Source organism: Prevotella illustrans (genome assembly GCF_017426725.1).
Taxonomy (GTDB): Bacteria; Bacteroidota; Bacteroidia; order Bacteroidales; family Bacteroidaceae; genus Prevotella; species Prevotella illustrans.
Genome location: NZ_JAERMS010000003.1, coordinates 1 through 56,345 on the forward strand (window position 1 = coordinate 1; position 56,345 = coordinate 56,345).

General features: G+C 48.1%; 62 protein-coding genes and 4 tRNA genes (1 of these 66 running past the window's edge). 25 read left to right on the plus strand and 41 right to left on the minus strand.

The window, feature by feature from the left end; genetic code table 11:
- Positions 1-155 precede the first annotated feature (155 nt).
- The 33 genes from rplQ to JHU38_RS01710 form a co-directional block, all read right to left on the minus strand.
- The gene (rplQ, locus tag JHU38_RS01550) at positions 156-656 is read right to left on the minus strand and encodes a 50S ribosomal protein L17 (protein WP_107581716.1); all 501 of its coding nucleotides are present in this window, start codon (positions 654-656) and stop codon (positions 156-158) included.
- An 86-nt stretch (positions 657-742) separates the two neighbouring features.
- On the minus strand, positions 743-1,735 hold the full coding sequence (locus JHU38_RS01555) for a DNA-directed RNA polymerase subunit alpha (RefSeq protein WP_107581717.1): 993 nt from the start codon (positions 1,733-1,735) through the stop codon (positions 743-745).
- A 12-nt stretch (positions 1,736-1,747) separates the two neighbouring features.
- On the minus strand, positions 1,748-2,353 hold the full coding sequence (rpsD, locus tag JHU38_RS01560) for a 30S ribosomal protein S4 (protein ID WP_107581718.1): 606 nt from the start codon (positions 2,351-2,353) through the stop codon (positions 1,748-1,750).
- 35 nt (positions 2,354-2,388) lie between these two features.
- Positions 2,389-2,778 (minus strand): 30S ribosomal protein S11, encoded by a 390-nt coding sequence (rpsK, locus tag JHU38_RS01565; RefSeq protein WP_004369556.1) that lies wholly within the window; start codon positions 2,776-2,778, stop codon positions 2,389-2,391.
- Between the two features lie 17 nt (positions 2,779-2,795).
- Complete coding sequence (gene rpsM / locus JHU38_RS01570) at positions 2,796-3,176, minus strand: 30S ribosomal protein S13 (RefSeq protein ID WP_107581719.1); 381 nt, start codon at positions 3,174-3,176, stop codon at positions 2,796-2,798.
- A 105-nt stretch (positions 3,177-3,281) separates the two neighbouring features.
- Positions 3,282-3,398 (minus strand): 50S ribosomal protein L36, encoded by a 117-nt coding sequence (rpmJ, locus tag JHU38_RS01575; protein ID WP_009160995.1) that lies wholly within the window; start codon positions 3,396-3,398, stop codon positions 3,282-3,284.
- 13 nt (positions 3,399-3,411) lie between these two features.
- Complete coding sequence (infA, locus tag JHU38_RS01580; RefSeq protein ID WP_004341775.1) at positions 3,412-3,630, minus strand: translation initiation factor IF-1; 219 nt, start codon at positions 3,628-3,630, stop codon at positions 3,412-3,414.
- Positions 3,631-3,892: 262 nt separating this feature from the next.
- Positions 3,893-5,230 carry a preprotein translocase subunit SecY gene (gene secY / locus JHU38_RS01585; protein WP_107581721.1) on the minus strand — a complete coding sequence of 446 codons (1,338 nt, stop codon included), beginning with the start codon at positions 5,228-5,230 and terminating at the stop codon, positions 3,893-3,895.
- A gap of 4 nt (positions 5,231-5,234) precedes the next feature.
- Positions 5,235-5,681 carry a 50S ribosomal protein L15 gene (gene rplO, locus JHU38_RS01590; protein ID WP_107582363.1) on the minus strand — a complete coding sequence of 149 codons (447 nt, stop codon included), beginning with the start codon at positions 5,679-5,681 and terminating at the stop codon, positions 5,235-5,237.
- A 23-nt stretch (positions 5,682-5,704) separates the two neighbouring features.
- On the minus strand, positions 5,705-5,881 hold the full coding sequence (gene rpmD / locus JHU38_RS01595; RefSeq protein ID WP_107581722.1) for a 50S ribosomal protein L30: 177 nt from the start codon (positions 5,879-5,881) through the stop codon (positions 5,705-5,707).
- A gap of 15 nt (positions 5,882-5,896) precedes the next feature.
- A complete protein-coding gene (gene rpsE / locus JHU38_RS01600; RefSeq protein ID WP_107581723.1) occupies positions 5,897-6,409 on the minus strand; it encodes a 30S ribosomal protein S5 in 513 nt (170 codons plus the stop codon).
- Between the two features lie 6 nt (positions 6,410-6,415).
- Entirely contained in the window at positions 6,416-6,760 is a 345-nt protein-coding gene (gene rplR, locus JHU38_RS01605; protein WP_107581724.1) for a 50S ribosomal protein L18, read from the minus strand.
- Between the two features lie 20 nt (positions 6,761-6,780).
- Positions 6,781-7,353, minus strand: coding sequence for a 50S ribosomal protein L6 (gene rplF, locus JHU38_RS01610; protein ID WP_107581725.1), 573 nt, complete (start codon positions 7,351-7,353; stop codon positions 6,781-6,783).
- Positions 7,354-7,367: 14 nt separating this feature from the next.
- On the minus strand, positions 7,368-7,763 hold the full coding sequence (gene rpsH / locus JHU38_RS01615) for a 30S ribosomal protein S8 (protein WP_107581726.1): 396 nt from the start codon (positions 7,761-7,763) through the stop codon (positions 7,368-7,370).
- A 131-nt stretch (positions 7,764-7,894) separates the two neighbouring features.
- Positions 7,895-8,197, minus strand: coding sequence for a 30S ribosomal protein S14 (gene rpsN, locus JHU38_RS01620; protein WP_107581727.1), 303 nt, complete (start codon positions 8,195-8,197; stop codon positions 7,895-7,897).
- A 5-nt stretch (positions 8,198-8,202) separates the two neighbouring features.
- The gene (gene rplE, locus JHU38_RS01625; RefSeq protein WP_107581728.1) at positions 8,203-8,757 is read right to left on the minus strand and encodes a 50S ribosomal protein L5; all 555 of its coding nucleotides are present in this window, start codon (positions 8,755-8,757) and stop codon (positions 8,203-8,205) included.
- A complete protein-coding gene (gene rplX / locus JHU38_RS01630; RefSeq protein WP_107581729.1) occupies positions 8,757-9,074 on the minus strand; it encodes a 50S ribosomal protein L24 in 318 nt (105 codons plus the stop codon). Before rplX ends, rplE begins: the two co-directional genes overlap by 1 nt.
- A gap of 19 nt (positions 9,075-9,093) precedes the next feature.
- Complete coding sequence (rplN, locus tag JHU38_RS01635) at positions 9,094-9,459, minus strand: 50S ribosomal protein L14 (protein ID WP_089543923.1); 366 nt, start codon at positions 9,457-9,459, stop codon at positions 9,094-9,096.
- 2 nt (positions 9,460-9,461) lie between these two features.
- Positions 9,462-9,728, minus strand: coding sequence for a 30S ribosomal protein S17 (gene rpsQ, locus JHU38_RS01640; protein ID WP_107581730.1), 267 nt, complete (start codon positions 9,726-9,728; stop codon positions 9,462-9,464).
- Positions 9,729-9,730: 2 nt separating this feature from the next.
- Complete coding sequence (rpmC, locus tag JHU38_RS01645; RefSeq protein WP_107581731.1) at positions 9,731-9,925, minus strand: 50S ribosomal protein L29; 195 nt, start codon at positions 9,923-9,925, stop codon at positions 9,731-9,733.
- 2 nt (positions 9,926-9,927) lie between these two features.
- On the minus strand, positions 9,928-10,356 hold the full coding sequence (gene rplP / locus JHU38_RS01650) for a 50S ribosomal protein L16 (RefSeq protein ID WP_107581732.1): 429 nt from the start codon (positions 10,354-10,356) through the stop codon (positions 9,928-9,930).
- Positions 10,357-10,371: 15 nt separating this feature from the next.
- Entirely contained in the window at positions 10,372-11,103 is a 732-nt protein-coding gene (gene rpsC, locus JHU38_RS01655; protein ID WP_107581733.1) for a 30S ribosomal protein S3, read from the minus strand.
- 8 nt (positions 11,104-11,111) lie between these two features.
- Complete coding sequence (gene rplV, locus JHU38_RS01660; protein ID WP_107581734.1) at positions 11,112-11,516, minus strand: 50S ribosomal protein L22; 405 nt, start codon at positions 11,514-11,516, stop codon at positions 11,112-11,114.
- 34 nt (positions 11,517-11,550) lie between these two features.
- Positions 11,551-11,820, minus strand: coding sequence for a 30S ribosomal protein S19 (rpsS, locus tag JHU38_RS01665; protein ID WP_107581735.1), 270 nt, complete (start codon positions 11,818-11,820; stop codon positions 11,551-11,553).
- Between the two features lie 10 nt (positions 11,821-11,830).
- On the minus strand, positions 11,831-12,661 hold the full coding sequence (rplB, locus tag JHU38_RS01670; RefSeq protein ID WP_107581736.1) for a 50S ribosomal protein L2: 831 nt from the start codon (positions 12,659-12,661) through the stop codon (positions 11,831-11,833).
- Positions 12,662-12,668: 7 nt separating this feature from the next.
- Positions 12,669-12,962, minus strand: a complete 294-nt coding sequence (rplW, locus tag JHU38_RS01675; protein WP_107581737.1) for a 50S ribosomal protein L23 — start codon at positions 12,960-12,962, stop codon at positions 12,669-12,671.
- Positions 12,963-12,979: 17 nt separating this feature from the next.
- Positions 12,980-13,609, minus strand: coding sequence for a 50S ribosomal protein L4 (rplD, locus tag JHU38_RS01680; RefSeq protein ID WP_107581738.1), 630 nt, complete (start codon positions 13,607-13,609; stop codon positions 12,980-12,982).
- Positions 13,609-14,223 (minus strand): 50S ribosomal protein L3, encoded by a 615-nt coding sequence (gene rplC, locus JHU38_RS01685; RefSeq protein ID WP_107581739.1) that lies wholly within the window; start codon positions 14,221-14,223, stop codon positions 13,609-13,611. The genes rplD and rplC overlap by 1 nt, the downstream gene beginning before the upstream one ends.
- Positions 14,224-14,265: 42 nt before the next feature.
- Positions 14,266-14,571 (minus strand): 30S ribosomal protein S10, encoded by a 306-nt coding sequence (rpsJ, locus tag JHU38_RS01690; RefSeq protein ID WP_006283658.1) that lies wholly within the window; start codon positions 14,569-14,571, stop codon positions 14,266-14,268.
- A 104-nt stretch (positions 14,572-14,675) separates the two neighbouring features.
- Positions 14,676-16,790: an elongation factor G gene (gene fusA, locus JHU38_RS01695; RefSeq protein ID WP_107581740.1), complete on the minus strand. Its 2,115-nt coding sequence runs from the start codon at positions 16,788-16,790 to the stop codon at positions 14,676-14,678.
- Between the two features lie 20 nt (positions 16,791-16,810).
- Complete coding sequence (rpsG, locus tag JHU38_RS01700; RefSeq protein WP_107581741.1) at positions 16,811-17,287, minus strand: 30S ribosomal protein S7; 477 nt, start codon at positions 17,285-17,287, stop codon at positions 16,811-16,813.
- A gap of 182 nt (positions 17,288-17,469) precedes the next feature.
- On the minus strand, positions 17,470-17,853 hold the full coding sequence (gene rpsL, locus JHU38_RS01705) for a 30S ribosomal protein S12 (protein ID WP_025881971.1): 384 nt from the start codon (positions 17,851-17,853) through the stop codon (positions 17,470-17,472).
- Between the two features lie 838 nt (positions 17,854-18,691).
- Complete coding sequence (locus JHU38_RS01710) at positions 18,692-19,159, minus strand: nucleoside deaminase (RefSeq protein ID WP_107581742.1); 468 nt, start codon at positions 19,157-19,159, stop codon at positions 18,692-18,694.
- A gap of 141 nt (positions 19,160-19,300) precedes the next feature.
- Here JHU38_RS01710 and JHU38_RS01715 point away from each other — a divergent pair, with 141 nt between their 5' ends.
- The 9 genes from JHU38_RS01715 (at position 19,301) to priA (ending at position 29,176) form a co-directional block, all read left to right on the plus strand.
- Positions 19,301-19,876 carry a hypothetical protein gene (locus JHU38_RS01715; RefSeq protein ID WP_146157001.1) on the plus strand — a complete coding sequence of 192 codons (576 nt, stop codon included), beginning with the start codon at positions 19,301-19,303 and terminating at the stop codon, positions 19,874-19,876.
- A gap of 135 nt (positions 19,877-20,011) precedes the next feature.
- On the plus strand, positions 20,012-20,233 hold the full coding sequence (locus JHU38_RS01720; RefSeq protein ID WP_007134761.1) for a DUF2795 domain-containing protein: 222 nt from the start codon (positions 20,012-20,014) through the stop codon (positions 20,231-20,233).
- 130 nt (positions 20,234-20,363) lie between these two features.
- Positions 20,364-21,278: a PorP/SprF family type IX secretion system membrane protein gene (locus JHU38_RS01725; protein WP_107581744.1), complete on the plus strand. Its 915-nt coding sequence runs from the start codon at positions 20,364-20,366 to the stop codon at positions 21,276-21,278.
- A 75-nt stretch (positions 21,279-21,353) separates the two neighbouring features.
- Entirely contained in the window at positions 21,354-22,772 is a 1,419-nt protein-coding gene (porK, locus tag JHU38_RS01730; protein WP_369917246.1) for a T9SS ring complex lipoprotein PorK/GldK, read from the plus strand.
- 5 nt (positions 22,773-22,777) lie between these two features.
- Positions 22,778-23,566 (plus strand): type IX secretion system motor protein PorL/GldL, encoded by a 789-nt coding sequence (gene porL, locus JHU38_RS01735; protein WP_107581746.1) that lies wholly within the window; start codon positions 22,778-22,780, stop codon positions 23,564-23,566.
- 55 nt (positions 23,567-23,621) lie between these two features.
- Complete coding sequence (gene porM / locus JHU38_RS01740) at positions 23,622-25,175, plus strand: type IX secretion system motor protein PorM/GldM (protein WP_107581747.1); 1,554 nt, start codon at positions 23,622-23,624, stop codon at positions 25,173-25,175.
- A gap of 10 nt (positions 25,176-25,185) precedes the next feature.
- Positions 25,186-26,232, plus strand: coding sequence for a type IX secretion system ring subunit PorN/GldN (porN, locus tag JHU38_RS01745; RefSeq protein WP_107581748.1), 1,047 nt, complete (start codon positions 25,186-25,188; stop codon positions 26,230-26,232).
- Between the two features lie 31 nt (positions 26,233-26,263).
- On the plus strand, positions 26,264-26,893 hold the full coding sequence (locus JHU38_RS01750; RefSeq protein WP_107581749.1) for an outer membrane beta-barrel protein: 630 nt from the start codon (positions 26,264-26,266) through the stop codon (positions 26,891-26,893).
- A gap of 12 nt (positions 26,894-26,905) precedes the next feature.
- Entirely contained in the window at positions 26,906-29,176 is a 2,271-nt protein-coding gene (gene priA, locus JHU38_RS01755; protein ID WP_107581750.1) for a replication restart helicase PriA, read from the plus strand.
- A 137-nt stretch (positions 29,177-29,313) separates the two neighbouring features.
- On the opposite strand, the gene JHU38_RS01760 is transcribed toward priA, so the two are convergent.
- From JHU38_RS01760 to JHU38_RS01770, 3 genes are all read right to left on the minus strand, one after another.
- Entirely contained in the window at positions 29,314-30,444 is a 1,131-nt protein-coding gene (locus JHU38_RS01760) for an ATP-binding protein (protein WP_107581751.1), read from the minus strand.
- A gap of 713 nt (positions 30,445-31,157) precedes the next feature.
- The gene (locus JHU38_RS01765; RefSeq protein WP_107581752.1) at positions 31,158-32,696 is read right to left on the minus strand and encodes an OmpP1/FadL family transporter; all 1,539 of its coding nucleotides are present in this window, start codon (positions 32,694-32,696) and stop codon (positions 31,158-31,160) included.
- Positions 32,697-32,949: 253 nt separating this feature from the next.
- Entirely contained in the window at positions 32,950-35,019 is a 2,070-nt protein-coding gene (locus tag JHU38_RS01770) for an HD family phosphohydrolase (protein ID WP_107581753.1), read from the minus strand.
- A 114-nt stretch (positions 35,020-35,133) separates the two neighbouring features.
- Between JHU38_RS01770 and gltX the strand changes: the two genes are divergently transcribed.
- On the plus strand, positions 35,134-36,651 hold the full coding sequence (gene gltX, locus JHU38_RS01775) for a glutamate--tRNA ligase (RefSeq protein ID WP_107581754.1): 1,518 nt from the start codon (positions 35,134-35,136) through the stop codon (positions 36,649-36,651).
- A gap of 73 nt (positions 36,652-36,724) precedes the next feature.
- Entirely contained in the window at positions 36,725-37,948 is a 1,224-nt protein-coding gene (locus JHU38_RS01780; RefSeq protein ID WP_107581755.1) for a 3-deoxy-D-manno-octulosonic acid transferase, read from the plus strand.
- Here JHU38_RS01780 and JHU38_RS01785 read toward each other — a convergent pair.
- Positions 37,938-39,104 (minus strand): acyltransferase family protein, encoded by a 1,167-nt coding sequence (locus JHU38_RS01785; RefSeq protein ID WP_107581756.1) that lies wholly within the window; start codon positions 39,102-39,104, stop codon positions 37,938-37,940. The genes JHU38_RS01780 and JHU38_RS01785 overlap by 11 nt on opposite strands.
- A gap of 215 nt (positions 39,105-39,319) precedes the next feature.
- Between JHU38_RS01785 and JHU38_RS01790 the strand changes: the two genes are divergently transcribed.
- Both JHU38_RS01790 and JHU38_RS01795 read left to right on the plus strand, forming a co-directional pair.
- A complete protein-coding gene (locus tag JHU38_RS01790; RefSeq protein WP_107581757.1) occupies positions 39,320-42,205 on the plus strand; it encodes a M16 family metallopeptidase in 2,886 nt (961 codons plus the stop codon).
- 299 nt (positions 42,206-42,504) lie between these two features.
- Positions 42,505-42,648, plus strand: a complete 144-nt coding sequence (locus JHU38_RS01795) for a hypothetical protein (protein WP_158267293.1) — start codon at positions 42,505-42,507, stop codon at positions 42,646-42,648.
- Positions 42,649-42,701: 53 nt separating this feature from the next.
- Here the strand turns inward: JHU38_RS01795 and fucP are convergent, their stop codons facing one another.
- A complete protein-coding gene (gene fucP / locus JHU38_RS01800) occupies positions 42,702-44,015 on the minus strand; it encodes an L-fucose:H+ symporter permease (protein ID WP_107581758.1) in 1,314 nt (437 codons plus the stop codon).
- A gap of 287 nt (positions 44,016-44,302) precedes the next feature.
- On the opposite strand from fucP, the gene JHU38_RS01805 reads away from it, so the two are divergent.
- The 3 genes from JHU38_RS01805 to JHU38_RS01815 all read left to right on the plus strand — a co-directional run bounded on the left by JHU38_RS01805 (position 44,303) and on the right by JHU38_RS01815 (position 47,371).
- The gene (locus tag JHU38_RS01805) at positions 44,303-45,052 is read left to right on the plus strand and encodes a hypothetical protein (RefSeq protein WP_146157002.1); all 750 of its coding nucleotides are present in this window, start codon (positions 44,303-44,305) and stop codon (positions 45,050-45,052) included.
- 183 nt (positions 45,053-45,235) lie between these two features.
- Entirely contained in the window at positions 45,236-46,114 is an 879-nt protein-coding gene (locus JHU38_RS01810; protein WP_107581760.1) for a DUF3737 family protein, read from the plus strand.
- Between the two features lie 57 nt (positions 46,115-46,171).
- A complete protein-coding gene (locus JHU38_RS01815) occupies positions 46,172-47,371 on the plus strand; it encodes a MalY/PatB family protein (protein WP_107581761.1) in 1,200 nt (399 codons plus the stop codon).
- 98 nt (positions 47,372-47,469) lie between these two features.
- On the opposite strand, the gene JHU38_RS01820 is transcribed toward JHU38_RS01815, so the two are convergent.
- Both JHU38_RS01820 and JHU38_RS01825 read right to left on the minus strand, forming a co-directional pair.
- Entirely contained in the window at positions 47,470-49,764 is a 2,295-nt protein-coding gene (locus JHU38_RS01820; RefSeq protein ID WP_107581762.1) for a family 20 glycosylhydrolase, read from the minus strand.
- Between the two features lie 136 nt (positions 49,765-49,900).
- Complete coding sequence (locus JHU38_RS01825; RefSeq protein ID WP_107581763.1) at positions 49,901-50,893, minus strand: malate dehydrogenase; 993 nt, start codon at positions 50,891-50,893, stop codon at positions 49,901-49,903.
- A gap of 251 nt (positions 50,894-51,144) precedes the next feature.
- Here JHU38_RS01825 and JHU38_RS01830 point away from each other — a divergent pair, with 251 nt between their 5' ends.
- On the plus strand, positions 51,145-52,944 hold the full coding sequence (locus JHU38_RS01830; RefSeq protein WP_107581764.1) for an aminopeptidase P family protein: 1,800 nt from the start codon (positions 51,145-51,147) through the stop codon (positions 52,942-52,944).
- Between the two features lie 101 nt (positions 52,945-53,045).
- Here the strand turns inward: JHU38_RS01830 and JHU38_RS01835 are convergent, their stop codons facing one another.
- Positions 53,046-53,291: a hypothetical protein gene (locus tag JHU38_RS01835; RefSeq protein ID WP_107581765.1), complete on the minus strand. Its 246-nt coding sequence runs from the start codon at positions 53,289-53,291 to the stop codon at positions 53,046-53,048.
- 343 nt (positions 53,292-53,634) lie between these two features.
- On the opposite strand from JHU38_RS01835, the gene rpsU reads away from it, so the two are divergent.
- From rpsU to tuf, 8 genes are all read left to right on the plus strand, one after another.
- Positions 53,635-53,826 (plus strand): 30S ribosomal protein S21, encoded by a 192-nt coding sequence (gene rpsU / locus JHU38_RS01840; RefSeq protein WP_107581766.1) that lies wholly within the window; start codon positions 53,635-53,637, stop codon positions 53,824-53,826.
- An 83-nt stretch (positions 53,827-53,909) separates the two neighbouring features.
- Positions 53,910-54,791 (plus strand): tyrosine recombinase XerC, encoded by an 882-nt coding sequence (gene xerC / locus JHU38_RS01845; RefSeq protein ID WP_107582364.1) that lies wholly within the window; start codon positions 53,910-53,912, stop codon positions 54,789-54,791.
- Positions 54,792-54,814: 23 nt separating this feature from the next.
- Positions 54,815-55,114 (plus strand): ribosome hibernation-promoting factor, HPF/YfiA family, encoded by a 300-nt coding sequence (gene hpf / locus JHU38_RS01850; protein ID WP_107582365.1) that lies wholly within the window; start codon positions 54,815-54,817, stop codon positions 55,112-55,114.
- A gap of 99 nt (positions 55,115-55,213) precedes the next feature.
- Positions 55,214-55,287, plus strand: a tRNA-Thr gene (locus JHU38_RS01855).
- Positions 55,288-55,333: 46 nt separating this feature from the next.
- A tRNA-Tyr gene (locus JHU38_RS01860) sits at positions 55,334-55,415 on the plus strand.
- A gap of 65 nt (positions 55,416-55,480) precedes the next feature.
- Positions 55,481-55,553, plus strand: a tRNA-Gly gene (locus JHU38_RS01865).
- Between the two features lie 6 nt (positions 55,554-55,559).
- Positions 55,560-55,631 (plus strand) — tRNA-Thr (locus tag JHU38_RS01870).
- Between the two features lie 75 nt (positions 55,632-55,706).
- Positions 55,707-56,345 carry the 5' portion of an elongation factor Tu gene (gene tuf, locus JHU38_RS01875; RefSeq protein ID WP_107581767.1) on the plus strand. Its footprint extends 552 nt past the window's final position, so the window shows 639 of its 1,191 coding nt (coding positions 1-639); it begins with the start codon at positions 55,707-55,709; its stop codon lies off the right edge, out of view.

The window sequence follows — 56,345 nt, forward strand, 5'->3', positions numbered from 1 at the left end:
TGACCCGATATTATTGATACTTGTAAACCTGTCCCCATTAATTTTCTACTGAGCCGAACTATGACACGGAAAGGTAAACCAAAAGATAAAAAGAAAGGCCGCCAACTGATGTTAGCGACCTTTACTATTGATGAGAATTGAATGAATTAGCTAATTTATTCCGCCTTTGCTTCTTCAGCAGTGGGAGCCTCTGCCACCTGTGCTTCAGCTACGGGAACCTCGACAGCCTCTTCCTTCTTGGTGGAACGGCGGCTACGACGAGTCTTCTTCTCTGCCTTCGGAGCCTTTGCCATGTTCTCGTCGAAGTCTACAAGCTCGATGAAAGCAATGGGAGCAGCGTCACCACGACGGGTACCCAGCTTGATTACACGGGTATAGCCACCCGGGCGGTCAGCCACCTTCGCAGCCACCTCGCCGAAGAGTTCCTTAATGGCTTCCTTGTTCTGAAGATAGCGGAAAACAACACGGCGGCTGTTAGTGTCATCTTTCTTTGAACGGGTCAAAAGGGGCTCTACATACTTCTTCAAGGCTTTTGCCTTAGCGAGGGTCGTAGTGATTCTTTTGTGCATAATCAACGACACGGCCATGTTGGCAAGCATGGCGTCGCGATGAGATGCAGTACGACCCAGATGGTTGAATTTTTTATTATGTCTCATTTTGTTTTTAATTGTTATGGATATTCACCCTCCAGATAATTGTAGTCGTGAGAAATCATCTTACCGGCTACAAGCTATATTTCAGATTACTCCTTATCCAGTTTATACTTTGAAATGTCGGTTCCAAACGACAGATTCAGACTCTCGAGCAAATCATCAAGCTCAGAAAGCGATTTCTTACCAAAGTTGCGGAACTTGAGAAGGTCGGTCTTGTTATATTGTACAAGATCGCCAAGTGTCTCGACATCGGCAGCCTTCAGACAATTAAGCGCACGGACAGAAAGATTCATGTCGACAAGCTTGGTCTTGAGCAACTGACGCATGTGCAGAACCTCTTCATCAAACTCCTGATTGTTTTCTGCGTCAGGACTCTCCAATGTTATCTTCTCGTCGGAGAAGAGCATGAAGTGATAAATCAGTATCTTGGCTGCTTCCTTGAGCGCATCCTTGGGGGATATGGAACCATCGGTCGTAACTTCGATAACCAGTTTGTCATAGTCGGTCTTCTGCTCGACACGATAAGGCTCTACTGAATATTTAACGTTACGAATAGGGGTGTAGATAGAATCGATTGGAATTACGTTGACATCTGTACAAAACTCACGATTCTCATCGGACGGAACATAGCCGCGACCTTTGTTGATCGTAAGATCTATTTGCATAGAAGCTTTGGCATCTATATGACAAATCACCAAATCAGGGTTTAACACTTCAAATCCAGTCAGATACTTGCCGATATCACCAGCTTTGAATTCTGTGGAATTCTCTACGGTGATACTAACTTTCTCGTTCTCGAATTCTTCTACTACTTGCTTGAATCTTACTTGCTTCAAATTCAAGATAATGTTAGTTACATCCTCCTTTACACCGGGAACGGAAGAGAACTCATGCTCAACACCCGCGATACGCAGAGTATTGATAGCATAACCTTCCAGCGATGAAAGAAGAATGCGGCGCAATGCGTTACCGATAGTAACACCAAAGCCCGGCTCAAGAGGACGGAATTCGAACTTGCCGAATTTGTCATTGGCCTCCAACATTACAACTTTATCAGGTTTTTGAAATGCTAATATCGCCATTAACTTAATGATTTATTTAGAGTACAACTCAACGATTAACTGCTCCTTGATGTTTTCCGGAATGTCGGCACGCTCCGGCTTGTGCAGGAACTTACCGCTCTTAGAAGTCTCGTCCCACTCTATCCATGGGTACTTGCTGTGATTGAAACCTGCAAGCGCAGTCTGGATAACTTCGAGAGACTTCGCTTTCTCACGAACACCAACGATCTGGCCAGGCTTAACTGCATAAGAAGGAATATTAACAACCTTGCCATCGACAACGATGTGCTTGTGACCTACCAGCTGACGGGCAGCGGCACGGGTCGGGGCTATGCCCAAACGGAACACTACATTGTCGAGACGGCTTTCCAAGTTCTGAAGGAGAACCTCACCGGTAATACCATCAGCCTTAGCAGCTTTTTCAAACATATTACGGAACTGACGCTCAAGAACACCATAAGTGTACTTAGCTTTCTGCTTCTCTGCCAACATGACACCGTACTCGGACATTTTCCGGCGACGGTTGTTGCCATGCTGTCCAGGAGGGAAGTTTCTCTTGGACAAAACTTTGTCGGCGCCAAAGATGGGTTCACCAAAGCGACGCGCAATTTTAGATTTCGGGCCTATATATCTTGCCATAATATAAAAATAATCTTGTAATTTGTATTTAAGAATTAAACCTTACGACGCTTGGGAGGACGGCAGCCGTTGTGTGGTAACGGAGTTACGTCAACGATTTCTGTAACCTCGATACCTGCGCCATGCACGGCACGAATAGCTGATTCACGACCATTGCCTGGACCCTTTACATAAGCTTTAACCTTACGAAGACCAAGATCGAAAGCTACTTTAGCACAATCCTCACCTGCCATCTGAGCAGCGTAAGGAGTATTCTTCTTTGAGCCACGGAAGCCCATCTTACCAGCAGAAGACCAAGAAATAATCTGACCTTCGCTGTTTGCTAAAGAAACGATGATATTATTGAATGAACTATGTACGTGGAGTTGACCAACTGCGTCAACGCGCACATTTCTTTTCTTGGATGTTGCTTTTGTTTTTGCCATAATAATTACCTCCTTAATTACTTAGTAGCCTTTTTCTTATTAGCAACAGTCTTCTTCTTTCCCTTACGGGTACGAGCATTGTTCTTAGTACTTTGACCGCGAACAGGAAGACCATTACGATGTCTAACACCACGATAGCAACCAATATCCATCAAGCGCTTAATGTTCATTTGGACCTCAGAACGGAGATCACCTTCTACTTTAAATTCAGCGCCGATAATTTCACGGATTTTAGCTGCTTGGTCATCAGACCACTCGCTGACCTTCAGGTCACGATTAACGCCGGCTTTATCCAATATCTTTGCTGAACTACTTCGACCAATACCATAGATGTAGGTCAATGCGATTTCGCCACGCTTATTTTGGGGCAAATCTACTCCAACAATTCTTATTGCCATTTGTAAATTGAATAAAAATAATAAAAAAATGTTTGATTCTCGTTAAAGAGCATGCAAAGTTAATCATTAATTTAGCAACGAATGATTAATTACAAATCTTTAACATCAACCCTGACGCATTTTGTACTTAGGGTTCTTTTTGTTGATAACGAACAGCCGACCTTTACGACGAACAATCTTACAGTCGGGTGTACGCTTCTTTAATGATGCTCTTGTCTTCATATCTATAATTGAATTATTTGTATCTGAATACGATTCTTCCTTTGGTCAAATCGTACGGACTCATCTCGACCTTCACCTTATCACCGGGAAGAATCTTAATATAGTGCATACGCATCTTACCTGAAATATGAGCTATAATCTGCACACCGTTTTCCAACTCAACACGAAACATCGCATTTGAGAGGGATTCTACGATTGTGCCATCTTGTTCAATAGCTGATTGCTTTGCCATAATAAATGTTTTGCGCTTCTAATTTAAATTGTCTATACGTAAATTTCCTTGCGACAGGAATTGTTGATATTCCCCCAAATAGAAATCTTTACTACCTACATCACAAATATCTTTACTACCTACATCACAAATAAGAATATCAGGATAGAGGAACGAAATCATATCCATTTGGAGGATGACCAAAGCAGGAATCGCATCCTGTAATTGCAAGTCTATAAGTAATTGTAAATGCTAACAGAAATTGACTGATAAATACAAAGTCTTAGTAAGCAGATACTCCACCCTTACGTGTACGACCAGAATTGAGAAGACCATCATAATGGCGCATCATCAGATGACTTTCCACCTGCTGGAGTGTATCTATAACCACACCTACCAAAATTAACAGAGAAGTTCCTCCAAAAAATTGAGAGAAAGAATCCTGAACATTAAGAAGATGAGCTAACGAAGGCATTACAGCAATGAAAGCAATAAATAATGAACCTGGCAAAGTAATACGAGACATGATGGTATCAATATACTCCGCGGTATCCTTACCTGGCTTGACACCAGGAATAAAACCATTGTTACGCTTCATATCTTCTGCCATCTGAGTTGGATTAAGCGTAATAGCCGTATAGAAATATGTGAAAGCAATGATCAGCCCCACATAAATGACATTATACAGTAGACTACGGTTGTCCATCAAAGAACGCATCAGCCAAGAAGAATTCTCTGCCTGGAAACGAACAATTACCAATGGAATGAACATCAATGCCTGAGCAAAGATGATAGGCATTACATTGGCAGCAAAAAGTTTCAAAGGAATATATTGACGTGCACCACCATACTGCTGATTGCCAACCAGACGCTTTGCATATTGTACAGGAACTTTGCGAGTACCTTGCACCAATAGAATAGATGCGCATACAACCGCATAGAGAATGAGAATCTCAACGATAAACATTACCAGTCCACCACCGGAAATGGCAGTAAAACGCGAACCGATTTCCTGCACGAAAGCCTGAGGCAGACGAGCAATAATACCGATCATAATGATTAATGAGATACCATTTCCTACTCCCTTATCAGTTATACGCTCACCCAGCCAAAGAATAAACATACTACCTGCGGCAAGAATGATGGTAGCAGGTATCATGAACACCGTCCAAGATATACCTGAAGCCAAAGCTTGACTTGCCTGAGCCTTCAAGTTAAGAAGGTAAGCAGGAGCCTGGAACAGCAAGATGGCCACAGTAAGCCATCTTGTGTACCAGTTTATTTTCTTATGGCCGCTTTCGCCTTCACGCTGCATCTTTTGGAAATAAGGAACAGCGACAGCGAGGAGCTGCATAACGATAGAAGCTGAGATGTAAGGCATAATTCCAAGTGCAAACATGGATGCATTGGAAAATGCACCACCAGAGAACATGTCCAAAAGCGACATAAGGCCGCCTGAGGTTTGCGACTGAAGTTTGTCCAACATGCTCGGGTTGATACCAGGAAGGACAACGAACGAGCCAAAACGGTAGATAGCCGTAAATAGAAGTACTACGAGGAGACGCTGACGCAAATCCTCAATCTTCCAACAGTTCTTTAGTGTCTCAATAAACTTTTTCATTTACTTAGATTATAGTTGCATTTCCACCCACTGCTTTGATAGCCTCTTCAGCAGTCTTTGAGAATGCATTCGCTTCAACATCAATTTTTGCTTTCAACTTGCCATCGCCAAGAATCTTAACAAGACCCTTACCTTTGGCGAGGCCGGCAGCCTGCAACTCAACAAGTCCGATTTTAGTCAAACTCTTTGACTCTGCCAAAGACTGAAGATCTGAAAGATTAACAACGATGTATTCCTTATGATTGATGTTTTTGAACCCAAACTTAGGAACACGACGCTGCAGTGGCATCTGACCACCTTCGAAACCAATCTTTCTCTTGTAACCAGAACGAGCCTTGGCACCTTTGTGACCACGGGTAGAAGTTCCACCGAGTCCTGAACCAGGACCACGACCAATACGTCGTTTAGAATGTGTAGCTCCTTTAGCCGGTTTCAAATTATGTAAATTCATCATCGATTCGATTTAAAAATTAATTATTCAACTACGGTTACCAAGTGATGAACCTTACGGATCATACCACGAACACTGGGACTATCCTCTACTTCAACAACTTGAGAAATCTTGCGAAGGCCCAAAGAGCGAAGTGTACGCTTCTGGTCTATAGGATAACCGATCTTGCTTTTAATCTGCTTGATTTTAATTGTTGCCATTGTTATGATCTCCTATTAGCCGTTAAATACTTTATCCATACTGATACCACGACAGCCAGCAACAGTATAGGCATCACGCATTTCACTGAGGGCCAAGATGGTTGCCTTTACGAGGTTATGAGGATTGGAAGAGCCCTTAGACTTTGCAATCACGTCAGATACACCGGCGCTCTCAAGCACTGCACGCATAGCGCCACCCGCCTTCAGACCGGTACCGGCTGCTGCAGGTTTCAAAAGGACCTGTGCGCCACCGAATGAGCATTCTACTTCATGAGGAACGGTACCTTTAAGAACAGAGACCTTAACAAGATTCTTCTTAGCTGACTCAACGCCCTTAGAGATAGCAGCCGTAACTTCGCCAGCCTTTCCAAGGCCCCAGCCGATTACACCCTTACCATCACCAACAACGACGATAGCAGCGAAAGTGAATGTACGACCTCCCTTTGTAACCTTTGTTACGCGGTTGATTGCAACCAGACGGTCTTTCAATTCAACATCACTATTAACTTTTACTTTATTCATTGCCATAATCGTTTAAAATTTAAGACCGCCCTTACGAGCACCATCAGCCAATTCCTTAACACGACCGTGATAGAGATAGCCGTTACGGTCGAAAACAACTGATTCTACACCAACTGCCTTTGCCTTTTCAGCAATCAATTCACCAACTTTGCCAGCCTGCTCACATTTAGCCATTTTTTCCAAGCCAAGTGAAGAAGCAGAAGCCAGCGTGTTGCCGGTCAGATCGTTAATAACCTGAGCATAAATCTGCTTATTAGAGCGGAATACGCTTAGGCGTGGACGCTCTGCTGTTCCGTTAACACTCTTGCGAATGCGAAACTTTATTTTAATTCGTCTTTCAACTTTCTTTGTTGTCATAATTGTAAATTCAATTAAAATTACTTAGCTGCAGCTGTCTTACCAGACTTTCTGCGAATAACTTCACCCTGGAACAAGATACCCTTGCCCTTATAAGGTTCAGGCTTACGGAAAGAACGAATTTTTGCACAGATAAGACCAAGCAAAGCCTTGTCGCAAGACTCCAACATGATAATTGGATTCTGGTTTCTTTCAGACTTCGTCTCAACCTTTACCTCCTTCGGAAGTTGCAAAAAGATAGGATGGGTATAACCCAAAGAGAATTCTACAAGATTCCCTTGATTTGAAACACGATAACCTACACCGACAAGCTCTAAAGTCTTCTTATAACCCTCACTTACACCAACAACCATGTTATTGACAAGTGAACGATAAAGACCATGGAAAGCCTGCTTCTGTTTCACGTTTACCGGGCTATTCTCATCTACTTCAAACGTTATCTGACCATCTTGATTAGTAAACTTAATAGAAGGATCAATCTTCTGAACAAGTTCGCCTTTAGGGCCTTTAACAGAAACTACATTTGTACTCTTGTCAAAGTTCACTGAAACTCCGGCAGGAACAATAATTGGCAATTTTCCTATTCTTGACATATTCAATCCTCCAATTAATAAACGTAGCAAAGAACTTCACCGCCAATCTTAAGATCAGCAGCTTCCTTGTTTGTCATTACACCCTTAGACGTGGATAAGATAGCAATACCCAGTCCATTAATTACTCGCGGCATGTCTTTATAGCCAGTATACTGGCGAAGACCTGGAGTAGATACGCGCTTCAAACATTTGATCGCGTTTTGCTTTGTTTCAGGGTTATACTTCAAAGCTACTTTGATAGTACCCTGAGGTCCATCCTCGATGAATTTGTAATTGAGAATGTAACCCTTCTCGAAGAGGATCTTCGTGATCTCTTTCTTCAAGTTTGACGCAGGAACCTCAACAACACGGTGATGTGCCATGATCGCGTTTCTGAGTCGAGTCAGATAATCTGCTATTGGATCTGTCATAAAATATAAATGTTTAATTAATCGGGACTACCCCGACAATATTAAAAAGTCTATTTGTGCAACTCACAATAATTAGTGAATAGCGCGGAAAGTCACTTCGTAGCTAATCACTAACAATTGCGTATTGGCTTTTACCAGCTTGCCTTCTTAACACCAGGAATGAGACCCTGTGAAGCCATCTCACGGAACTGGATACGTGAAAGACCAAACTGACGGATATATCCTTTTGGACGTCCCGTGATCTTACAACGATTGTGAAGACGGATAGGGTTGGCATTCTTTGGGAATGACTGGAGCTTACGAGCAGCCTCGTATGCCTCAGCCGGATCCTCTGCGGTAGCTATAACCTTTTTAAGAGCTGCGCGCTTCTCAGCGTAACGAGCAACAAGCTTTGCGCGCTTCACTTCGCGAGCTTTCATTGATTCTTTTGCCATAATGCTTAATCGTTTTTAGCGTTCTTGAAAGGAAGGCCGAAAGCCTTGAGGAGAGCAAAACCTTCTTCGTCAGTCTTAGCTGTAGTTACGAAAGTGATGTTCATACCCTGGATGCGGTCTATCTCATCAATGTTAATTTCAGGGAAAATAATTTGTTCGGTGATACCCAAGGTGTAATTACCACGACCGTCAAATTTACTTTCAATACCCTTAAAGTCACGGATACGGGGCAAAGCGACACGAACAAGTTTCTCAAGGAACTCATACATACGCTCACGACGCAATGTTACCATAACGCCAATAGGCATCTTCTTACGAAGCTTGAAATTAGCGATATCCTTCTTTGAATAGGTAGCAACAGCCTTCTGACCGGTGATAGTCGTTATTTCATTAACGGCCACATCAACAATCTTCTTGTCTTGTGTTGCGTCACCCAAACCTTGGTTGATAACAATCTTCTGCAGTACAGGTATCTGCATAACTGAAGAGTAGTTGAATTGTTTCTGCAACGCAGGTGCAATCACCTCTTTATATTGCTTCTTTAACTGTGCTGTTTCCATTACTTAATTTCCTTCCCAGACTTTTTAGCGATACGAATCACGTTCTTGCCCTCGTGCTTGATAGCAACACGCGTAGGCTTACCGCTCTTAGGATCAATTAAACTCAAATTAGAAATATGGATTGGAGCCTCCTGCTTTACAATACCTCCCTGAGGATTCTTAGCCGATGGCTTCGTGCTCTTTGAAACAAGATTCACGCCTTCTACGATGGCACGGTTCTTTTCAACCAACACCGTGAGCACCTTACCAGTCTTGCCCTTATCGCCACCGGCAAGGACAACTACTGTATCGTCTTTCCTTATATGTAATTTACTCATTACTTTTAAAATTAAATCATTAAAGAACCTCAGGTGCCAAAGAAACGACCTTCATGTTCACTGCACGGAGCTCACGAGCAACAGGACCAAAGATACGGCTTCCACGAAGCTCACCTGCGTTGTTGAGCAGTACGCAAGCATTGTCGTCAAAACGGATATATGAGCCGTCTGCACGACGAATCTCCTTCTTTGTACGTACAATCAAAGCTTTAGATACCGCACCTTTTTTCAAATCACTTGATGGGATAACGTTCTTGACTGCAACGACAATCACGTCACCAACACTTGCATAACGGCGGCCTGTACCTCCAAGTACACGAATGCAAAGCGCTTCGCGTGCACCGCTGTTATCACATACTGTAAGTCTTGATTCTGCTTGTATCATAATTACTTAGCTTTTTCAACAATTTGAACTAATCTCCATCTTTTTGTCTTCGACAAAGGACGGGTTTCCATAATGAGAACGGTATCGCCTATATTAGCTTCGTTCTTTTCATCATGAGCATGGTACTTCTTTGTCTTCTGGACAAACTTACCATAAATAGGGTGCTTTTCTTTGAACTTAGATGCAATAACAATGGTTTTATCCATTTTGTTGCTGATGACAACACCCTGTCTTACTTTTCTTAAATTTCTTGTTTCCATCTGGACCATTATTATTTATTAAGTTCTCTCTGACGAAGTTCGGTTTTCATGCGGGCGATGTCACGACGAGCGGCCTTAATCTGAGATGGATTCTCAAGAGGAGCGATTGTGTGATTCAGCTTCATCTGATTCAGCTTTTCCTGTTCCAGCTCCAACTTCTCAACCAAGTCCTTGGTTTCGAATTCTTTTACTTCTTTAATCTTCATAATTAAGCGTTTTTATCGAAATCACGTCTTACAACAAACTTTGTCTTAACTGGCAGCTTCTGAGCAGCAAGGCGAAGGGCCTCTTTTGCTATATCGAAACTTACACCTTCTACTTCAAAGAGGATGCGGCCTGGCGTAACCGGTGCAACCCATCCGGCAACATCACCTTTACCCTTACCCATACGTACGTCAGCAGGCTTACGTGTGATTGGCTTATCAGGGAAAATACGGATCCAAACCTGACCTTCACGGTTCATGTAGCGGTTCACAGCTACACGGGCTGCTTCTATCTGGCGGCTGTCAATCCATTTAGCCTCAAGTGTCTTGATACCGAATGAACCAAAAGCCAGTTGTGTTCCTCTGTGGGCGTTGCCTTTATTGCCGCGCCCGTCTTGAGGTCTTCTATATTTTACTCTTTTTGGCTGTAACATGATAGCTTCTTACTTTTAACGGTTATTGTTTCTCTTGCGATTACCACGGCCACTACGGCCACCATTGTTAGAACGGCCACCATTCTGCTTCTCCTGGGCAAAGTTAGGTGTTAAGTCACGCTTTCCGTAAACTTCACCACGGCAAATCCATACCTTAATACCCAGCAGACCCACCTTCGTGAGGGCTTCAGCCTGACAGTAATCAATGTCTGCGCGGAAAGTATGCAACGGGGTACGACCTTCCTTAAACATTTCCTTACGAGCCATTTCTGCGCCATTCAGACGACCGGTAATCTGGACCTTAATACCTTCAGCACCTGCACGCATCGTGTTCTGAACAGCCATCTTGATGGCACGGCGATATGAAATCTTGCCTTCCACCTGGCGAGCGATGTTGTTACCTACGATACTGGCATCAAGTTCAGGTTTCTTTACCTCAAAGATATTAATCTGAATGTCCTTCTTATAGAGCTTCTTCAGCTCTTCTTTCAATTTGTCAACGTCTTGACCACCTTTACCAATGACGATACCCGGACGGGCAGTACAAATAGTGATGGTGACGAGCTTCAATGTACGCTCAATGACAATGCGGGAAACACTGGCTTTAGCCAAGCGCTCGTTCAGATACTTGCGGATTTTCCGATCCTCTACGAGGTTGTCTCCGAAGTCCTTGCCACCGAACCAATTTGAATCCCAACCACGGATAATACCAAGTCGGTTTGCTATTGGATTAACTTTCTGTCCCATTCTATTTATTATTTTTCGTCATTAGTTTTGGCATCTACAAAAAGAGTTACGTGGTTAGAACGCTTACGGATTCTGTAGCCACGACCTTGTGGTGCCGGTCTCATACGTTTCATTGTAACACCTTCGTCAACGAAGACTTTGCTTATAAAAAGCTCACCGTCTTCAGCCTTACGGTCATTTTTGGTTTCCCAGTTAGCAATAGCCGAACGCAGAAGTTTCTCAACATCTGCCGCTGCCTGCTTCTTCGAGAACTTAAGTACTCCGAGGGCGCGGTTTACCTCAAGGCCACGAATCATGTCTACTACGTAGCGCATTTTACGTGGAGAGGAAGGAACGCCATTGAGCTTAGCGAAGTACAGATTTTTGCGTGCTTCCTTTAATTTTTCAGCAACGATATGTTTTCTTGCTCCCATTATTAATTCTTAATTTTAAATGGTTTAAACCCGCTTACCTCTTATTGTTACCTGCGTGACCACCAAAGCGGCGTGTGGGAGAAAACTCTCCGAGCTTATGGCCTACCATATTTTCAGTAATGTAAACGGGGATAAATTTATTTCCGTTATGAACTGCAACAGTGTGTCCCACAAAATCAGGGGAAATCATTGATGCTCTGGCCCATGTCTTAACGACATTCTTCTTACCACTTTCATTCATGGCAAGAATCTTCTTCTCGAGAGATACGTTGATATATGGACCTTTTTTAAGTGAACGACTCATAATTTACTCTTTATTTTTTCTTGTTTGCTCTTTCAATAATATACTTGTTAGAAAGCTTCTTAGGTGCACGAGTCTTGAGACCCTTAGCGTACAAGCCCTTACGTGAACGTGGGTGTCCACCAGACTGACGGCCTTCACCACCACCCATCGGGTGATCAACAGGATTCATTACAACACCACGGTTGTGAGGACGACGGCCCAACCAGCGAGAACGGCCGGCCTTACCTGACTGTTCCAAAGCATGATCAGAGTTGCCCACACTACCTACAGTAGCTTTACAAGCAGAGAGAATCTGACGAGTCTCACCTGAAGGGAGCTTGATGATACAATAGCTACCTTCACGAGAAGTCAACTGAGCAAAATTACCAGCCGAACGAACGAGCAACGCACCCTGTCCCGGACGCAATTCAATATTATGAATTACAGTACCTACAGGAATGTTGGCCAAAGGAAGGGCATTACCAACTTCAGGAGCAGCGTCTGCACCCGACATCAATGTAGCGCCTACTTGCAGTCCGTTAGGAGCAATAATATAACGTTTTTCACCATCAGCGTAGAAAAGCAAAGCAATGCGAGCAGACCTGTTAGGATCATACTCGATTGTCTTAACTACAGCTGGAACACCATCTTTCTCACGTTTGAAGTCGATCAGACGATACTTCTTCTTATGGCCACCGCCAATATAGCGAACGGTCATCTTACCGGTGTTGTTTCGACCACCGGTAGAACGCTTACCGTAAACGAGAGACTTTTCTGGCACGGATGCAGTAATTTCCTCGAACGTGCCAATAACCTTGTGTCTTTGTCCCGGGGTTACCGGTTTTAATTTACGTACTGCCATTTTTTATTTAAATATTGCTGTAAAAATCAATTGTTTCGCCATCCTTAATTGTTACGATGGCCTTCTTGAACGCATTTCTTTGTCCCTTCACGAGACCTGCCTTGGTATAGCGGCTTGAGCGCTTGCCGGCATAACGAAGTGTGTTCACGTCTTCAACTGTAACGTTATACAGACCCTCGACCTCTTTCTTAATCTGGAGTTTGTTAGCCTCAGGACGAACGACAAAACCATAACGGTTTGGCTTCTTTTCTGTTATTTTGGTCATCTTCTCAGTGACCAGAGGTTTAATGATAAATCCCATATCTAAATTCTCCTTAATTATTTAGTTAAGACAGCATCGATTGCCTTCAAAGAACCTTCTGCTATGACAAGAACATCCGCATTCAAAACTTTATAAGTATTGAGTGTAGATGCGGCCATAACTTCAGCTCCCTGTAAGTTACGAGCGGACAAATATACATTTTTATTTGGTTCTGGCAAAAGGACAAGAATTTTCTTGCCTTCGACTTTAAGATTTTTAGTGATATTTATAAAATCTTTTGTCTTGGGAGCTTCCAAAGTGAAGTCTTCAACAACAACAATACCGTTGTCCTGAGCCTTGTAGGAAAGAGCTGACTTACGAGCAAGAACCTTAACTTTCTTGTTCAACTTGAAGTCATAGTTGCGAGGCTTCGGGCCGAATACGCGACCACCACCTACAAGAACCGGAGAGTTGATATCACCACGGCGGGCACCACCGCCACCTTTTTGGCGACCAAGCTTGCGAGTAGAACCACTTACCTCACTTCTCTCTTTTGACTTAGCTGTACCCTGACGCTGTGCTGCGAGATACTGCTTTACATCAAGCCAGAGAACGTGATCGTTAGGCTCAATTCCGAAGATAGCCTCATTCAGGGTTACCTTTCTTCCGGTCTCCTGACCGTTGATATTTAAAACGCTAACTTCCATTATTTCTCAATTAAAACAGTTGAACCATTGCATCCAGCGAAAGAACCTTTTACAATGAGAAGATTCTGTTCTGGAATTACTTTTAACACCTGGAGATTCTGAGTCGTAACTCTGTCACCTCCCATTTGGCCCGCCATGCGCATGCCCTTGAACACCTTTGCGGGGTAAGAACAAGCTCCGATAGAACCCGGCTTACGAGCACGGTCATCCTGACCATGAGTAGACTGACCTACACCACCGAATCCGTGACGCTTAATTACGCCTTGGAAGCCTTTACCTTTAGATGTACCTACAACGTCAACGAACTTTGTGTCATTGAAAAGTTCTACTGTAAGCGTGTCACCGAGGTTATACTCCTCATCAAACTTGAACTCGGCCAAGTGCTTCTTAGGTGTTGTGCCGGCCTTCTTGAAGGTTCCCATCAAAGGCTTAGAAGTATTTTTCTCCTTCGTCTCGCCGAAACCAAGCTGAACAGCCTTGTAACCATCTTTCTCTACGGTTTTAACCTGGGTTACAACACAAGGACCTGCTTCGATAACAGTGCACGGTACATTCTTACCGTCGGCACTGAAAACGGATGTCATTCCGATTTTTCTTCCAATTAATCCTGGCATTTCAATATAATTTAAAAATTAAAAATCCGATTTTTTACTTCATTAAACCTTGATTTCAACTTCAACACCTGAAGGCAATTCAAGTTTCATCAGCGCGTCAACAGTCTTAGCGGTAGAGCTGTAGATGTCGATGAGACGCTTGAAATCAGAGAGCTGGAATTGCTCGCGAGATTTCTTGTTAACGAAAGTACTACGGTTTACTGTAAAAATACGCTTGTGAGTTGGCAATGGGATAGGACCGCTAACGATAGCGCCTGTAGCCTTCACAGCTTTTACAATCTTTTCAGCTGACTTATCAACCAGTTGATGGTCATAAGACTTCAGCTTGATTCTGATTTTCTGACTCATAATTAATTAAATGTATTGTAATTTAAAATTTATAGTGAAAGAAGGGAGAGACTCTACTTAAGAGTCATTCGCTAAACAGAGTCTCTTTTCCTTTTTTTATTCAATTAGAGAAGTTCGGAATGACCTTTTACTTCATCCAACACAGTCTTGGCAATGCTTGAAGACAATGGTTCATGATGATCATATTCCATTGTACTGGTCGCACGACCTGACGTAATGGTACGAAGAGCGGTTACGTAACCGAACATTTCTGCCAGCGGAACCATGGCCTTAACGATACGGGCGCCACTACGAGCCTCTTCCATACCCTGTACCATACCGCGGCGCTTGTTCAAGTCACCGATAACGTCACCCATGTTCTCTTCCGGCGTAACAACCTCTACCTTCATGATAGGCTCCATCAGTACGGGCTTGGCTTTCGGACAAAGCACTCTGAATGCTTGATGAGCTACCAATTCGAAAGACAACTGGTCAGAGTCTACGGGGTGGAAGCTACCGTCGGTAAGCGTTACCTTCATACCGGTCATTGGGAAACCACCGAGTACACCGTTCTTCAGACAATCCTGGAAGCCTTTCTGTACTGATGGGATGAATTCCTTAGGCACGTTACCTCCCTTAACCTCGTTGATAAACTGCAAATCGCCTTCTGTGTAATCCTCGTCCTTAGGACTGATCGTTACATCAATACAAGCAAACTTACCGCGACCACCAGACTGCTTCTTATAAGTTTCACGGCTCTGGGCAGTACCCATGATGGCTTCCTTGTAGTTAACCTGTGGCTTACCCTGATTACATTCTACCTTGAACTCTCTCTTCAGACGGTCGATGATGATGTCCAAGTGAAGCTCACCCATACCCGAGATAATGGTTTGACCACTCTGCTCGTCGGTACGCACGGTGAAAGTAGGATCTTCCTCGGCCAATTTGGCAAGACCGTTATCCAACTTGGTGATATCAGCCTGACTCTTCGGCTCTACCGCAATAGAAATCACGGTGTCGGGGAATGTCATGGATTCGAGCACGATAGGATGGTTCTCGTCGCAAAGCGTATCGCCGGTACGGATATCCTTGAATCCTACACCGGCACCGATATCGCCGGCGTCAATCGAATCCATAGGGATTTCCTGCTTCGAGTTCATCTGGAACAAGCGACTGATACGCTCTTTCCTGCCCGAACGAGGATTATAAACGTAAGAACCGGCGGTAATCTTTCCTGAGTAAACGCGGAAGAATACCAAACGACCCATGAATGGATCGGTAGCGATCTTAAACGCAAGAGCCGATGTAGGCTCTGCCTCAGAAGGCTTACGATCTTCCTCTTCTTCTGTATCAGGATTGGTTCCTACAATCGCTTCGGTATCCAAAGGTGAAGGCAGGAATGCGCAAACATAGTCGAGCAATGGCTGAACACCTTTGTTCTTATAAGAAGAACCTAATGTCATAGGAGTCAAGTCCATAGAGATAGTGCCCTTACGGATCGCCGCGATCAGCAATTCCTCGGGAATATCTTTGCCTTCAAGATACAGCTCCATCAACTCATCGTCAAAATTAGCCGCGTTCTCTACCATCTTGTCTCTCCACTCATTTGCCTCGTCTACCAGGTCAGCGGGGATTTCCTCTACATCGTATTCCGCGCCCATCGTTTCATCGTGCCACAGAATCGCTTTCATCTTGATCAGGTCAACAATGCCCTTGAAGTTTTCTTCAGCGCCGATTGGAATCTGAACAGGACAGGGATTAGCGCCCAGGATATCCTTCATCTGCTGTACCGTTTCAAAGAAGTCCGCGCCGGAGCGGTCCATCTTATTAACGTAGCCGATGCGAGGTACGTTGTATTTGTCAGCCTGACGCCATACAGTTTCCGACTGCGGCTGCACACCGTCGGCAGCAGAATAAGTAGCCACGGCGCCATCGAGCACACGGAGAGAACGTTCTACCTCAGCGGTAAAGTCAACGTGCCCCGGAGTGTCGATCAAGTTTATCTTATAAGAGTTACCCTGATAATTCCAATTACAGGTTGTAGCTGCAGAAGTAATCGTAATACCACGCTCCTGCTCTTGGGCCATCCAGTCCATGGTTGCAGCCCCATCGTGTACCTCACCTATCTTATGAGTCTTGCCCGTATAAAACAGAATACGCTCAGAAGTCGTTGTCTTACCGGCATCAATGTGAGCCATAATACCGATATTACGAGTCAAATGTAAATCGCGATTTGCCATTTTCTTTTTACCTTATTTAATTAGAATCTGAAATGAGCGAACGCGCGGTTAGCCTCGGCCATGCGATGCATGTCCTCCTTACGTTTGAACGCGCCACCCTGATTGTTGTAAGCGTCCATGATCTCTGCGGCAAGCTTGTCTGCCATCGATTTACCACTGCGCTTACGGGCAAAAGCAATAAGATTCTTCATCGAAATACTTTCCTTACGATCCGGACGGATTTCTGTCGGAACCTGGAAAGTTGCGCCACCGATACGGCGACTCTTCACTTCCACCTGAGGAGTGATGTTGTCCAAGGCCTGCTTCCAGATTTCAAGAGGCGACTTCTCTTCTTTTTCCATCTTTCCTTTAACGACATCAAGAGCGTTATAGAAAATCTGGTAAGAGATGGTCTTCTTGCCATCATACATCAAGTGATTCACGAACTTAGAGACCTTCTGGTCGTTGAACACGGGATCCGGCAGGACCACCCGCTTCTTTGGTTTTGCTTTTCTCATTTTAAAATAAAAAATTTGTAGTCTGCGGAGGCTGTAATAATGTTTTGTCTTCAACGTTCGCTCCCGAACATTTACTCAACCCGTTTAACAATTCTCCAGCAAAACAACTGTAAATATAAAATAAAGATGTAGAGCTCCCAGCCCTCAGCCTTATGGCTCTCGGCTCTCAGCTCTCAGCTAAATTACTTCTTAGCTGCCTTTGGACGTTTAGCGCCATACTTGGAGCGGCGCTGTGTACGGTTGGCCACGCCGGCGGTATCCAATGTTCCACGGACGATATGATAACGTACACCAGGCAGGTCCTTTACACGACCACCACGCACCAGCACGATTGAGTGCTCCTGCAAGTTGTGGCCTTCTCCCGGAATATAGGAGTTGACTTCTTTCTGATTTGTTAAACGAACACGGGCAACCTTACGCATTGCCGAATTAGGCTTTTTAGGAGTGGTTGTGTAAACACGAACACAAACGCCACGACGCTGAGGACATGAGTCCAAAGCCGGCGACTTGCTCTTGTCTACCAAGACTCTTCTGCCTTTTCTTACCAATTGTTGAATTGTAGGCATAATTTTACTTTTAAAATTTATATATTTATTTTGTTTATAATCAGAGAATTACAGAAACAGGTATAATATCCCCATTTCGGGCTGCAAAGGTAATAAGTTTTTTTGAGACTGCCTAATTAATAGAACTATAAACAAATAATCAAGTAGATTATTTAACATAATATAAGCATTATTTAATATCGCAATCTGACAAATCATGATATGATCACCCCATTATGCTCCCATCTGAATGGACAAATGTCAATCGTTTATGGGAGGGCGGACAGGCGTCCCGGTGACGAAGGTTCCTGTCTCATCACTTGTAAGCCCATCCTGACTCCATGATTTTGTTAGAAAAAACTACCTGATTTTAACACTTCCGCAACATGTCATCTAAGTGCCGGCACGCTGAAAAAGCCCTTCGGTTTGTCGATTTTGACCCCCTTTTATGCTCAAAGCTATCCTTTTATCGGCTAAAAGCATAGCGATGACGCCGCTAAAGCATAGCTTTCAGCCGATGAAAGAGCCGCGATGACGGCCTAAAAGCATAGCTATTGAGGGTAAAAAAGCGAAGAAAAAATACCATAAAAAACGCAACATGCTAATAATCAGTATTTTATAAACTTGCTCTAAAATCGCTTATTTTCGCCCATCTCTTTTCTTTTTCAGAATAATGCCACTTTTTTGATGGTGTATGTAAAGATAATTCAGGGCTTAATAGAGTCTTCGTGAGGAACAAATGTCTATGCAGCCACAGTCTCCTCAATCTGTTTTTTGACATGATTTGACGTTTGACAGGGAGAGGGCAGGCCACCCGTATCGGCGGAGAATCTCTCCGCGTTCTCCACTATATTCTATTTTAATATTCCGTTTTGTTGCTCTTTTGTTCCCACATCCGGAAAGCTTTCTTACCTTCTTCGGGCAGCAACACCTGCATCGGTTTATAGCGATCTGCCGGCCGGCGTTCTATCTCCTGATAGATAAAATCGTCGTCGAAGCCGATATCGGCCGCGTCTTGGCGGTTGTTGGCGTAATAGATACGGTTGATGCGCGCCCAGTAGATGGCGCCTAAGCACATCGGGCAGGGTTCGCAAGAAGTATAAATATCACATCCTGTCAAGTCGAATGTTTTAAGCAGTCGTGTAGCCATACGGATGGCATTGACCTCCGCGTGCGCAGTTGGGTCGTTGTCGAGTGTCACGCTGTTAGAAGCCTCCGCGATGACATGTCCATCTTTCACGATGACGGCGCCAAAAGGGCCGCCTCCTTTGCTGACACTTTCTTCTGATAATTGGATGGCACGGCGCATCCATGTTTCTTTTCTCATATTGTGATGATTATAAATTTGTGAATCACGCTATCTTTTAGCTGTCGCAAATATACTCATTCTTTTGCCAAATCGCTCTCTTTTCTGTCTCAAAATGGCGCAACGTGGTGATTATAAGGAGAAAAGTGGTATCTTTGCACGATGTTTTTAAGAATCCGAATGTTTCTTGTCTGGCTACGCCGTATCGGCAAGTGCCGGGGATTTGGCGTACATTCGCCTTCGGCCTACCGTTTTATCCGTCAGGTCATCAGTTGTCATACGCCTTATCCGGCCTATTCCGTCTTGGAAAAAAATCAAAAACCGAATCCCGTTGAGCGAAAACTGGGCCGTCTGCTTTACCGCCTTTCTCGCGAAGTGGGGCAGGCCTCATGGCATGTGCTTCTGCGGTCGTCATGCGTTCCTTATTATATAAGGTGTATCGAGCATGGATGCGCTACATCTGACGTGACAGCCATGATAAGCGATAAGTCTGAAGGTCATCGTATATTGCTCATTGACGGCGGATTGACGAGGCGCGCCACGATCGATACGTTCATGGCCGGTGCCCGCGAAGGTGATTTGTTGGTCATGCGGGGCATTCATGCCAATCGGTCTAATCGCGACGAATGGCTTCGATGGGCCGCCGACCGGCGCTGCAGCGTCGGTTTTGACCTCTATTATTGTGGTATTTTGTTCTTCGACAAACGTTTCAAGCAGACGTATATCGTTAATTTTTGACGATAAGTGCTTGATTTTGCTTATTTTACTTAATTTGCTATTGACACGATGAAAAATAGCAGATGAATTATTTGCGATTATAATTTATTTTGCTATTTTTGCACGCAAAATTGTAATTACTAAATTCATTAAACTATGTATTGGACACTTGAACTTGCGTCGAAACTGGAAGATGCGCCTTGGCCTGCTACAAAAGAAGAGTTGATCGATTATGCCATCCGCTCGGGAGCTCCGCTTGAGGTGCTTGAGAACTTGCAGGAGATTGAGGATGAGGGTGACGTGTATGAAAGTATCGAAGATATATGGCCTGACTACCCCTCGAAAGATGATTTCCTTTGGAATGATGATGAGTATTGATCCCGGCCGGATCAGCCACAAAAATACCTAAGACCGTTGCCGTAAGACAACGGTCTTTTGGTTGTGTCGTATAATATTTTCAATCCTTTGGCGTTATCTATTCGTGAATAACGTAAAATCTTTCCTGACGATGATGGTAGGCTTGTGTGTTTGCCAGCAAGTTTCGGCGCAGTATGACGTGTCGTTCAGCCATTATTTTGATATGGAAACATCGTTCAATCCCGCTGCGGCAGGCAGACTGGATAAGCTGAATTTTACGGCAGCCTTTGCCATGGATCTGGCTGGTTTTCAGCATAATCCGCAAACAGTCTATGCTTCGGTCGACATGCCGTTCTATTTCTTGCGGAGCCATCATGGTGGTGGCGTTCTGCTCATGAATGACAAAATAGGACTTTTCACGCATCAGCGCGTAGAGGGGCAGTATGCCTTGAAGCAGAAGTTGTTAGGCGGTGTCTTGGCCGTGGGCGTGCAAGCCGGGATGATCAGCGAAAAGTTTGACGGAACGAAACTCGATGTGGAAGAAGCCAATGATCCGGCTTTCCCAACGTCGCAGGTCAATGGCACCGGCTTTGATCTTAGTGTTGGCCTACGCTATACAGCCCGCAGCTGGTATATTGGCGCGTCGGCGGTCCACCTTAATGCTCCGGTTGTTAATTTGGGGTCGACTAATGAACTTTCGATAGATCCTACTTATTATTTCGCAACAGGATGCAATATTAAGTTGAGAAATCCGTTTCTAACAATAAAGCCTTCAGCGCTCTTCCGCACGGACGGCGTTGCCTACCGGGCTGATGTGACCGGGCGGCTGGTCTATACGCACGACGACAAGATGATGTATGGCGGATTGGCCTACAGTCCTACTAATTCCTTCACTGTATTATTAGGTGGTAAGGTGCATGGTGTCATCTTGGGTTATAGCTACGAGGTCTATACTTCGGCCATCAATCCCGGCAATGGTAGTCATGAGTTTTTTGTTGGCTACCAGCTTGACATCCATCTGGCGAAGAAAGGGCGTAACAGGCACAAGAGTGTCCGCTTGTTGTAGCGGTCTCTTTTGAAATGATTATAAAAAAGAACAATCGATAATATGAGAAAATCAATGATACGGCTTTGCGCCTTGATGGTCCTGGCCCTGCTTACGGGGTGTCTGGGCAGCAAGAGTCTGTCGCAGTCGGGACGTGGCGGTGAAGTTGTAGGCGTAGGCGGAAGCCGGAGTTTTACGGAGCCGACACCCTATGGTATGGTAAAGGTAAACCGTGGCTATCTGCACATGGGACTGGATAGCATCGACTCGCTTTGGGGGCGTAAGAGCGTTGCGAAGGATATATCCGTCGATGGTTTCTGGATGGATGAAACCGAAGTGACCAATTCCAAGTACAAACAGTTTGTTATGTGGGTGCGCGATAGTATTCTCCGCACGCGTTTGGCCGACCCTGCTTATGCCGGCGACGAGAGTTATCTTATCACGGAAGATAAAAACGGCGAAGCTATTACGCCTCGTGTCAACTGGAAGAAACCTTTGCCACGCAAACCCAACGAGGATGAGCAGCGAGCTATCGAGAGTTTATACGTCACCAATCCCGTGACGGGCGAGAAGTTGCTTGATTGGCGCCAGATGAATTATAAGTATGAAATCTACGATTATACGGCTGCCGCCCTTCGTCGTAATCGTCTGAATCCGGAGGAACGCCAGCTCAACACCGATGTTACCGTAGATCCCAATGAGGTTGTGATGATTTCTAAAGATACGGCTTATATTAACGACGAGGGCAAGATTGTGTCGGAGACGATTGATCGACAGCTCACCGGCCCGTGGGATTTCCTTAATACTTACATCGTTAATATCTATCCCGACACGACATGTTGGGTCAACGACTTTACCAATTCGGATAATGAGATGTATCTGCGCAACTATTTCAGCAACGATGCTTATAATGATTATCCCGTTGTCGGTGTTACGTGGGAGCAGGCCAACGCTTTCTGTGCTTGGCGCACCAATTATTTGTTGGCCGGTTTGGGGCCTGAAGCTCGCTTCGTACAGCGCTATCGCCTGCCCACCGAAGCCGAGTGGGAATATGCGGCTCGTGGTAAAGAAGGTACCGAGTTCCCATGGGACAATAAGGATATGAAGAATGGGAAAGGTTGTTTCTATGCCAACTTCAAGCCCGATCGTGGCAATTATACCGAAGATGGTAATCTGATTACAAGCAAAGTGGGTACTTATGGTGCCAATAGTAACGGCCTTTTCGACATGGCGGGCAATGTAGCAGAGTGGACAAGTACCATTTTCACCGAGTCAGGTCTACAGGCCATGAACGACCTTAACCCAACATTGCAGTACAATGCCGCCAAGGAAGATCCTTATCGGTTGAAGAAAAAGAGCGTGAGAGGTGGTTCGTGGAAAGATCCCGAAAGCTATATCCGCAGCGCCTGGCGCACGTGGGAATATCAGAATCAGCCCCGTTCCTTTGTAGGTTTCCGCTGTGTGCGCAGCATGGCAAGTTCAATGACCGGTAAACAACCCAAAAGCAAAAAATAAACGATATGACAAGATATAGTAAATTCAATATAGTCTATCATTTACAGAAATGGATGGACAGCGTGCCCGGTCAGACTTTTCTCAACTATGCTTACAGTTGGGGTGCGGCCATCGTTATTTTTGGTACGCTTTGTAAGCTGACTCATATTCCCGGAGCTAACTTCTGGCTCTTCCTGGGTATGGGTACAGAGGTGGTTGTTTTCTTCCTTTCGGCTTTCGATCGGCCATTTGATAAGACAGCCGAGGGGCGCGAACTGCCCATGCATCTTGGTGTTGCGGAAGGAGAAAGCGAGGATATGGTTGCTTCGCAATCAGCTGTTGTTCGACCTGTAACCAAGCAGGCTGCGGACTATTCGGCAGTCATTCTGTCGCAACAGTCTGCTGCTGAAGCTCAGGTAGCGGCTGTTCAGTCTGCCGTTGCGCCGTCTATGGCTGCGCCTTCTTCAAATCTGGAGATGGCAGAGGCCCAGAAGAATTATGTAGAAGAGTTGCAGAAGCTTACGGTTGTATTGAGTAAGGTGGGTGAACAGAGCAGCCGATTGACTCGTGATAGCGAAGAGATGGAAAATCTGAATCGTACGTTGACCGGCATTTGCAAAGTTTATGAGATGCAACTCAAGAGTGCCAGCCAGCAGATTGGTACCATCGACCAGATCAATGAGCAAAGCAAGATGATGGCACAGCATATCGAGCAGTTGAATAAAATTTACACCCGTATGATTGAGGCCATGACGATTAATATGCGATCGGCGGCACCCGGTATGACCGGCACGGGACAGCAAAATGGTTTCTGAGGCGTTGTGTAATGCTGATTGACGCGCCTGCAACTTTATTTTAAGATGAAACACAATGGCTATTAAAAAACGCCCGATATCTCCTCGCCAAAAGATGATCAACCTGATGTACGTTGTCTTGATGGCTATGTTGGCACTTAACGTGTCGACAGAAGTGCTTGACGGCTTTTCGCTCGTAGAAGACAGCATCAATCGTACGACGGGTAACTCTTCAACAGAGAATTCCGCTATCTACGAAAACTTTGCTTTGCAGATGAAAAGCAATCCGCAGAAAGTGAAGGAGTGGTTCGATAAGGCTACGACCGTGAAGCGGATGAGCGACTCGCTCTATCTGTTCGCACAGCAACTGAAGGAGGAAATCGTGAAAGAAGCTGACGGACCGGATGGCGATGTGCATAATATTCGGCATAAAGACGACTTGGAAGCAGCCAGTCAGGTGATGCTTTCTCCCCTCACCGGGCAGGGAGGGAAACTCTATCGGGCCATCAACGCTTATCGTGAACGTATTCTTTCGATGGTCACTAATCCGATGCAACGCAGAATTATTGCCAGTAACCTCTCGACAAAACTGCCCCGTCAGCGTCGCACCGTGGGTCGCAACTGGCAGCAATATATGTTTGAAGACATGCCAGTAGCCGCTGCGGTTACGCTACTTTCAAAACTTCAGAGCGACGTGCGCTACGCTGAAGGCGAGGTACTCCATACGCTTGTGGCCAATATTGACGTGAAAGATATCCGTGTCAACAAGCTTAACGCATTTGTAATTCCTGAAAAGACGACGCTCTATCCGGGCGAAACGTTTTCGGCCAGCATTGTGATGGCGGCTGTCGACACGACGTTGCAGCCACAGATTTTTATCAATGGCAGCCGTGTTAATATCCGTGGCAGCAAGTATAGCTTCGCGGCGGGTGGCGTAGGACAACACTCTTTCGGTGGTTATATCTTGATGCAAAACGGCGCCGGTGAAGTATTGCGTCGCAATTTTACGCAGAAATATGAGGTAATTCCTCAACCCAGTGGCGCCACCGTGGCAGCCGATATGATGAATGTGTTGTATGCCGGCTATCAGAATCCTGTTAGTATTAGTGTGCCGGGCGTACCGCAGAATGCCATTCACGTATCGATGACCGGTGGAAGTTTGACGGCGAAAGGCAACGGACGCTTTACGGCGGTACCGGCGGCTGTCGGCAAGGAAGTTACTTTTCATGTTTCGGCCACCGATAAAGGGCGGACGCGCCAGATGGGAAGTTACGCCTTCAAGGTGCGAAAGCTGCCCGATCCGACTCCTTATCTGGCTTTGGGTGGCGATCGGTTTAAAGGTGGTCCGCTGGCCAAAGGCTCGTTGCTGTCGCTTCACCACGTGAATGCGGCCATTGATGACGGATTGCTCGATATAGAATTTCGTGTTTTGAATTTTGAAACGGTGTTTTATGACAATATGGGCAACGCTGTTCCCATGGTGAGCAATGGTGCCAGTTTCTCCGATCGGCAGATAGAGGCTTTTCGTAAGTTGTCACGCAATCGTCGATTTTATATAAAAGTAACGGCGCAAGGGCCTGATGGCATTGTCCGAAAGTTGCCCGGAGCCATGGAAGTGATAGTAAGATAAATCAATTGATATGAGACAAATATTCTTGATGATATGTGTGTGCTGTCTTGTACAGACAGCTGCCGCACAATCCCCCAAGCGACGGGCGGAGCAAGCTGCTAAATCGCGGAACACCACGGGTGATAAGGTGACTGTCCGTTCACAAATCGCGTTCCCCGTACAGCCTAAGATGGAGGAGGATGTTGTGTGGCGGCGCGACATCTATCGTGAAATCAAACTGACCGATGACGCCAATGGTGGCCTTTATTTCCCTGTTGAACCACAAAATGGTAAAGTCAATCTCTTTACTTATATCTTTAAGCTGATGCTGCGACGTGCCATTACCGTCTACAATTACAATATGGACGGCAATGAGGATTTCTCCGACTCGTCGGCTGTCAAGCCTTTGCATCTCCTCGACAATTATCAGATACTTTATAAGCGCACAGATCGCGGCATCCGTATTGACGATAGTGATATTCCTTCGCGCGAAGTGAAAGCGTATTATATCAAGGAAACTTCTTACTACGACCAGCGTTCGGCCACGTTCCATACAAAAGTGCTGGCACTTTGCCCTGTGATGGAGCGCGAAGATGACTTTGGTGACGGCGTTCAGAAGTATCCCTTGTTTTGGGTAAAGTATGATGACTTGGCTCCCTATCTGGCTCGTCAGACCGTGATGGGCAGTAGCTTGAACAATGCTTCCGAAATGAGCGCCGATGATTATTTCGCCATGCGTCTTTATAAAGGTTCTATTTATAAAACCAATAATATGCTGGGCAAAACGCTGGCTCAGTATTGTGCCAATGACACCGCTATGGCACAGGAGCAGAAACGTATTGAGGCCGAGTTGGCCGCGTTTGAAAACCGTCTTTGGGGAGACCATTCTGCCAAGGATTCTCTTGTCGTTGCCAATACCGAAAAGGCACCCAAGAAGCAGAAAACATTAGCCCGCAACCGCCGTGCGGTTCGCCCGAGCAGTCTTGGAAAGGCTTCTAAGAGCGGCGCAGCCTCAAAGCCGGCCGCAACCGAACGGAGTTCCTCTGCCCGTGTCACAGTGCGTCGTCAGCGTCATTGATTATTTTATTTTCATTTAAATAATAGAGAGTATGAAAAAATCCTTTTTCTTATTGATGACAGCCATGTTGCTGTTGTGTTCTGCCGGTGCGCAGGCACAGATTAAGTTGGGCGTTCAAGGTGGTGTGGATTTGACTAAGCTGACGCTTAAGCCGAAGAGCTTTGACGCGTCCGACCATCTGGGATTCTACATTGGCCCTACGGTAAAGTTCGCTATTCCTGTCAGTGGACTGGCTGCAGATATATCAGCACTCTATGATGTACAGTCTTCCAAGATTGATGGCGTGAAAATCGAGCGGAAGTATGTGAATGTTCCTTTGAACCTGCGTGCGGGATTGGACATGGGCGACTCGTTCAGTCTGTTTGGCTTTGTTGGTCCGCAGTTTAGCTTCAATGTAGGTGACGACTCCTTTTCATGGGGCAGTGCCGAAAGCTATAAGAGCACTTTCCAGTTGAAGAAGTCACTCTTTAGCACGAATTTGGGAGGAGGTATTCTGGTAAAGCATATTCAGATAACGGTCAAGTATAACATACCCGTTGGACGCACAGGCGATCTCACCATCTCAGATGTTGTCGATACGGCCCGTAAAAACTTGAAGGCAGGGTCTGTTAAAGTGGAATCAGATAACACCTGGCAGCTGGGAGTCACTTACTTCTTTTAGTAAGAAGTTCTTATGAGTTTTGTTGATGTCATTCTGCCGTTGCCCCTCGACGGCTTATTTACCTATGCCATACCCGGTTTGATGCGTGATCGCGTCAAGCCGGGTATGCGCTTACTCGTTCCACTTGGCAAGAGTAAGACCTACACGGGCATAGCGATGCGGTTGCATGACACCAAACCCGACTTCGAGGTCAGAGAAGTGATGGAGGTGCTCGATAGCACTTCTGTGCTTCTGCCGCAGCAACTGAAGCTGTGGCAATGGATTTCTGATTATTATCTTTCGCCGATTGGCGACGTTTACAAGGCGGCTTTGCCATCCGGATTGAAGGCCGAAGAAGGCTTCCGGCCCAAGACAGAGACCTATGTCGCGTTGTCTGAACCTTGCCGAAACGAACAAACACTCCATGCCTGTCTCAACATGCTGGCACGGGCAACCAAGCAACTCCAGACGTTTACCACCTTTTTAACGCTCTCGCATTGGGACTCTCTCTCGGGAACCGTTCCCGATAGGCCCATTATAGAGGTCACCCGTGAGGAACTGATGAACGCGAGTCATTGCACGGCAGCCGTTATGAAGGCACTCATTGACAGACGTTTTCTCTTTACTTACGAAAAGACCGTGGGCCGACTCAACGTGGGGGGCGAGCCGCAACTCGAATCTATCCAACCGCTCAGCCAACCGCAGCAGGACGCTTATAATCAGATTGTCTTTCAGTTTCTCAAGAAACCGGTCGTATTGTTCCACGGTGTTACGTCGAGTGGCAAGACCGAGGTGTATATTCATTTGATCAAGAAAGCGCTGGATGAGCATCAGCAGGTGCTCTATCTGCTACCCGAGATAGCGCTGACCATACAGATAACGACCCGATTGCAACGGATTTTTGGCAATCGGATGGCAGTTTATCACAGCAAGTACAGCGATGCCGAGCGGGTGGAGATATGGAACAAGCAGCTGTCGGACACTCCCTACGACATCATTCTGGGCGCACGCAGCGCCGTGTTTCTGCCTTTCCGCAATTTGGGACTCGTGCTTGTCGACGAAGAACACGAAACATCTTTCAAGCAACAAGACCCCGCGCCCCGCTATCATGCCCGAAGCGCGGCCATTATGTTGGCCCAAATGTATGGCGCCAAGACGCTATTGGGCACCGCCACGCCGTCGATGGAAAGCTATTACAACGCTCGGCAGGGCAAGTACGGCCTTGTCAGCCTGATGACGCGCTATCGCGACATTCAGTTGCCCGAGATACGCGTGGTGGATATCAAGGACTTGCAGCGACGGAAGATGATGAACGGGCCGTTCTCGCCCGACTTGTTACAGGCTGTTCGACACGCTTTGCACGATGGCAAGCAGGTGATTCTGTTCCAAAATCGTCGTGGCTTCGCGCCGATGATTGAGTGTCGGACGTGCGGATGGGTGCCCAAGTGCGGCAACTGTGACGTTTCGCTCACGCTGCACAAGCGATTGAACCAGCTCACCTGCCACTATTGCGGGTTTACTTATCCCGTGCCGGCCGTGTGTCCTAACTGCGGTGGCAGCGAATTGCAGGGCCGTGGTTATGGCACAGAGAAGATAGAAGACTATATTCGTGAACTTTTCCCCGAGGCGCGTGTGGCTCGCATGGATCTTGATACCACCCGTACCCGCAATGCTTACGAACGGCTTATCGGCGATTTCTCGCGCGGCAAGACCAATCTGCTCATCGGGACGCAGATGATTAGCAAGGGGCTTGACTTCGACAAGGTAAGCGTCGTGGGCATTTTGAATGCCGATTCCATGCTCAACTATCCCGATTTCCGGGCCTACGAACACGCTTTTATGATGATGAGTCAGGTGAGCGGACGGGCAGGGCGCAAGGGCGACCGTGGCCTGGTGATTCTTCAGACCAAGAGTGCCGACCTTCCTGTCATTGGTCAGGTGGTGACGAATGATTATGAGGGCTTCTACGCCGACCTGCTTGAGGAACGCCGGCTTTTCCATTATCCGCCGTTCCATCATCTGGTCTATGTTTTTCTGAAACATAAATACGAAGGCATGGCTGAAACAGCTGCCCAGGAGCTGGGCAGCCGGTTGCGACAGTATTTCGGCGGACGTGTGTTGGGGCCCGACAAGCCCGCCATAGCCCGCGTAAAAACCCTGCATATCCGCAAGTTGGTGCTGAAGTTGGAGAACGGCATCAACCTCAGCCAAGCGCGTGAGGCCCTTCGCTACGTACAGAAACAGATGGCGCAGGACAAGCGTTATGCCGCCTTACAGATTTATTATGACGTAGATCCGCTTTGAGATTCGTTCGCTTGTCAAGCATATCAATTTTCTCCTATATATTTATTCCATTCTTGAAATAGAGAGTAATATCATCAAATACCCTAAACTGACTGATATGCAAACTACTCAAATACATGTTTCTATAATTTCTTGTTTTATACAAACTCCAAATAATTCTCCCTGTTCACCACATGGAACTCGGCATGGGGATAGGCTTCTTGAAACACTTTCGGAACAGTGGGCATTTTGTTTCCCCATTTGAACTCCAGAGCGGTCAGACTGTCGGCACATTCCTCAATCAAATCGATTTCCTGTTTATCATAGGTGCGCCAGAAATAGAACTCCTTATGCAATCTTTCATTGAAACTCGCCTTGCGTCTCTCCCCAATGATGTAGTTTTCCCACAGTGCTCCGACATCCTGTCGAATAGCCAATGGTGAAAAAGCTCCTATAATCGCATTGCGAATGCCATTATCGTAGAAATACCACTTCCCGGCTTTCGTCACCTCCTTACGAAGATTGCGTGAGTAAGCCCCAAGACGATATATAACGAAGACTTTCTCCAAGAGGTCAAGGTATTTTTCAACCGTTGTTTTGCTCATGCCGAGTTGTTTACCTAACTCTTCGTAAGAAACTTCGCTGCCCAACTGAAAAGCTATCAATCGTAGCAGATCGCGCATCTTGCTTGAATTTTTTAAGCCGTCAATCGCCAAGATATCTTTAAGCAGGTATGCACCTACAATATCGCGTAGATAGTCTGTTTTACGTTCATAGTTCTCCATCATTACTACTTCAGGATATGATCCGTAAATTAAACGGGCTTCGAGATTCTGACGAGTTTCAAAGGGAGTTTCTATTTGTGCTATTTCCCGTTGTGAAAAAGGAGTAAGTAAGAATTGCGTACTGCGACCAACCAACGGCTCACCGGTCTTATTCAGTAAATCGAATGACGAAGAACCACTTGCCAAGACGCTTATTCCCGGTATTTCATCAACTATCAACTTCAGAATACTACCGATTTGTGGTATGTTCTGAGCCTCATCAATAGCCAGCAAATCAATACCATCCAATAAATGCTGATAATTGGCGATTGAGCGGTTCTCCAGCAGTGCTAATGTATCGTAGTCTTCGCCGTTGAGCATCATCGTCCTACCTGAATAGTTGTCCACAATTTTACGCATCATTACCGTTTTACCAACACGGCGAGCACCAAAAATCAATACTGCTTTATTGGGCGCGATTCGTGCGGTAATCTTCTCTTGAAGCATTCTATTTACTGTTTCCATACCTTGATAAATTATGGTACAAAGATAATCATAATTTTTTAATTGGCGAATTTTACATAAAAAACAGATTGTAGAATGGCGATTTTTACTGCTTTAATCTTAAAGCAGTTGTTTCATCGTTCGTAGTAATTATAAATGTTAATAGTACTAATGGCTCTATTATTTACCAGACATAATGTTTGATAAATTATCATTTATTATTTCAGACGAGTCAGTCGATAAAACTTGCTTCGCAGTTTTTTGATATTTTGTAAAGAAAGTAGTAAGAAAAACGGCCTCTGAAAAAGTTTCATTTAGATCAAAAAATAAGGATGAAAGGGTGTTTTCTGCCTCTATGCCATGCCGTTTTTAGCTCATTTCGAGGTCAAAGCATAGCTTTTACACGCTAAAAGCTATGCTTTGACCTCCTTATCGCTATGCTTTTATCGGCCCGAAAGGCTGCTTTCAGGTGGCTATTTTCAAAGTTTCAGGCTGTTTTTGATAGGTATGAACTTCATAAAAACAAATAAATCGCTGATTATCAGCGATTTATTTGTTTTGCGGAAACGTTCGAAATTTCGGGCTTTTGGTCACGAACTTCTTCCTTGAAGTATATTTTGACAACGATTTGTATATTTTTTCGGAAAAATCAAGAAGAAACAAGGAGAGGCCTATGGCTTTCAGGTGAGTCGTAATGCCTGCCTGCTTTTTTCCGAAGAACGATAGTTGTCTTATTAAAAGTCGATATCAACACCGGCGCCGAACACGTTGTTGTTGCGTGTGAAGTCGGCCTTGTAGTTCAAAGTGTTGCCACCGAGTTGCGAAGGCGTATCGGTTTTGTAGTGCTTGTAGAACGTGTGGAAGTAAGCCAGGTTGAGTTTCACCTTCTTACTGATATTCACTTTCATGCCGCAAGCCACCGAGTTGGAACTGGTAACGAACGACTTGTCGTCCATATACTCGTCGGAGAGACCGTAGCCGGTGTTCTGCCATCCGGCACTGACGGTTATCAGTTTGCTGGCGTCGTATTCTACGCCCGCGTTCCATTCCATCGTGCCGCGTTTCAACAGGTCTTCGCGGTGGTTATGGGCCGTCGCCTGCTTGTCGAAGAAATAGTGAAAGCCCGCGTTGACACGCAGTGGGTCGATCGGATTGTAGCTCACGCCCACGGCGAGGTAGGCCGGAATGTCGGCGGCAATCTTCTTGCCATCCTCGTATTCGCCGATGGCCGCGCCGAGCTTGCTGTCGAACTGCTGTTTGATGGCCTGCATGTTGCCTGCCACGGCGGGTGCCGTCAGTACGGTCTGTGCCTGTGCCTGTGTCATTCCGGCCTGTACCATCTGCTTAGCCAGATTGCCGGGCAGGTTGCCGATGCTGGGAATCGAGTTCACACTCTCGTTCTTCAGTCGCATACGCGTCTTAAACTCATACTTGGCGGCGAAGTTCCAGCGCCCCAGTTTGTAGTCGACACCAAGGATGGGAGTGAAGCCGGCGCCTGTCTGGTCGCAGTTCAGTTCGATATCGGCGGAGTTGGTGCGCGACGGATCGAGCACGGTGTAGAGCGGAACGCGGCCCACTTTGATGTCGCGCACGTAGCCGTAGTAGTTGCTCATGGCATAAACACCGCGTACACCGGCATAAGCGCTCAGGTTGGCGTTGAGCTTATAGGCCGCTCCCAGCGAGAAACTATAGTAGTATTGGCGTCCGCGCATGAAACTGTTGTAGCTGTAGCTGCCGGTCTTGCCGAACATGTTGTCGCCGGTAAACGTCTCCCGGCCCATGGCCTTATCGATAGCGCCGGCCAAGGCTGACGCCCCCATGGCTGTTTCGGCTACTATTTTCTCGAAAGAACCCAGTCCGTTGTCGAAGGTGGATTTGCCACCACCGCCCGTGATACCGAACATAGCCTGGAAAGAGAACCCTTTCCAGTTGTAAGCGGCCTGTATCGAAGGCAATACCGGAGCGAAAGCCGTACCACGGAATTTGCGGGTGGCGGCATTGTCATTTTGATTTCTCGCGAAGAGCGGATATTCGTTTCGGATGGTGCGGCTCTGGAATACGAGCTGCCAGTTGAGTGAGAGGTGGAGACCGTCGCTAAGGAAGGCCACGCCGGCGGGGTTGGCATAAACGCCGTCTATGCCAATGGCACCGTCACGGCTCAGCATTCTGTCGAAAGCAACGTTTTGATTAGTGTTTGTTAGCAGTCCGCCTGCCCAAACCGAAGGGGTCGCTGTCATTGCAAGTGCAATGATTGCGAATTTTACTTTATTCATCTTAATTACCTTAAATAAATTTGGCTGCAAAGTTAGAATCATTGTTCTATATTTCGGAAAAGAAGCGCTTTTATTTAAAATCCGTTAACTATAAAAGCGTGTTTTTCTGCACAAAAAAATGTTTTTGTGCAGAAAAATTGGCACAAATAGGCTTACTTTTGTGCAGAAAAGGAGGACGTTTTTGGAGGTTCTGCTATGCCAATGAGCCAACAAGCCTACTATGACGAATGGACTTGTTGGCTCATCGGACGTTTTATTCCGCTTCGGCGATTTTGTTGGCGCCTTTCAGTTCAGGATAAGATATGCGGGTGTGATAAATAGCTTTGAGTCGTTCGATCAGAATCAGCTTGGCCTGGGCAATATCACGGAAGGTGATAGGGCAATCCGTGAAGTAGCCGTTGGCCACCTGCTCGTCGATAAGCTTGTTGACGAGGTTGCTGATACTCTCTTCCGTATATTCGGGAAGCGAGCGCGAGGCGGCTTCTACCGTGTCGGCCATCATCAATATGGCTTGCTCTCGGGTAAAAGGATTGGGGCCGGGATAACTGAACAATTTTTTATCGACCTCTTCGTCGGGGTGCTCGTTCTGGTATTTAATGTAGAAATACTTCGTAATGCCCAGTCCGTGATGCGTCAGAATGAAGTCTTTGATGAAGGCCGGAAGATTATATTTCTCGGCCATCTTGACACCTTCGGTAACGTGACGGATGATGATACGTGCGCTTTCGGTGTAGGGCATGTTCTTGTGCGGGTCGACACCCACCTGGTTTTCGGTGAAGAAAACGGGATTCTCCATCTTTCCGATGTCGTGATAGAGCGCGCCGGTGCGCACCAGCAGACTGTTGGCTCCAATCCTATTGGCGATTTCCGCGGCCAGGTTGCCCACCGTAATACTGTGTTGGAAGGTGCCGGGCGCAATTTCGCTCATGTCGCGCAGTAGCCCTTTGTTGGTGTTGGAAAGCTCAAAAAGCGTCACGTTGGAAGTGAATCCGAACGTCCTTTCAATCAGATACATCAGCGGATAGGCCAGCAGTAACAGCACGCCATTGACCGCGAAGTGGTAGTACATCGACTGGTCCATCTTCATCAGATCGTAGTTTTGCATCATCTGAAGGGAGAAGTAGACCAGGCAGGAACTTACGGTCACGAACAGAGCGGTCTTGAACAGCTGTGCCCGCTTCGACAATTCACGCAGCGAATAGATGGCCACCAGCCCGGCTACCAGCTGTATGATGATGAATTCGTATTGATATTTAACCGTTGCCGCGCAGATGAGAATCATCACCGCGTGGGCGATAAAAGCCGTTCGTGTATCCATGAACACACGAATGAATATGGGAACAATGGCGAAAGGCACGATGTAGACGCTAAAGAAGTTGTGTTGCATCATCTCGGAAACGATGATGGGGAAGAGTGTAATCAGTGAATAAAGCATTAAGATGCTGCGGGAGTCGTCGAAATAATCCTTGCGGAAGAGGGTCAGGAAGGCGGTGAAGAGCGACACGAGAATCGTGACGTAGAGCAGTTGTCCGATCACCGTGTTGGTGATGGTGGTCTTGTTGGCGTCGCGTCGTTGCAGTTCCCGGTCCAGCGAGTTCAGCACCCGATAAGTGTAATCGTTGATGATTTCGCCCCGATCGATGATCTTCTGGCCGCTCATCACCATGCCGCTGGCGATGGGAATGCTGCTCATGAGGTCGTTTTGCTCTGCTTCCGACCGGTCCTTGTCGTAGATGAGGTTGGCTGCGATGTAATTTGTCAGGTTCATTCGCTGTAGAACGTGACGCTCTTTGGCCAAAATTTCGTCGTTGAAAAGCATCTCGTAGGCCGACATGGTGGAGTAGATGCAGTTGATTTGCAGACTTGATGCCCGTTTGCCGTTCACCACCCGCACCATGCTCGTCGAGTCTTTGGCCAGATTGTTGTACTCCGGCGTGTTGATGATACCGGCTTGGTAGAGCCTGTGCAGTCGGTCGATGATGACACGCAGGTAGCCTGTGGGCAGGTTTTCGAATCCGTCTTTGAAATCACGTTTGAACTTGGCGATTTCCTGTGCTTCAACTTTCGCGTTATAATTATAATAAGGTTGAAACTGTTTTATCACGGAGTCTTGCTCCGCTTTGATGGTTTCGTCGGTTTTGTAGATGGGGAAATCGAAATTAGCGATGAAAGAACCGTACATCCATGGTTTTCCTACGTCGTATCTAAACTGTTGCTTTTCGTTGCGCGGCATGAACCAAACGATCAGTGCCACGGTGATGATAACTACGGCGAGGCGGGTTGCCAAATTGCGCCAGTAGTGCTCTTCTTGTCTAATTCTCATGATGTAATACGCTTCGGATACCTATTATATATGCGAAATTACAAAAAAATATATGCAATAGTCGAGAAATTGTATTAATTTTGCAAAAAATATATCTTACATTATCCTATCAGAATGACAGAAAGAAAGGTACGGGTGCGCTTCGCCCCCAGTCCGACGGGCGCGTTGCATATCGGTGGTGTCCGCACGGCATTATATAACTATCTGTTTGCCCGCCAGCATGGAGGCGAGCTTATCTTTAGAATTGAAGATACGGACTCCCACCGTTTTGTTCCGGGAGCCGAAGAATATATCATAGAATCGTTCCGCTGGCTCGGTATCAAGTTTGATGAAGGCGTCGGCTTCGGTGGCAGTCACGGGCCCTACAGGCAGAGCGAGCGCCGAGATATCTACAAGGAGTATGTCACGCGGTTGCTCGACGCGGGCAAGGCATACATCGCTTTCGATACGCCCGAGGAGCTGGAAGCCAAGCGTAACGAAATTCAGAACTTCCAATACGATTCCCATACGCGTCTGCAGATGCGCAATTCACTCACGCTTTCCAAGGAAGACGTCGACCGGCTCATCGCCGACGGCGCGCAATATACGGTTCGTTTCAAGATTGAACCGGGTATGGAGGTACGTGTGGACGACATGATTCGTGGCGAGGTGGTCGTCAAGAGCGACATCCTCGACGACAAGGTGCTCTACAAAAGTGCCGACGAATTGCCCACTTATCACTTGGCCAACATCGTTGACGACCATCTGATGGAAATCACCCACGTCATCCGCGGCGAGGAATGGCTGCCCAGCGCGCCGCTCCATGTGCTGCTCTATCAGGCTTTCGGCTGGACCGATACCATGCCGAAGTTCGCTCACTTGCCTTTGCTTCTGAAGCCCGAAGGCAAAGGAAAGCTCAGTAAGCGCGACGGAGACCGCCTTGGTTTCCCCGTGTTTCCGCTGGAATGGCACGATCCCAAGACGGGAGAAGTGTCGTCGGGCTACCGTGAAAGCGGTTATTTTCCAGAGGCCGTGGTCAACTTCCTGGCATTGTTGGGGTGGAATCCGGGCACCGATCAGGAACTCTTTACGCTTGATCAGCTCGTCGAGGCCTTTGATATCACCAAGTGTTCGCTCCATGGCGCCAAGTTCGACTACCAGAAAGGAATATGGTTCAATCATGAGTATATCCTGCAAAAGAGCGACGACGAGATTGCCGGACTCTTTGCGCCGATTGTCGCCAACAATGGCATTGACGAGTCGATGGAGCGCGTTACGCAGGTCGTTCACATGATGAAAGACCGTGTGAGCTTCGTCAAGGAGTTGTGGCCGCTGTGCTCTTTCTTCTTCGTCGCGCCTACAGAATACGACGAAAAGACCGTCAAGAAGCGCTGGAAGGAGTATTCGGCCCGGCAGATGACGGAGCTTGCGGAAGTGCTTGAGGGCATAGAAGATTTCTCTATCGAGGGCCAGGAGACCGTCGTTATGAAGTGGGTGGAAGACAAGGGCTATAAACTTGGCGACGTGATGAATGCCTTCCGCTTGGCTTTGGTCGGTATAGGAAAGGGTCCCGGCATGTTCGACATCACAGCTTTCTTAGGCAAGGAGGAGACCTTACGCCGTCTTCATGCCGCCATCGACCTGTTGAAATAAACTCATCATTCGGAAACCGCTTTCCATTCGAGGTGGTTTCTGAATATTTTTTGTACAGTCAAAATCCAAAAGCGTGTATCAAATCGTCATTTATCTGTATCTGTTTGGCGTTGCCATAGCGAGTCTTTTTAACAAGAAAGTTAAGAAGATGTGGGCCGGCGAACGCCGGGCTATTCGCGTTTTGAAAGAGAAAGTGGATCCTGAAGCACGCTATATTTGGTTCCATGCGGCTTCTTTGGGCGAGTTTGAGCAGGGCCGTCCGCTCATCGAAAGCATTCGTTCGCGTTATCCCGCGTACAAGATACTGCTCACGTTTTTTTCTCCTTCGGGCTATGAGGTGAGAAAAAACTACGAGGGAGCTGACATAATCTGTTATCTTCCATTGGATACGATACGCAACGCACGCCGTTTCCTGCGGGCGGTAAGGCCCGAAATGGCCTTTTTCATCAAATACGAGTTTTGGTATAACTATCTTCATATCCTCAAACATCGCAATATTCCCGTCTATAGCGTGAGCAGTATCTTCCGTCCCGACCAGGTATTCTTCCGTTGGTATGGCACGCAATACGCCCGAGTGTTGAAGTGTTTCACGCATTTCTTCGTGCAGAACGAGGAGAGCAGGGAGCTTTTGGCCCGTTTGGGTATCACCGAGGTCGACGTTGTGGGTGACACCCGCTTCGACCGTGTGCTGCAAATCAAGGACGCCAGTAAGCGGTTGCCGCCGGTGGAGCGGTTTGTCAAGGACGCTCCCAAGGTGTTTGTGGCCGGTTCTTCATGGCCTCCCGATGAGGAAATCTTCATTCATTACTTCCTGAAACACCCTGACTGGAAGCTCATCGTGGCTCCCCACGTCATCGGTGAAAGCCATCTGACCCAGATTCAAAGCCTTCTGAAAGGGCGAAAGGTCGTCCGCTATACGCGAGCGACCCTCGAACAAGTGGCCGAAGCCGACGTCCTGATTATCGATTGCTTCGGTCTGTTGTCGTCCATCTACCATTATGCCACCGTGGCGTACGTGGGTGGCGGCTTCGGTGTGGGTATTCACAATGTGCTGGAGGCCGCCGTGTGGAACATTCCCGTGCTTTTCGGCCCCAACAACAAGCGTTTTCAGGAAGCCCAAGGCCTGTTGCGGGCCGGTGGAGGCTTTGAGGTTGCCGACGCACGATCGTTTGCCGATTTGATGCAAGCGTTTGAAGCCGACGCCGACTATATGAAAACAGCCGGCGATGAAGCCGGCCGTTATGTTCTCGGCCGTGCGGGAGCGTCGGCCAAAATTCTTTCAAAGATTACTTTGTAGTGGTCTTCCGGTTGAGCCATTTGCGAACCGGAAGATCGAAAAACCTAAACAGCAAGTAGGCCAGAGCGATGTTTCCGGCCATCACGACGACCGAAAGCCAGGGGCATGCACTGAAAGTGTAGACCTCGTGGCGTATCATCCACGCGTAGAAAAGATACATGAACGGATAGTGGATGATGTACAGCGGGAACGAAATGTCGCCCAAGAACCGGCATATCCGTGTGGAACGGCGGTCGGTCGTCGTGCCCGAAGCGCCTATCCACACGATGGCGGGAAACACAAGGATGATGCAGGCAGCCTCGAACAGGCCGTTCCGGCAGAAAGGTTCGTTCCCATTGATGTAGGGAACGGCAAAGAGCAGCAGCATGACAAGCGAGCAAAGCCAGAACGCGCCACGCGTTTTCACGGGCCTGAACACCCGCGAAAGCAGCATGCCCGCCGTATAGGGGAACATCATTCGCAGCATGCCGCCCCAGAAATTCAGGCCGTCGAGCGTCCAACCCACGCCGAACGATCCCGTGCCGGTCGCGTCGCTCATCGTGAACCATGCCAGCAATAAGCCCAGTACGGCAGTGAGCACCGCCAACACCTTGGTTGACAACTTGTGAATGAACAGCGCGTAGAGAATATTGCCGATGTATTCGAAGAACAGCGACCACGCCGGCCCGTTCAATGAGAACATTTCGGCATTGCCCCGCACGTCGTAACTGCTGCCCGGAGCGGCCGGAATCATGAATAGCGTGCACAGCAATGCCAGCATGCTGAGCGACAGCGGCACCGACGTTCCATCCCATCTGACGCTGCCTTGCAGCAGAAACGTCGCCAGGCCGATGACCGCTCCCATGACCACCATGGGGTGCAGGCGAATCAATCGGCGGCGGAAGAACTCCCGTTTGGTGAATCCTCGCTGCCAGCGGTCGTCGTAGGCGTAACCGATGACAAAGCCCGAGAGGATGAAGAAGAAGTCCACCGCCAGATAACCGTGGTTGAACTGCACGACGCTACCGTCGCTTACGCCGTTCACGTAGCCCGCAAAGCCGAAGCCTTCGTTCACGTGATACCATAAAACCAACAGGGCGGCGACGCCTCGAAGGCCGTCGAGCAGTTGATAGTGGGGCTTGCTGTCGGCAAACACCACGGCTGAATGAGATTCCATTGTGTTCTGTTTCGTTTAAAGAGATACTTGCGAGAAAAGTCTGTCATCCGTTTCGCGACAGCTTTCTCAACCCGCTTGAGAGGGCAAAGATACAATCTTTTTAGCCAAAAATGTATAAAAACGAATTGAAAAACCTGTCTTTTAGCGTCACATTGTCATAATTATGCTACTTTTGATACGGCTTGTTTCCATTGACTAATCAATTTTCTTGATTTATGAAACGCATTCTTCTTTTTTCCTTTTTGTGCCTGACTATCGGTCGGTCGTGGGCAAATGCCCCCCAATCCCTGCGCGTCATCGAAAAAAACTTGGCCAACGGACTGACCGTTTGGCTCAATCCCGACGACAGCCAAGCTAAGGTCATCGGCTATGTTGTCGTGCGGGCCGGTGCCCGAGACTGCCCCAATACGGGCATAGCTCATTACTTCGAGCATATCATGTTCAAAGGCACGCAGACCATCGGCACGACCGATTACGCTAAGGAAAAGCCTTTCCTCGACCAAATCGCACGGCAATATGACGCCCTCTCGCGCACGACCGATTTACAGCAGCGTCGACATATTCAGCAGGAAATCAACCAACTGAATCGTCAGGCGGCCGTTTACGCTATTCCCAATGAGTTCTCCAAACTGCTCACCCATTACGGGGGCAGTCGCGTCAACGCCTTTACGAGCCTTGATGAAACCGTCTATCACAGCGAGTTTGCTCCCCAATACCTGCGCCAGTGGTGTGCTCTCAACAGCGAACGCTTCCTGCAGCCCGTCTTTCGGCTGTTTCAGAGCGAGCTTGAAACGGTATATGAAGAGAAAAACCGGGCCGCCGACGATTTCGGACGCAGCCTGATGGAACGCGCTCAGGAGCTTATTTTCAGAGGCAGTAGCTATGGTTATCCGGTTATCGGCAGCACAGAGAATCTGAAGAATCCCCGTCTTTCCGATATGGAAGCCTTTTTCAGAAAGTATTATGTGGCCAATAACATGGCGCTGATTCTGTGTGGTAAGTTCGACGCAGATTCCGTTATGCCGCTGCTTGAACAGACTTTCGGCCGTATTCGCAGCGGTGCGGTGCCCCATAGGGCCGACATCGGTCTGGCTCCTTTCAGTCCCAAGAAGGCGTTGAGCCTGAAAATACCCTTCCCGTTGGTCAAGGCTACAGCCTTGGTGTTTCGTGGTCCGAAGCCTTATAGCCCCGATTATCTGACTGCCCAATTAGCGATGGGCCTCTTGAGCAACCGCAATGGCAGTGGGCTGGTAGACTCGCTGATGAGCCATCACAAGCTGATGTACGCCATGGCGGCGGCCGATCCTATCACGTTTACCAAGGAAGCGGGGCTGATGGGGTTGCTGGCAGTGCCCAGAATACCCTTTGGAACGAAGCGGAAGGCCGAGCTGCTGCTGTGGGAGCAAATCAATAAGCTTCGCAACGGACAGTTTTCAGAGGAGGCTTTGGCTGCGTCTAAACTCGAATACCAAAAGGAACTGGCCCAACGGCTGGAGAAACTCGACAGGCGCATCAATGCCATGGCCGACGTCTATTCGGGAGGAACGAGTTGGCATGCTTATTTGCAGGCCGTGGAACGTTTGCCGCAGTTGACCAAAGCGGACGTTGTGGCATTTTGCCGGCAGTATTTTGCCGACCAATATCTTGTCATCCACAAGAAATTCGGCCATTATAAGAAAGACCGAATCGCCAAGCCACCCTATCAGCCTGTGCAGACAGCGGACGAAAACCAGTCGTCGGCTTTCACCAAACAGCTGGCTCTGTTGCCCACACAGGAGCTTTCGCCTCGCTTCGTCGATTTCCAAACCGACGTAGACCGTGCGAGCTTGCCCCCCAACGGCATGCTTTATACTACGCCTAATCCGCTGAACGACATTTTTGAGCTGACTCTCACTTGGCATCAGCTGCATGGCGATAAGCCCATTCATCAGATGAATGACCTCTTCGACTATCTCGGTACGACGTCGCTTGGCAAGCAGGCCTTTGCCAAACTGCTGCAAGGTCAGGGCACAACGCTTACCGGGAGTTACGACTACCGAAAGATGACACTGCGGCTGACAGGACTCGACCATAATCTGGAAGCCTCGTTGAGGCTCTTGTCCGACCTGTTGGCGCATCCTAAGACCGAAGCCCGGTTTATGGAAGCGGCTCGCAAGGATGCCCGTTTGGGCGATAAATACTTCGGTCGCGATATGAACGACATCGTGACAGCTATGTTGCTGCGCATCGGGAAGGGAGAGAAGGCGCTGCTGTCGTATGGCATGCGCACGGCCGAATTGAGCAGGCTGAAGAATGCCGATATGGAAATGGCGTTCAAACAAGCGCAGCAGGGCCGGCTGACGGCCTGTTATACGGGGCGTCTTTCGACCGATTCGGTGGCGCGAATGTTGCGCCGATTCTTGCCGGCTACTGACCGCACGGCCTACGAAGAAGATGATTTCGACGCCATGCCGGTGACCACGCCCATTGTCTATGTTTACGACAAACCCGATGCCCGACAGACCATGGTGGGCACATACGCGGTGTTGCCGCCGCTGTCATCAACGGAAACAGAGGCGAAATTTACTGTTTGGCAGAACTATTTCAGCAACGGTGGCCTCAATTCGGTGCTCTTCCGTGAGCTGCGCGACCTGCGTTCGTTGGTCTATTCGAGTCAGGGAATAACGCTCAAGCGTGCCCACAAGTCTTCGGAAGATAAGCCCTTCGCTTTCTTTACGCTTGCTGGTACGCAGACAGACAAGGCAATGACGACATTACTGCTCATCGATAGTCTCCAGACCCACATGCCTTGGAACGAGCAAGACCTGCTGACGGCGCGCCAGTCGTGCGTGAATGCTGTCAACAACGCTTGTCCCAATTTCCGTGAGCGCCCTGCGTACGTGGGCGGACAGGAACTTTGCGGCTATACGCAAGACCCCGATAGCGCACTGACGGAGGCCATTCGCCGCATCACACCTGCAGCCGTTCGCGACTATTACGATGCTTCCGTGAAGGTGGCACCCCGTTCCTACTTTGTTATCGGTAATCTCAAAGCCATCGACCGCACGGCATTGCGTAGGCTGGGGCGTGTCGTAGAGTGGAAAAAGGAGGATATAAGGTGAAAGTGGGCTTAAAAACCAGAATCGGAACGTGATGAGTCGTGCCCACTTTCTTTCCGCGCCATTCATCCCCTTGCATATCACTTTGTCGCCTTTGTTTATTCAAAAGCCGGGTAATTTGTAAACTTTTGTTCACTAAAAAGCGATCTTTTTTTTCGCACCATTTAGCGTTTGAAATCTCGTTTTTGTGAGATAAAATCTCGCAAAAAAGGATACTGGTACGTCAAAGCATAACTTTTGCGAGGTCAAAGCATAGCTTTTACACGCTCAAAGGGCTGCTTTTACATGCCGAAAAGGCTGCGATGATAGGCAAAAAGCAGGCTAAAATGAGGGTTTTAGAAGCTGAAATGGAGGGTGAAAAAAGAGAAATGATTGATTATCAGCATGTTATTAAAAACGCAAATAATCGGCTTTTTTCGAGTCAATCGCCGATTATTTTGAAATAACGCAGCCAGTAAAGGCCTTTTGTAAAGATAATTCCGAGTTGCCGGGGCGTGGTTTATGCCCGCGCCCGTTGCCATGTTCTGGCACCATACCAGCATACCACGGCGAAGCAAAGCAACGGCAGCAGGAACGAAACATTGACGGCAGGCAGGCCGAAGACGATGCCTTGATCGATGATGGCAGCTTGGGCGGGGGGGAGTACCGAACCGCCGAGGATGCTCATGATGAGGCCCGCGGCCCCGAATTTGGCATCATCTCCCAGTCCGGTGAGCGCAATGCCGTAGATGGTGGGGAACATCAGCGACATGCAGGCTGATACGGCCACGAGGCAATAGAGCCCTCGGATGTCCTGAAAGACAATGACGCCCACGGTGAGCAGTCCGCCTAAGCCGGCCAAGAGCGCCAGCAGTTTGCCGGGATTAATGAACCGCAGGAGGTAGGTACACACGAAACGACTGCTGCAGAAGAGCACCATGGCCACAATGTTGTATTGCTGCGAGAGCACCTCGGCGCCCTTTTCGTCCATGCCTTGGTTCATGAAAATGCGGGTGCCGTACTGGATAATGAAAGTCCAACACATGATTTGGGCACCCACATAGAAGAATTGGGCCACCACGCCTTCCCTGTATTTCGGAATGGAAAGTACGTTTCGGATAGATTGTCTGACGCTAATTTTCTTGTCGGTGTCGCCTAAGCGGGGCATGCGTGTAAAACTGAAAAACAGCAGCATGACCAGTATCATTGCGCCGATGAAGACGTATGGGGCGATGAGGACGGCCAGATCGGAGGTCTTCATGGCCTCAAACTCGGAGTTGGAGAGTGTGGCTCGAGTGCCCGAGTCCATCGGGTTGAGGCGTGCCTGAATAAAGTGCATGGCCACGTACATGCCTAAGAGCGACCCGATGGGGTTGAACGACTGCGCCAGATTGAGCCGACGGGTGGCCGTTTCTTCGGGCCCCATCTGCAAGATGTAAGGGTTTGCGCTTGTTTCGAGGAACGACAGGCCGCAGGTAAGGATGAAGTAAGCCAGCAGGAAGGGGTAGTAGCTGCCGCTCATCTTGGCCGGATAGAACAGCAGCGCGCCCATGGCGTAGAGTGCCAGCCCCAACATGATACCCGCCTTGTAAGAGTGGCGGCGGATAAAGAGGGCTGCCGGCAGGGCCATAGCGAAGTAGCCGCCGTAAAAAGCCAGTTGGACGAGGGCTCCATCGGTTACGCTCATGCGGAAAATCTTGGAAAAAGCCTTCACCATAGGGTTGGTGATGTCGTTGGCGAAGCCCCATAGGGCGAAACAAGTGGTGACCAGAATAAAAGGAATCAGGTAGCTGATTCCGTCTTTTGTGAGCAGTGTTTTCTTGCTTTCTTTCATTTTTGACAGTGTGCTAAGGGATTCCTTTCTCCTCTCAAAATAAGAGATATAAACCAGTAAAAAGCGGAATCCTTTAGTGATTATGTGTTGCAAAAGTAGGAAAAATGATGCTTTGGTGGTCTCGTTTTACGTATATTAACACTGCGTGCGCCCTTTTTCCGCATGTTTTCTATGGCTGTCGTGGGGGAAAAGACTGCCGTTTCCGTCATTAACGGTAGGAAGTGACGGGGCGGACGGAGGGCTTTCGCCCTGCCGCCACATGAACATACTCTGATAAAATATGAATAATGAAGCATAAATCGTGTTTTTCAACCTTGGTATTGTCGGCGTTTTTGATGATGACAGGGCTGCTGCCGTGCGGCGCGCAGTCGATGAATCTGGACTCTCTGACGCGTGTCAACAACCGGCATGACCCATTGCCGAAGCTCTCTGCCACGTTGCAGGCGGGCTTTAACGTAAGTTCCGATGCCAGTGTCGCCTGGGAATTGGGCGCGGCTTGGTATCCCATGACCTACGCGGGTTTGAGTCTGTCGCTGGAGTTGGACGACAACAAGGGTAAAAAAGGCCTGTTGGTGAGTACGGATAATGGCCGTGAGGAGTATGATTCCGAACGCGTCATACGGCTCAACCTGCATCCTTCGCTCGCTTTTCGTACGCCACGGCTGTGGATAGGACGCCGTCGTAGCGTGGGCGTGATGTTGGAATGCAATCCCGGATTGGTCCTTTCGTTTCCCCGTAACGACAGCAAGTGGGTCGATTCGTGGCCTTTTGGTGAAGAAGTAACGGAGATAAACGGCAGGAAAGCATACAGACGCCGCCACCTGAAGAACCGTGATGGCGAGTGGCTGGCCTGGCGGGTGCGCACCGCTTTGAGTTTTTGTACCGACGATGGCGCCATCTCCATTGGTTACAGCGTGTCTAACTACGACATCAATTCGTGTCGGAACAACCTCTATTATCAAGGTAAACGGGTGGGAGGCGTTGACCATTTGAGCATGACTCGCTCGCTCTTTATCTCTCTTTCGGCCTTTTTCTGACGTTATGATGGCGACGCGACGCGATCGATCGTGGCGTTTCATTTACTTCGTTGTCATTCTGCCGGATTGCGTCAGCCATGGCGCAATCCGGCCGTTGTTTGTTGTTGTTTGGCATGTTTTTTGTACTTTTGCTATTCATAATGAAAGGATGATTTTTTAATTAAAGATTTATGTAACTCAAAAATGGAGATAATTAAGAATCAGGAGTTTGGCGGTGAACGTCCACTCTTTGGGATAACAGACACGCGTTTAGAGCATATAACCATCGTAGATGGTGAGTCGGGCGTCAAATGTTGTAAGAATTTGGAGTGTGATTCTTCCGAGTTCTATGGCAAATACCCTTGGTGGCATGTAGACGGATCGGTCATTACGAACTGCTATTTTGCGCCCGAAAGCCGGTCGGCCATCTGGTATAGCGACAATATGGTGATGAAAGACTGCGTGATCGACGGCCCGAAGTTCTTCCGAGAGATGAAGAATCTGGAGTTGGAAAACGTGAAGATAACCGATGCCGACGAAACCTTCTGGAAGGTGGATGGGCTGAAACTGAAGAACGTAGAACTGCATGAGGGCACTTATCCTTTCATGTTTTCAAAGAATATTTATGTAGACGGGCTGGTGAGTGACGCTAAATACGTGTTTCAGTATTGTGAAAACGTAGAGGTGCATCATGCCAAGATTACGACGAAAGATAGTTTTTGGGAGTGCGAAAACGTGACGGTGTACGATTCGGAACTCGACGGTGAGTATCTGGCGTGGCACTCTAAGAACGTGAAACTGGTGCGTTGCCACATCAGCGGTGAGCAACCTTTGTGCTATCTTGATAGTATCACGCTGGAGGATTGCACCTTCGATGCTGCCTGCGACCGTACTTTTGAGGATTGTCGCAATATCAACGCGACCATTCGTGGCAAGATAACGGAGATAAAGAACCCCATCAGTGGGCGTATCGTGGCCGATGAAGTAGGTCGGATAACCTATGATGCCTTTGCCAAGGGCAGGGATTGCGAGATTGTAAGCCGTAGCTGCTCCTCCCAAGAGTCGTCAAGTCTGGCGGAATAAAGCAGACGAAAGGTGGGGATACTTGCACATTGAATATTTGATACTTTACATCATATTATGGTAAAATACGATTTTGATAAACTGACAGAGCGTCGGGGCACCAATTCTTACAAGTGGGATGTGCTCGACGACGCGGATGTGCTGCCGATGTGGGTGGCTGATATGGACTTCGAGGTGGCTCCTGCCATCACGAAAGCGTTGCAGGAGCGTGTGGTACAAGGCATTTTCGGCTATACGAAGGTGCCCGATAGCTATTATGAAGCCATCGTTGGCTGGTTCAAACGTCGTCACGACTGGACGATAGAGCGCGACTGGATTCTTTATACCACCGGTGTGGTGCCTGCGGTCAGCTGTACGCTCAAGGCATTGACGCTGCCGGGCGAGAAAGTTTTGTTGCAGACGCCGGCCTATAACTGCTTTTTCTCTTCGATAACCAACAGCGGTTGCCAGCTTGCGGAGAACGAGTTGATCTATGAGAACGGTACTTATCATATCGATTTCGATGATTTCGAGCGCAAGTGTGCCGACGAAAAGACGACTGTTTTTCTGCTTTGCAATCCTCATAATCCTGCCGGTAGGGTGTGGAAGCGTGAAGAGTTGGAGCGGATGAACGCCATCTGCCTGAAGCACGGTGTGAAAGTGGTGTCGGACGAGATACACTGCGAACTGGTCATGCCGGGCTTCCGGTTTGTTCCTTTTGCGTCGGTGTCGGACGCGTGTCGTGACAACTGCGTCGTTCTGAACTCACCATCGAAGTCTTTCAACATAGCGGGGCTACAGATAGCCAATATCATTTGTGCCGACAGGGCTGTGCGTCGCCGTATTGAAAGGGCTATTAATATCAATGAGGTGTGCGATGTCAATCCGTTTGGCGTGCTGGCCTTGCAAGCTGCTTACAATGAAGGCGGGGAGTGGTTGGACCAACTCAATGCTTACATTCATGGCAACTATGAACTCGTGAAAGAGTTTGTGGCAACGGAAATGCCGAAGTTGAAGGTGGTTAGAATGGAGGGAACCTACCTCATTTGGCTTGATGTGTTGGGGCTGGAATTTACTTCGGACGAACTGACGGCCAAACTCTTGAAGGAAGCTAAGGTGATGGTGAACAGCGGAACGATGTATGGGCAGCGTGCCGGTCAGGGCTTTATTCGCCTTAATATCGCCTGTCCGAGGGCGCGATTGCTCGAAGCTTTGAAGCGTATGGGTCGTTGTTTGGCCGAATACATGATAGATGAAGCGCACGGATGTCCGCTCTAACGGGAACCGATTTTTAGAAAAGAAAACAATAAAAGCAAAGAGGCTGACAACGTATCATGACGCGTTGTCAGCCTCTTTGCTTGAATAGAATAAGGTGTTTAGAGCTGAGGCGTTCCCCAGTATTTCACCTGTACCTCTTTGCCTTGGGCATTGTAGACGTGCAACCGCAGCTGTCCGCCGTTGTGATCGAAGAATTTTACCTCGATGGGATGTAAACCGGCTTTCATCGCGTGTTGACCTATGATCTCGCGAGGAGAGTGCTCTCCGTCGTTGTCTACAACCATCTGATGGTCGATTTTCAGCGTACTGCCGTCGTCGGAAAGTAGCGCAAAGGTGTAGATACCATCCTCCGGCACCTGAATATAACCGGTGATGATAAGTCCGATATTGCCTTTCACGCTGTCGGGAATCATCACTCCATTTACAGTATAGCAGCCGTTGACGGGCGCGGCTTCGATTCCGGCACAGTCGGCACCGGTGTATTCGTGCCATTCCGCACTGAGACCTTCTGACAAATCAGCCACTTCGATAGCCTCGCTTGGCGTTTCCTTGCGGTAGGAAACTTTGACGAAAGCGTCCTTTCGACCATCGGTGGCAAACGAACGGAAGATAAAATCAGTGTTGCGGTCGATCTCGAAGGGGCCCGTATAGCGTTTAGAATGTTCGTTGGGCAGTGTTCCGTCGGTGGTATAGCGTATCACCGCCTGCGGATCTTGGCAGTTGACGCTGACCGTTCCTCGGTCTCCCGTGAAGACATTGGTGGTGTGGAAGCCGGTCAGATCGGGCAGACGATAGGTGACGCCCAACTTCTGAAGGCGCGTGTAATGCTTGATGAGGCGGCAGTTGAAGTCCTCGAACTTCGCGTTCGCGGGCTTACCCCAACCCAATTCGGCCACGGCCAGCATGCGGGGGAATGCCATATACATCATGCGGTTGCGCGATGGCACCCATTCTGTCCACAAATTACCCTGCACACCCAGTATAAGCGCTTTCTCAGTAGTCGTCAAATTGTCGGGTTGTGGGTTGAAAGCATAGAGGTTGATGAGCGATTTACCACCCTCATCGTAGTCTAAATAGAACGGAACGTTGGGCGTACAGATGAACTTATTGCCGTGACTGGTGGTCTGTTTCATGGCATTGGGTGCCCAAGTGCGCCACCACATGACGGTAGAAGTCGCGCCGAGGCCGCCTTCTATGATTTCATCCCAGCCGATCATGGTACGTCCGTGCTGGTTGAAGAACCGTTCCATCTCGTGATTGAACCACGATTGCAGTTGCGATTCGGTCTTCAACCGGTGCGATTCCATGCGTTTCTGGCAGTCGGGGCACTGCTTCCAGTTCTTCATATCCACTTCGTCGCCGCCTATGTGTACGTATTCATAGGGGAAAAGGTCGAAAACCTCGCTCCATACATCCTTACAGAACTGTAGCATCTTATCCTTTCCGGGACACATCGGGGTTGTAAAGACGGTGCCCCAGCCGGTCTGTGGGAAGCACGAAAGGCCGTCGTAGTTGGCGATGGCAGCCAAACTGTGGCCCGGCATGTCGATTTCGGGAATGACATCAATGCCCCGTATTTTGGCGTAGGCTACGATATCGCGCACCTGTGCCTGTGTATAGAAGCCGCCATATTCCTGCTGCCCCTGCCCATTCGTGCGAATCTTGTCCGCGGGAAGATTGAAATCGGGATTGTCTTCGGCCACGGCCCGCCGCATGCAGACCGAGTCCTGGTTGTTGAACGTGCGCCAGCCGCCGCGTTGCGTGAGCAGAGGATATTTCTTTATTTCGATTCTCCAGCCTTGATCGTCGGTCAGGTGCCAGTGGAACTTGTCTATTTTATAGAGCGCCAGCACGTCGAGCAATTCTTTCACCTCGTCTACCGAGAAGAAATGGCGCGAGCAGTCGAGCTCCATTCCACGCCATTCGAAGCGGGGTTGGTCGGTAATGTTGACATAGGGTAGGGTCCATCGGCGGACGTCGACAGCCTGACGGGACTCGATGTCGTCGGGAAAAAGCTGGCGTAAGGTTGCTATTCCGTTAATGACGCCACGATAGTCGTTGCCCGTGATGGCCACGCCTTGCGCGTCAACACGCAACCGGTAGCCTCCGGCGGCACCCTGTCCGGTCATGGAAAGGCGAATTCGGCCCTTGCCGTTGTTCTTTACCTTAACCTGACAGCCCGTCGGCCGGGCCAGCATGGCGGCCAGATAGTCGGCCGCGGGATGCAGTTGCGCGCTGCTACAGCCAATGGTGATTTGCCCGGAGGGTAGGGTGTAGGTGCCCGAAGCCCAGCTCACGCTGCTTGGAACGGGGATGATGGCCGGTTGTTGAGCCGCGGCTACCATGCCTAAAGCCAGCAGGCAGAGCGTGAAAAATGTTCGGATTGTTTTCATTTAGAGTCTATTTGATGGATTGTTGCCACAAAAGTACGGTTTATTTTGCTTATTTCCAACCGATTGGAGCAAAAAGAAGAGGCTGAACCTTCAACGGATTCAGCCTCTTGCTTATCATTGTGTTTGATAGAGCTGCTTAGAGATTGGGATTCATTTCCTTCCACTGGTCAACCGGAGGAACGATTCCGAGCGCGACAATCTCGTCGCGCATCTTGCAAAGGTGCTCGTAAGACTTCTGCAAACCGGCCAGTTCCTCTTCGGTTCCTGTAGGCTCCGTGAAGTGGACACCCGTCTTGTCGATGGTCGTCGGCATAGCCATCATGACGTTTTTGAAGCCCAGCTTTTCGTTGCAAACATAGCAACCTGCGGGCAAGGTGAACGTTGCGCCACCCATGGCAGCCTCGATCATCTTCACGGCGTTATAGGCCGGACTTTGGAAAGAGCTGCGACCGCGCAGTTTGATGATGTTGGAACCGCCCTGAACAGTGTGGTGTTTAATTTCTTCCCAACGCTCGTCGCTGAGGCCCATCTCTGCCAATGGCTTACCGTCAACCTTCACCTGCGAGGCGAAAACAGCCATCTGCTCGCCGTGGCCACCGTAAGTGTGGGCACCGGTAACCGTGTCCTGTTGTACGCCGAACTCTTCAGCCAAAGCCTGTTGTAGGCGGGTAGAGTCGAGAGCGGCCAACGAAGTCAGCTGGTTGGGCTTCAAACCGGAGTGAATCAAGGTGGTGAGAGCGGTAACATCGGCCGGGTTGAAGATCACAACCACGTGCTCTACTTCGGGGCAATACTTCTTGATGTTGTCACCAAACTCGGCGGCAATCTTACAGTTACCTTTCAACAGGTCTTCACGAGTCATGCCTTCCTTGCGAGGAGCGCCACCCGAAGAGATGATATACTTGGCACCCGTGAACGCCTTTTCAGGGTCAGTGGTCCAGCTGAGCTTAGCGCCCGGGAACGCGCATTGTGCCATCTCGTCGTAAACGCCGTGCACACCCGGCTCAAAGATATCGTAGAGACAAATGTTGGGAGTAAGACCGAGCATTAAGGCGCTCTGTACCATGTTGGAACCGATCATGCCGCCTGCGCCGACGATGACCAGTTTGTCATTCGTTAAATAATTCATAACTGTAAACTTATTATTAATTTAAATATGTATGGATGCACAAACAGCGTTGAAACGAAATCTTTAGGTTTCGATTCTTTTGTAAAGATAGTGCCAGTGAGCGCAATGAAAGCTTGCTTTCAAATTGCCGAGCGCCGCCTATCTTCTGCAAAGATAATAAAAAAAGCGTATCGTTTTCATTTATGCCGTCTTTAATTTGTTGTTAATTCTTAAAAAGAATATCTTTGTAAAGTCTATATTACAAAATAAAGATGAAAGAGCAAATACGTCAACGATTGGCAGCCCTGCGCTCACTGATGAGCCGCGAAAAGATGGCTGCGTTTATTTTTCCCAGTACAGACGCGCATAACAGCGAATATGTGGCCGACCATTGGAAGATCCGCGAGTGGATTTCGGGTTTCGACGGCTCAGCCGGCACCGTTGTCGTGACGATGAATGAGGCCGCTCTATGGACCGATTCGCGCTATTTTCTGGCTGCCGAAAAGCAGTTGGAGGGCACGGGAATCGTGCTGATGCGCCTGAAAATGCCCGGTACGCCCACCATTGCCGAATGGCTGGGACGGGTCTTGGCCGACTCCGAGAGCAAGGAAGTGGGGTTAGACGGATGGGTGAACAGCGCCGCCGAGGTAGACGCGCTTACGCAAGAGCTGCGCAAACAAGGCGGACTGACCCTGCGTGTGAACCTCGACCCGATGCGGACGCTGTGGATCGATAGGCCGCCCATCCCGCAAAATCCTGTCGAGGTGCAGCCCATAGAGCTGGCCGGCGAAACCGCCGCGTCCAAACTAGCGCGCGTACGCGAGGCGCTGCGTGCGCAACACTGCGACGGCATGCTCATGTCGGCCCTCGACGACATCGCATGGACGCTCAACCTGCGTGGCACCGACGTGCATTGCAACCCCGTCTTCGTGGCCTATCTCGTGGTGGAACCCGAACGGACGACTCTCTTTGTGCAGCCCGAGAAGCTGACGGATGAGGTAAGGGATTACCTGACGACACAGGGCGTGGCGGTAAGAGACTACAGCGACGTGGCCGACTACCTGCGGCACGACTATTTCGCCTACAACATCCTGATGGATGAGAACGAAACCAACAGCTATCTGATGGCCTGTATGAAGGACAACCGGGCGCAGGTGGTGCGACGGCCGTCGCCCGTTCCGCAGATGAAAGCCGTGAAGAACGAAGCCGAAATCGACGGTTTCCGGCGAGCCATGACCCGTGACGGCGTGGCCATGGTGAAGTTTCTGAAATGGCTGCGCCCTGCCGTTGAGGCCGGAGACGTGACCGAAATGACCGTCGCCGATAAGCTGCTGGCCCTGCGCAGGGAACAACCGCTCTTCCGAGATATATCCTTCGACACGATAGCGGGCTACGCGGCCCACGGTGCCATCGTGCATTACGAGGCTACACCGCAGACCGACGTGGCGTTGAAGCCTTGCGGGTTCGTGCTTATCGACAGTGGAGCGCAGTATCAAGATGGCACCACCGACATCACTCGTACCGTGGCCTTGGGGCCCGTGACCGAGGAAGAGAAACGTGTCTATACGCTCGTGCTGAAAGGTCATATACAACTGGAGTTGGCCAAGTTTCCCGAGAACGTCAGCGGCACGCAGCTCGACGCCCTGGCCCGTGAGGCGATGTGGCGAGAGGGGATGAACTATCTCCACGGTACGGGCCATGGCGTGGGAAGTTATCTCAACGTGCACGAAGGCCCGCACCAGATCCGGATGGAGTACAAACCGGCGCCATTGCGGGCCGGTATGACCGTGACCGACGAACCGGGAATCTATTTGGCCGGCCGTTTCGGCGTGCGCATCGAGAATACTTTGCTCATTTGCCCCTATCTGGAAACCGAGTTCGGCCGTTTTCTCCAAATGGAATCGCTCACCCTTTGTCCCATTGATACGGTCCCCATTGCCCGCGAACTGCTGACCGACGAGGAAATAGCGTGGCTCAACGACTACCATCAGCTCGTCTACGACCGCCTCTCGCCGTTGCTCAATGCCGATGAACAGGCTTGGCTGCGCGAAGCTACCCAGCCGTTGGCGTGAACAGATGACAGCTTCAGGCCGGTGCGTTGTCCGGACCGGAAAAGTGTTAAAGACTGTCATCTTTTTTGACATCATCTCCCAAATGACGCTCTTATTTTCGTTCAAGTCCATCCTTTGTCGGTTTTAAACGAAAATAAGGGCGTTTTGTTATATTGTTGATAATCAGCTTGTTGAGTGCGTATTTTTGTAAAATGACAGTGTTTGCTGTCAGCAAAATGCCTGTTTTTGGCCTCCATTTGCAGCTCTTTTGCAACGCAAAAGGGCTGCTTTGACTTGCTCATCGCTGTGCTTTTAGCTCCTGAAAGCATAGCTTTGACAATTTTAGGAGCGTTTTCTATGCTTTTCAAAGCTGATATATCGGTTTTTGAAAGCTATTTGCGTGTCTGTTCAAGTGTTAAGAAACGCTCCGCTTTCTTTACATCGTTTGACGTATATATCGTTTTGTCTTGACCGTTGGGGAATAAATAACCTGCTGTTGTAAGGAGAAAAAACGTAAGGAAGTGGACACTTCCCGCTTCATGAAGAACTGACATATATTATAATTAAGGAGAAGGAAATTGGCTAAATAATTTGGTAATTGCTTAAAAATCATGTAACTTTGCAGCCGCTTATCGTGGTATTGTGTCCGATTTGGGGCTAACCGGTTGAGCTTTAGGTAAATAAATAACAATTTTAAATTCAAAACGAAAAATGATTATTGTACCCGTAAAAGATGGTGAAAACATCGAGAGAGCTCTCAAGAAGTTCAAGAGAAAATTCGAAAAGACAGGTGTTGTAAAGGAGCTTCGCGCTCGTCAGCAGTACAACAAGCCGTCGGTCTTGAAGAGACTCAAGATGGAGCATGCCATTTACGTGCAGCAGTTGCGCACGAACGAGGAATAATTGCGTAAATTCCCGTTAAAAGTTTGGTAGTTTAAAATTATTTCCGTATATTCGTTGCCAAAAGAAAGTCTTAGCAACGCATGATGACGATAGCAGATTTTTTGAACTACTTGCAGTATGAGCGCAATCGCTCGGTGCTGACAGTAAAAAGCTATACGGAGGATTTGAGTGCCTTCGAAGCCTATTTCAAGAATTTGAGTGGTCATCTCTCTTGGGAGTCGGTCGACTCTGATGTGATCCGTGACTGGATGGAGAGCATGATAGATAAGGGGAATAGTGCAACCTCAGTAAACAGACGTCTGAGCGCATTACGTTCCTTTTATCGTTTTGCCCTTTCGCGAGGATGGGTCGAAAAAGACCCGGCAAGGCAAGTGAGCAGTCCGAAAAAGGAGAAGCCTTTGCCGCAATTCGTGAAAGAAAATGATATCGACCGACTTTTGGAGCCGTCAATGTGGGGAGATTCTTATAAGGATGTACGCGCGCGTACTATTATAATGCTCTTCTACGAAACCGGTATTCGCCTTTCGGAGCTTACGGGCTTGGATAATTCCGCGGTGGATTTTATCAACAGGCAGATAAAGGTGACGGGCAAAAGAAATAAACAACGTATCGTTCCTTTTGGCGAAGAGCTTGATCGGCAGCTGAAAGCCTATATGAAACTTCGTGAAGAGAAGATTGTCGGCGACAGACAGGCGCTTTTCCTGACGGAGAAAGGAGAACGCATGACGGCTGTGCAGGTCAGGTATGAAGTTCAGAAAAACTTGGAACGGACGTGTACGTTGAAGAAACGTACGCCCCATGTGCTAAGACATTCCTTTGCCACGGCGATGTTGAACCATCGCGCCGGTTTGGAAAGCGTGAAGAAGCTGCTCGGACATGAAAGTCTCTCTACGACGGAGATTTATACACACACAACTTTTGAGCAGTTGAAACAAGTTTATACTGAAGCCCATCCCAGGGCGTAACCTTATTAAAATTGGAGGTCACTATGGAAGTAATGATTAAGTCGATTCACTTCGACACTACCGAGAAGTTACAGGCGTTTATCGAAAAGAAAGTCGCCAAGTTAGGAAAAACTTACGAAGATATACAGAAAGTAGAGGTGCAATTAAAAGTCGTAAAGCCGGCGACAGCCATGAACAAGAACGTAAGCATTACGGTGAATGTGGCAGGCAAGGCTCTTTTTGCCGAGAAGACGTGTGATACTTTTGAAGAGGGTGTAGATCAAGTGGTAGACTCCTTGAAAGTGCAACTGACGAAATTTAAGGAAAAAGTGCGCAACCGGTAAAAAAAAACGGAAAAGTTTTGGAATATAAAAAATAAGTCGTATCTTTGCAGCCGTTTTACAACACGTCTATTTAAGGCCGTTAAGCGGCTGCGAAGACATGCCTCTTTAGCTCAGTTGGCCAGAGCACGTGATTTGTAATCTCGGGGTCGTTGGTTCGAATCCGACAAGAGGCTCAGGGGAATCTTGTAAAAAGAAGAAACTTCTGCGCGAACATAATAAGGGTAGTTTCCAGAGTGGCCAAATGGGGCAGACTGTAAATCTGCTGCTTCTTGCTTCGGTGGTTCGAATCCATCACTACCCACATCGGAAAAGTGAACGTTTCAGAGACTATATAATATATTAAGGTGTAGTCAAAAAACAATATATGCGGAAATAGCTCAGTTGATAGAGCACTAGCCTTCCAAGCTGGGGGTCGCGGGTTTGAGCCCCGTTTTCCGCTCTCTTTGCTGTAATAGCTCAGTGGTAGAGCACTTCCTTGGTAAGGAAGAGGTCCTGAGTTCAACTCTCAGTTACAGCTCTCGCTTCCGATTCTGGATGATAGATGAAGAAAACAAAGATTATTCAATATAATTGCAAATAAAATTTTTAAGCTATGGCTAAAGAGACATTCCAGCGTACCAAGCCGCATGTTAACATTGGTACTATCGGTCACGTAGACCACGGTAAGACAACTTTGACAGCTGCCATTTCTAAGACTCTTCACGATAAGGGTTTCGGTAATGAAGATGTTAAGTCTTTTGATCAGATTGACAACGCTCCTGAAGAAAAAGAGCGTGGTATTACCATTAACTCTGCTCATATTGAGTATGAAACAGCAAAGCGTCACTACGCGCACGTAGACTGCCCGGGTCACGCCGACTATGTGAAGAACATGGTTACCGGTGCTGCCCAGATGGACGGTGCTATCTTGGTTGTAGCTGCTACTGATGGTCCTATGCCTCAGACACGTGAGCACGTTCTTTTGGCTCGTCAGGTAAACGTACCCCGTTTGGTTGTATTCCTGAACAAGTGCGATATGGTTGAAGACGAGGAAATGCTTGAACTCGTTGAGATGGAGGTTCGCGAAATCCTTGAGCAGTATGACTTCGAGGAAGATACTCCTATCATCCGCGGTTCAGCACTCGGTGCTTTGAACGGTGTAGAGAAATGGGTTGACCGTGTAATGGACCTCATGAATACCGTTGATGAGTGGATTCAGGAGCCTCCTCGCGCTACTGATAAGCCGTTCTTG

Coding starts and splice junctions, on each gene's coding strand:
- rplQ (WP_107581716.1), bottom strand. CDS start 656: ATGAGACATAATAAAAAATTCAACCATCTGGGTCGTACTGCATCTCAT.
- JHU38_RS01555 (WP_107581717.1), bottom strand. CDS start 1,735: ATGGCGATATTAGCATTTCAAAAACCTGATAAAGTTGTAATGTTGGAG.
- rpsD (WP_107581718.1), bottom strand. CDS start 2,353: ATGGCAAGATATATAGGCCCGAAATCTAAAATTGCGCGTCGCTTTGGT.
- rpsK (WP_004369556.1), bottom strand. CDS start 2,778: ATGGCAAAAACAAAAGCAACATCCAAGAAAAGAAATGTGCGCGTTGAC.
- rpsM (WP_107581719.1), bottom strand. CDS start 3,176: ATGGCAATAAGAATTGTTGGAGTAGATTTGCCCCAAAATAAGCGTGGC.
- rpmJ (WP_009160995.1), bottom strand. CDS start 3,398: ATGAAGACAAGAGCATCATTAAAGAAGCGTACACCCGACTGTAAGATT.
- infA (WP_004341775.1), bottom strand. CDS start 3,630: ATGGCAAAGCAATCAGCTATTGAACAAGATGGCACAATCGTAGAATCC.
- secY (WP_107581721.1), bottom strand. CDS start 5,230: ATGAAAAAGTTTATTGAGACACTAAAGAACTGTTGGAAGATTGAGGAT.
- rplO (WP_107582363.1), bottom strand. CDS start 5,681: ATGAATTTACATAATTTGAAACCGGCTAAAGGAGCTACACATTCTAAA.
- rpmD (WP_107581722.1), bottom strand. CDS start 5,881: ATGGCAACAATTAAAATCAAGCAGATTAAAAGCAAGATCGGTTATCCT.
- rpsE (WP_107581723.1), bottom strand. CDS start 6,409: ATGGCAATGAATAAAGTAAAAGTTAATAGTGATGTTGAATTGAAAGAC.
- rplR (WP_107581724.1), bottom strand. CDS start 6,760: ATGACAACAAAGAAAGTTGAAAGACGAATTAAAATAAAGTTTCGCATT.
- rplF (WP_107581725.1), bottom strand. CDS start 7,353: ATGTCAAGAATAGGAAAATTGCCAATTATTGTTCCTGCCGGAGTTTCA.
- rpsH (WP_107581726.1), bottom strand. CDS start 7,763: ATGACAGATCCAATAGCAGATTATCTGACTCGACTCAGAAACGCGATC.
- rpsN (WP_107581727.1), bottom strand. CDS start 8,197: ATGGCAAAAGAATCAATGAAAGCTCGCGAAGTGAAGCGCGCAAAGCTT.
- rplE (WP_107581728.1), bottom strand. CDS start 8,757: ATGGAAACAGCACAGTTAAAGAAGCAATATAAAGAGGTGATTGCACCT.
- rplX (WP_107581729.1), bottom strand. CDS start 9,074: ATGAGTAAATTACATATAAGGAAAGACGATACAGTAGTTGTCCTTGCC.
- rplN (WP_089543923.1), bottom strand. CDS start 9,459: ATGATACAAGCAGAATCAAGACTTACAGTATGTGATAACAGCGGTGCA.
- rpsQ (WP_107581730.1), bottom strand. CDS start 9,728: ATGGTCCAGATGGAAACAAGAAATTTAAGAAAAGTAAGACAGGGTGTT.
- rpmC (WP_107581731.1), bottom strand. CDS start 9,925: ATGAAGATTAAAGAAGTAAAAGAATTCGAAACCAAGGACTTGGTTGAG.
- rplP (WP_107581732.1), bottom strand. CDS start 10,356: ATGTTACAGCCAAAAAGAGTAAAATATAGAAGACCTCAAGACGGGCGC.
- rpsC (WP_107581733.1), bottom strand. CDS start 11,103: ATGGGACAGAAAGTTAATCCAATAGCAAACCGACTTGGTATTATCCGT.
- rplV (WP_107581734.1), bottom strand. CDS start 11,516: ATGGGAGCAAGAAAACATATCGTTGCTGAAAAATTAAAGGAAGCACGC.
- rpsS (WP_107581735.1), bottom strand. CDS start 11,820: ATGAGTCGTTCACTTAAAAAAGGTCCATATATCAACGTATCTCTCGAG.
- rplB (WP_107581736.1), bottom strand. CDS start 12,661: ATGGCAGTACGTAAATTAAAACCGGTAACCCCGGGACAAAGACACAAG.
- rplW (WP_107581737.1), bottom strand. CDS start 12,962: ATGGGATTTATCATTAAACCTCTGGTCACTGAGAAGATGACCAAAATA.
- rplD (WP_107581738.1), bottom strand. CDS start 13,609: ATGGAAGTTAGCGTTTTAAATATCAACGGTCAGGAGACCGGAAGAAAG.
- rplC (WP_107581739.1), bottom strand. CDS start 14,223: ATGCCAGGATTAATTGGAAGAAAAATCGGAATGACATCCGTTTTCAGT.
- rpsJ (WP_006283658.1), bottom strand. CDS start 14,571: ATGAGTCAGAAAATCAGAATCAAGCTGAAGTCTTATGACCATCAACTG.
- fusA (WP_107581740.1), bottom strand. CDS start 16,790: ATGGCAAATCGCGATTTACATTTGACTCGTAATATCGGTATTATGGCT.
- rpsG (WP_107581741.1), bottom strand. CDS start 17,287: ATGAGAAAAGCAAAACCAAAGAAGCGGGTGGTCCTGCCGGATCCCGTG.
- rpsL (WP_025881971.1), bottom strand. CDS start 17,853: ATGCCTACAATTCAACAATTGGTAAGAAAAGGCAGAAGAGTCTTGGTA.
- JHU38_RS01710 (WP_107581742.1), bottom strand. CDS start 19,159: ATGAGAAAAGAAACATGGATGCGCCGTGCCATCCAATTATCAGAAGAA.
- JHU38_RS01715 (WP_146157001.1), top strand. CDS start 19,301: ATGTTTTTAAGAATCCGAATGTTTCTTGTCTGGCTACGCCGTATCGGC.
- JHU38_RS01720 (WP_007134761.1), top strand. CDS start 20,012: ATGTATTGGACACTTGAACTTGCGTCGAAACTGGAAGATGCGCCTTGG.
- JHU38_RS01725 (WP_107581744.1), top strand. CDS start 20,364: ATGATGGTAGGCTTGTGTGTTTGCCAGCAAGTTTCGGCGCAGTATGAC.
- porK (WP_369917246.1), top strand. CDS start 21,354: ATGGTCCTGGCCCTGCTTACGGGGTGTCTGGGCAGCAAGAGTCTGTCG.
- porL (WP_107581746.1), top strand. CDS start 22,778: ATGACAAGATATAGTAAATTCAATATAGTCTATCATTTACAGAAATGG.
- porM (WP_107581747.1), top strand. CDS start 23,622: ATGGCTATTAAAAAACGCCCGATATCTCCTCGCCAAAAGATGATCAAC.
- porN (WP_107581748.1), top strand. CDS start 25,186: ATGAGACAAATATTCTTGATGATATGTGTGTGCTGTCTTGTACAGACA.
- JHU38_RS01750 (WP_107581749.1), top strand. CDS start 26,264: ATGAAAAAATCCTTTTTCTTATTGATGACAGCCATGTTGCTGTTGTGT.
- priA (WP_107581750.1), top strand. CDS start 26,906: ATGAGTTTTGTTGATGTCATTCTGCCGTTGCCCCTCGACGGCTTATTT.
- JHU38_RS01760 (WP_107581751.1), bottom strand. CDS start 30,444: ATGGAAACAGTAAATAGAATGCTTCAAGAGAAGATTACCGCACGAATC.
- JHU38_RS01765 (WP_107581752.1), bottom strand. CDS start 32,696: ATGAATAAAGTAAAATTCGCAATCATTGCACTTGCAATGACAGCGACC.
- JHU38_RS01770 (WP_107581753.1), bottom strand. CDS start 35,019: ATGAGAATTAGACAAGAAGAGCACTACTGGCGCAATTTGGCAACCCGC.
- gltX (WP_107581754.1), top strand. CDS start 35,134: ATGACAGAAAGAAAGGTACGGGTGCGCTTCGCCCCCAGTCCGACGGGC.
- JHU38_RS01785 (WP_107581756.1), bottom strand. CDS start 39,104: ATGGAATCTCATTCAGCCGTGGTGTTTGCCGACAGCAAGCCCCACTAT.
- JHU38_RS01790 (WP_107581757.1), top strand. CDS start 39,320: ATGAAACGCATTCTTCTTTTTTCCTTTTTGTGCCTGACTATCGGTCGG.
- JHU38_RS01795 (WP_158267293.1), top strand. CDS start 42,505: ATGATAGGCAAAAAGCAGGCTAAAATGAGGGTTTTAGAAGCTGAAATG.
- fucP (WP_107581758.1), bottom strand. CDS start 44,015: ATGAAAGAAAGCAAGAAAACACTGCTCACAAAAGACGGAATCAGCTAC.
- JHU38_RS01805 (WP_146157002.1), top strand. CDS start 44,303: ATGAAGCATAAATCGTGTTTTTCAACCTTGGTATTGTCGGCGTTTTTG.
- JHU38_RS01810 (WP_107581760.1), top strand. CDS start 45,236: ATGGAGATAATTAAGAATCAGGAGTTTGGCGGTGAACGTCCACTCTTT.
- JHU38_RS01815 (WP_107581761.1), top strand. CDS start 46,172: ATGGTAAAATACGATTTTGATAAACTGACAGAGCGTCGGGGCACCAAT.
- JHU38_RS01820 (WP_107581762.1), bottom strand. CDS start 49,764: ATGAAAACAATCCGAACATTTTTCACGCTCTGCCTGCTGGCTTTAGGC.
- JHU38_RS01825 (WP_107581763.1), bottom strand. CDS start 50,893: ATGAATTATTTAACGAATGACAAACTGGTCATCGTCGGCGCAGGCGGC.
- JHU38_RS01830 (WP_107581764.1), top strand. CDS start 51,145: ATGAAAGAGCAAATACGTCAACGATTGGCAGCCCTGCGCTCACTGATG.
- rpsU (WP_107581766.1), top strand. CDS start 53,635: ATGATTATTGTACCCGTAAAAGATGGTGAAAACATCGAGAGAGCTCTC.
- xerC (WP_107582364.1), top strand. CDS start 53,910: ATGACGATAGCAGATTTTTTGAACTACTTGCAGTATGAGCGCAATCGC.
- hpf (WP_107582365.1), top strand. CDS start 54,815: ATGGAAGTAATGATTAAGTCGATTCACTTCGACACTACCGAGAAGTTA.